General features: G+C 31.6%; 44 protein-coding genes, 1 rRNA gene and 1 other RNA gene. 38 read left to right on the forward strand and 8 right to left on the reverse strand.

Features of this window, described 5'->3' with window-relative positions:
• Window positions 1-169: 169 nt before the first annotated feature.
• A complete protein-coding gene (locus tag JOD41_RS07780; protein ID WP_156701371.1) occupies window positions 170-523 on the reverse strand; it encodes a class II SORL domain-containing protein in 354 nt (117 codons plus the stop codon).
• A 128-nt stretch (window positions 524-651) separates the two neighbouring features.
• Here JOD41_RS07780 and JOD41_RS07785 point away from each other — a divergent pair, with 128 nt between their 5' ends.
• Together JOD41_RS07785 and JOD41_RS07790 are read left to right on the forward strand one after the other, a co-directional pair.
• Window positions 652-1,782, forward strand: coding sequence for a THUMP domain-containing class I SAM-dependent RNA methyltransferase (locus tag JOD41_RS07785; RefSeq protein WP_205052338.1), 1,131 nt, complete (start codon window positions 652-654; stop codon window positions 1,780-1,782).
• A gap of 56 nt (window positions 1,783-1,838) precedes the next feature.
• Window positions 1,839-2,936 (forward strand): SpoIIE family protein phosphatase, encoded by a 1,098-nt coding sequence (locus JOD41_RS07790; RefSeq protein ID WP_205052339.1) that lies wholly within the window; start codon window positions 1,839-1,841, stop codon window positions 2,934-2,936.
• Between the two features lie 26 nt (window positions 2,937-2,962).
• Here JOD41_RS07790 and JOD41_RS07795 read toward each other — a convergent pair whose 3' ends face one another.
• Window positions 2,963-4,615 carry a hypothetical protein gene (locus JOD41_RS07795; RefSeq protein WP_205052340.1) on the reverse strand — a complete coding sequence of 551 codons (1,653 nt, stop codon included), beginning with the start codon at window positions 4,613-4,615 and terminating at the stop codon, window positions 2,963-2,965.
• A gap of 4 nt (window positions 4,616-4,619) precedes the next feature.
• Window positions 4,620-5,336, reverse strand: coding sequence for an ABC transporter ATP-binding protein (locus tag JOD41_RS07800; protein WP_205052341.1), 717 nt, complete (start codon window positions 5,334-5,336; stop codon window positions 4,620-4,622).
• A 288-nt stretch (window positions 5,337-5,624) separates the two neighbouring features.
• On the opposite strand from JOD41_RS07800, the gene JOD41_RS07805 reads away from it, so the two are divergent.
• Window positions 5,625-7,739, forward strand: a complete 2,115-nt coding sequence (locus JOD41_RS07805; protein WP_205052342.1) for an S-layer homology domain-containing protein — start codon at window positions 5,625-5,627, stop codon at window positions 7,737-7,739.
• Between the two features lie 190 nt (window positions 7,740-7,929).
• Here JOD41_RS07805 and JOD41_RS07810 read toward each other — a convergent pair whose 3' ends face one another.
• A complete protein-coding gene (locus JOD41_RS07810; protein WP_205052343.1) occupies window positions 7,930-8,964 on the reverse strand; it encodes a DUF2871 family protein in 1,035 nt (344 codons plus the stop codon).
• Window positions 8,951-9,508, reverse strand: a complete 558-nt coding sequence (locus JOD41_RS07815; RefSeq protein ID WP_205052344.1) for a TetR/AcrR family transcriptional regulator — start codon at window positions 9,506-9,508, stop codon at window positions 8,951-8,953. The genes JOD41_RS07810 and JOD41_RS07815 overlap by 14 nt, the downstream gene beginning before the upstream one ends.
• Before the next feature lie 201 nt (window positions 9,509-9,709).
• On the opposite strand from JOD41_RS07815, the gene JOD41_RS07820 reads away from it, so the two are divergent.
• From JOD41_RS07820 to JOD41_RS07885, 14 genes are all read left to right on the forward strand, one after another.
• Window positions 9,710-10,144 carry a universal stress protein gene (locus JOD41_RS07820; RefSeq protein ID WP_156701387.1) on the forward strand — a complete coding sequence of 145 codons (435 nt, stop codon included), beginning with the start codon at window positions 9,710-9,712 and terminating at the stop codon, window positions 10,142-10,144.
• A 372-nt stretch (window positions 10,145-10,516) separates the two neighbouring features.
• On the forward strand, window positions 10,517-11,659 hold the full coding sequence (locus JOD41_RS07825; RefSeq protein ID WP_156701389.1) for an acyl-CoA dehydrogenase: 1,143 nt from the start codon (window positions 10,517-10,519) through the stop codon (window positions 11,657-11,659).
• A gap of 18 nt (window positions 11,660-11,677) precedes the next feature.
• A complete protein-coding gene (locus tag JOD41_RS07830) occupies window positions 11,678-12,475 on the forward strand; it encodes an electron transfer flavoprotein subunit beta/FixA family protein (protein WP_205052345.1) in 798 nt (265 codons plus the stop codon).
• A gap of 14 nt (window positions 12,476-12,489) precedes the next feature.
• Window positions 12,490-13,497 (forward strand): electron transfer flavoprotein subunit alpha/FixB family protein, encoded by a 1,008-nt coding sequence (locus tag JOD41_RS07835; protein WP_205052346.1) that lies wholly within the window; start codon window positions 12,490-12,492, stop codon window positions 13,495-13,497.
• An 83-nt stretch (window positions 13,498-13,580) separates the two neighbouring features.
• Window positions 13,581-15,065 carry an AMP-binding protein gene (locus tag JOD41_RS07840; protein ID WP_205052347.1) on the forward strand — a complete coding sequence of 495 codons (1,485 nt, stop codon included), beginning with the start codon at window positions 13,581-13,583 and terminating at the stop codon, window positions 15,063-15,065.
• Window positions 15,052-15,762: a GNAT family N-acetyltransferase gene (locus JOD41_RS07845; protein WP_205052348.1), complete on the forward strand. Its 711-nt coding sequence runs from the start codon at window positions 15,052-15,054 to the stop codon at window positions 15,760-15,762. The genes JOD41_RS07840 and JOD41_RS07845 overlap by 14 nt, the downstream gene beginning before the upstream one ends.
• A gap of 57 nt (window positions 15,763-15,819) precedes the next feature.
• Window positions 15,820-16,038, forward strand: coding sequence for a phosphopantetheine-binding protein (locus JOD41_RS07850; RefSeq protein WP_156701400.1), 219 nt, complete (start codon window positions 15,820-15,822; stop codon window positions 16,036-16,038).
• Window positions 16,038-17,468 carry an MBOAT family O-acyltransferase gene (locus tag JOD41_RS07855; RefSeq protein ID WP_205052349.1) on the forward strand — a complete coding sequence of 477 codons (1,431 nt, stop codon included), beginning with the start codon at window positions 16,038-16,040 and terminating at the stop codon, window positions 17,466-17,468. Before JOD41_RS07850 ends, JOD41_RS07855 begins: the two co-directional genes overlap by 1 nt.
• A 7-nt stretch (window positions 17,469-17,475) precedes the next feature.
• The gene (locus tag JOD41_RS07860) at window positions 17,476-19,257 is read left to right on the forward strand and encodes a polysaccharide deacetylase family protein (protein WP_205052350.1); all 1,782 of its coding nucleotides are present in this window, start codon (window positions 17,476-17,478) and stop codon (window positions 19,255-19,257) included.
• Window positions 19,258-19,419: 162 nt separating this feature from the next.
• Complete coding sequence (locus JOD41_RS07865; protein WP_338046857.1) at window positions 19,420-19,707, forward strand: aminotransferase class IV; 288 nt, start codon at window positions 19,420-19,422, stop codon at window positions 19,705-19,707.
• Window positions 19,708-20,184: 477 nt separating this feature from the next.
• On the forward strand, window positions 20,185-24,975 hold the full coding sequence (locus tag JOD41_RS07870; RefSeq protein ID WP_205052351.1) for a G5 domain-containing protein: 4,791 nt from the start codon (window positions 20,185-20,187) through the stop codon (window positions 24,973-24,975).
• A gap of 135 nt (window positions 24,976-25,110) precedes the next feature.
• Window positions 25,111-26,232 carry an FAD:protein FMN transferase gene (locus JOD41_RS07875; RefSeq protein WP_205052352.1) on the forward strand — a complete coding sequence of 374 codons (1,122 nt, stop codon included), beginning with the start codon at window positions 25,111-25,113 and terminating at the stop codon, window positions 26,230-26,232.
• 8 nt (window positions 26,233-26,240) lie between these two features.
• Window positions 26,241-26,756 (forward strand): hypothetical protein, encoded by a 516-nt coding sequence (locus tag JOD41_RS07880; protein WP_205052353.1) that lies wholly within the window; start codon window positions 26,241-26,243, stop codon window positions 26,754-26,756.
• Window positions 26,753-27,256: a phosphatidylglycerophosphatase A gene (locus tag JOD41_RS07885; protein WP_205052354.1), complete on the forward strand. Its 504-nt coding sequence runs from the start codon at window positions 26,753-26,755 to the stop codon at window positions 27,254-27,256. Before JOD41_RS07880 ends, JOD41_RS07885 begins: the two co-directional genes overlap by 4 nt.
• A gap of 2 nt (window positions 27,257-27,258) precedes the next feature.
• Here the strand turns inward: JOD41_RS07885 and JOD41_RS07890 are convergent, their stop codons facing one another.
• Window positions 27,259-27,903 (reverse strand): Crp/Fnr family transcriptional regulator, encoded by a 645-nt coding sequence (locus JOD41_RS07890; RefSeq protein ID WP_205052355.1) that lies wholly within the window; start codon window positions 27,901-27,903, stop codon window positions 27,259-27,261.
• Window positions 27,904-28,022: 119 nt separating this feature from the next.
• Between JOD41_RS07890 and JOD41_RS07895 the strand changes: the two genes are divergently transcribed.
• The 8 genes from JOD41_RS07895 (at window position 28,023) to JOD41_RS07930 (ending at window position 38,047) form a co-directional block, all read left to right on the forward strand.
• On the forward strand, window positions 28,023-28,295 hold the full coding sequence (locus JOD41_RS07895; RefSeq protein ID WP_019108415.1) for an NAD(P)H-dependent oxidoreductase subunit E: 273 nt from the start codon (window positions 28,023-28,025) through the stop codon (window positions 28,293-28,295).
• Between the two features lie 12 nt (window positions 28,296-28,307).
• Window positions 28,308-29,813 carry a 4Fe-4S dicluster domain-containing protein gene (locus JOD41_RS07900; protein ID WP_205052356.1) on the forward strand — a complete coding sequence of 502 codons (1,506 nt, stop codon included), beginning with the start codon at window positions 28,308-28,310 and terminating at the stop codon, window positions 29,811-29,813.
• A gap of 143 nt (window positions 29,814-29,956) precedes the next feature.
• The gene (gene rplM / locus JOD41_RS07905; RefSeq protein WP_156701417.1) at window positions 29,957-30,385 is read left to right on the forward strand and encodes a 50S ribosomal protein L13; all 429 of its coding nucleotides are present in this window, start codon (window positions 29,957-29,959) and stop codon (window positions 30,383-30,385) included.
• A gap of 12 nt (window positions 30,386-30,397) precedes the next feature.
• On the forward strand, window positions 30,398-30,790 hold the full coding sequence (rpsI, locus tag JOD41_RS07910) for a 30S ribosomal protein S9 (protein ID WP_156701420.1): 393 nt from the start codon (window positions 30,398-30,400) through the stop codon (window positions 30,788-30,790).
• Window positions 30,791-31,328: 538 nt separating this feature from the next.
• Complete coding sequence (locus JOD41_RS07915; RefSeq protein WP_205052357.1) at window positions 31,329-34,754, forward strand: pyruvate carboxylase; 3,426 nt, start codon at window positions 31,329-31,331, stop codon at window positions 34,752-34,754.
• Window positions 34,755-34,818: 64 nt separating this feature from the next.
• Window positions 34,819-35,130 carry a PspC domain-containing protein gene (locus JOD41_RS07920; RefSeq protein ID WP_205052358.1) on the forward strand — a complete coding sequence of 104 codons (312 nt, stop codon included), beginning with the start codon at window positions 34,819-34,821 and terminating at the stop codon, window positions 35,128-35,130.
• 144 nt (window positions 35,131-35,274) lie between these two features.
• Window positions 35,275-37,458, forward strand: a complete 2,184-nt coding sequence (gene recD2, locus JOD41_RS07925; RefSeq protein ID WP_205052359.1) for an SF1B family DNA helicase RecD2 — start codon at window positions 35,275-35,277, stop codon at window positions 37,456-37,458.
• Window positions 37,445-38,047, forward strand: a complete 603-nt coding sequence (locus JOD41_RS07930) for a ComF family protein (RefSeq protein WP_205052360.1) — start codon at window positions 37,445-37,447, stop codon at window positions 38,045-38,047. The genes recD2 and JOD41_RS07930 overlap by 14 nt, the downstream gene beginning before the upstream one ends.
• Here JOD41_RS07930 and JOD41_RS07935 read toward each other — a convergent pair.
• Window positions 38,044-38,976 (reverse strand): YihY/virulence factor BrkB family protein, encoded by a 933-nt coding sequence (locus JOD41_RS07935; protein WP_205052361.1) that lies wholly within the window; start codon window positions 38,974-38,976, stop codon window positions 38,044-38,046. The two genes, JOD41_RS07930 and JOD41_RS07935, sit on opposite strands and share 4 nt — an antisense overlap.
• A gap of 82 nt (window positions 38,977-39,058) precedes the next feature.
• Between JOD41_RS07935 and JOD41_RS07940 the strand changes: the two genes are divergently transcribed.
• The 4 genes from JOD41_RS07940 to JOD41_RS07955 all read left to right on the forward strand — a co-directional run bounded on the left by JOD41_RS07940 (window position 39,059) and on the right by JOD41_RS07955 (window position 44,770).
• Window positions 39,059-39,751, forward strand: coding sequence for a response regulator transcription factor (locus JOD41_RS07940; RefSeq protein ID WP_205052362.1), 693 nt, complete (start codon window positions 39,059-39,061; stop codon window positions 39,749-39,751).
• Complete coding sequence (locus JOD41_RS07945) at window positions 39,751-40,968, forward strand: sensor histidine kinase (protein ID WP_205052363.1); 1,218 nt, start codon at window positions 39,751-39,753, stop codon at window positions 40,966-40,968. The genes JOD41_RS07940 and JOD41_RS07945 overlap by 1 nt, the downstream gene beginning before the upstream one ends.
• Before the next feature lie 122 nt (window positions 40,969-41,090).
• The gene (locus tag JOD41_RS07950; RefSeq protein WP_205052364.1) at window positions 41,091-43,163 is read left to right on the forward strand and encodes a glutamine synthetase III domain-containing protein; all 2,073 of its coding nucleotides are present in this window, start codon (window positions 41,091-41,093) and stop codon (window positions 43,161-43,163) included.
• Between the two features lie 8 nt (window positions 43,164-43,171).
• Window positions 43,172-44,770 carry a CTP synthase gene (locus tag JOD41_RS07955; protein ID WP_205052365.1) on the forward strand — a complete coding sequence of 533 codons (1,599 nt, stop codon included), beginning with the start codon at window positions 43,172-43,174 and terminating at the stop codon, window positions 44,768-44,770.
• Between the two features lie 66 nt (window positions 44,771-44,836).
• Here JOD41_RS07955 and JOD41_RS07960 read toward each other — a convergent pair whose 3' ends face one another.
• A complete protein-coding gene (locus JOD41_RS07960) occupies window positions 44,837-45,637 on the reverse strand; it encodes an NAD(+)/NADH kinase (protein ID WP_205052366.1) in 801 nt (266 codons plus the stop codon).
• A gap of 75 nt (window positions 45,638-45,712) precedes the next feature.
• Between JOD41_RS07960 and JOD41_RS07965 the strand changes: the two genes are divergently transcribed.
• From JOD41_RS07965 to JOD41_RS08005, 9 genes are all read left to right on the forward strand, one after another.
• Window positions 45,713-46,606: an RluA family pseudouridine synthase gene (locus JOD41_RS07965; protein ID WP_205052367.1), complete on the forward strand. Its 894-nt coding sequence runs from the start codon at window positions 45,713-45,715 to the stop codon at window positions 46,604-46,606.
• A gap of 26 nt (window positions 46,607-46,632) precedes the next feature.
• A non-coding RNA gene (ssrS, locus tag JOD41_RS07970) (6S RNA) lies at window positions 46,633-46,817 on the forward strand.
• A gap of 97 nt (window positions 46,818-46,914) precedes the next feature.
• Window positions 46,915-47,472, forward strand: a complete 558-nt coding sequence (locus tag JOD41_RS07975; protein ID WP_205052368.1) for a YtxH domain-containing protein — start codon at window positions 46,915-46,917, stop codon at window positions 47,470-47,472.
• Window positions 47,473-47,487: 15 nt separating this feature from the next.
• Complete coding sequence (locus JOD41_RS07980; RefSeq protein ID WP_156701445.1) at window positions 47,488-47,982, forward strand: hypothetical protein; 495 nt, start codon at window positions 47,488-47,490, stop codon at window positions 47,980-47,982.
• Between the two features lie 106 nt (window positions 47,983-48,088).
• Window positions 48,089-48,982, forward strand: a complete 894-nt coding sequence (locus JOD41_RS07985) for a diacylglycerol/lipid kinase family protein (protein ID WP_205052369.1) — start codon at window positions 48,089-48,091, stop codon at window positions 48,980-48,982.
• Between the two features lie 10 nt (window positions 48,983-48,992).
• The gene (locus tag JOD41_RS07990) at window positions 48,993-50,006 is read left to right on the forward strand and encodes a LacI family DNA-binding transcriptional regulator (protein ID WP_205052370.1); all 1,014 of its coding nucleotides are present in this window, start codon (window positions 48,993-48,995) and stop codon (window positions 50,004-50,006) included.
• Window positions 49,999-50,520 carry a LuxR C-terminal-related transcriptional regulator gene (locus tag JOD41_RS07995; RefSeq protein WP_205052371.1) on the forward strand — a complete coding sequence of 174 codons (522 nt, stop codon included), beginning with the start codon at window positions 49,999-50,001 and terminating at the stop codon, window positions 50,518-50,520. Before JOD41_RS07990 ends, JOD41_RS07995 begins: the two co-directional genes overlap by 8 nt.
• Window positions 50,521-50,578: 58 nt before the next feature.
• Window positions 50,579-51,391, forward strand: a complete 813-nt coding sequence (locus tag JOD41_RS08000; RefSeq protein ID WP_205052372.1) for a putative ABC transporter permease — start codon at window positions 50,579-50,581, stop codon at window positions 51,389-51,391.
• 418 nt (window positions 51,392-51,809) lie between these two features.
• Window positions 51,810-52,247: ribosomal RNA gene (locus JOD41_RS08005) — 16S ribosomal RNA — on the forward strand; the annotation flags it as partial.

Consider the following 52,247-nt stretch of genomic DNA (forward strand, 5'->3'; position numbering starts at 1 on the left):
ACAAAGTGAAAACCAGCGCCTTGAGACGCTGGTTGGTATCACTCGGGCTTATAGCCCGTGATCAAACCACCCGTTTTACGGGTGGTTATGATTTTGTGAAAAACTTTTTATTATAAAATTAAAATAATGCAAAAAAATAAGACGAGGATATCCTCGCCTTTTTTTATTATTATGCTTCTACTGAATTTTCCCAAAGTCCGTGAATATTGCAATAGCTTAGTGCATAAACTTCTCCGCCCTTGTCAGTTTTAACAGCTGTTTCAACGCAAGGTACTGTAAAGATTTCGCCTTCGCCATGAGCATTAAATTCATAAGAACCAACTTCAATTGGGAATTTTTCTCCTTCAGGTTTGAAGAATACTTTAATCCAAGCAATGTGGTGTTCTAATGTGTTTGGATGTTCGATTTCTTCTCCAACAATAGCCTTAATCTTTAAAAGACCGTCAGCTTTTTCTACGTGAATTACAGGAACGTGTTTTTCAGATTTAAAATCAGCAGTTTGTACTGTTTCAGTTAATTTCATTTTTATTACCCCCAAAATTATAAATTTTTACTACACAAAGTTGATACCCCATTTAAATTAATTAACTCATTAAATTTAAAATAAAGAAAAATTTTTTTATATTTAGTATAATGGATTAGAGGTGTAAAATGGATAAAATAAAATTAATCGCCACTACAAATATGGGCCTTGAGGCTGTTACAAAAAGAGAATTAATAGATTTAGGCTACGAGGATTTAAAAGTTTGTGATGGAAAAATTGAAATAAATTGTAAGTTAGAGGATATAGCTATACTAAATTTAAAATTAAGGACGGCAGAGAGAATTTTACTTTTAGTTGATTCCTTTAAGGCAGAGACCTTTGAAGAACTTTTTGACAAGGTTTTTGAAATACGCTGGTGGGACTATCTTGGCGAGGAAGATAATTTCATCATCCAAGGAAGAAGTAGGAAGTCAAAATTATTTTCTATTTCTGATTGTCAAAGAATTACTGAAAAGGCAATAATCGAAAAATTAAAGATGAAATATAAAATTTCTTGGTTTGAAAAATCTGGTTCCAGAGTAAAAATTGAAGTTTCACTTTTAAATGACCTAGCAGAAATTACCATCGACACATCAGGTAATGGACTCCACAAGAGAGGTTATAGAGAAGTAAACTACAAAGCTCCTCTTTCAGAAACTATTGCGGCAAGTCTTGTAAAGCTAACTTTTTGGAATAAGGATAGGATTTTAGCAGATCCCTTCTGTGGTTCAGGCACAATACCAATTGAAGCAGCAATGATAGAAAAAAATATTGCACCGGGACTTATGAGAAAATTTGATTTTGAAAGTTTCAAATTTTTTGATCCAGAAATTTTTAAGGAAGAAAAGAAAAAAGCTTATTCTGAAATAAAATACGATGAAAAATTAGAAATTTTAGCATCAGATGTTTCCTATAAGGCAATTGAAATTGCCAAGTCCAATGCAGAAATTCTTGGACTAGATGAAGATATTTCCTTCTTTCAAAAGGACATAAGAGAACTTGACCTTCCCGATAATTATGGAGTTATTATAACAAATCCACCCTATGGCGAAAGAATCGGAAAAGAAGATGTTGATGAGCTAAATAAAGAATTAGGAGATCTTGCAAAATCCTTAAAGACTTGGTCCTTTTATGTAATTACTGCCAATGAAAATTTTGAGAAAAATTTTGGCAAAAAAGCTGATAGAAATAGAAAATTATACAACGGCAGAATTAAAACTTACTACTATCAATATTATGGTCCAAAGCCAAAAAGATAATTGTTATGTGAATCTTAATTTGCTATACTGTAAACAATAAATAAAGGTGGTGAAACATGGAAAAAAATTTAGCTAAAGAGAAAATTGACGAAAAAATTGATTTTCAAGTTCTAAATGCAATTGCAGATTTAGTTCGAGTTCTCGATTATAATGAGAAAGTTGTCTTTGTAAATAAGGCAATGGAAGACCTACTTGGTTATGACAGCGACAAAAAAGTTTGCATTTTGGGAGAAGATCTTTTTGACCCAGAGATAACTAGGCGTGCCCTTGTAAGTGGCGAAGTTATCCAAAGAGAAGAGAATATTGGCAGCATGGTTTTTTCCGTAAAATGTTCACCAATTATAAATAAAAGTGGCGAAATTTTAGGTGTAGTTGAAGTTTTTAGAAATGTAACTATGGCACGAAAGCTTCAAAGAGAAATTATCGAGAAAAATAGATTTATGACAAGTGAAACTATGGCAGCTTCACTTATTCAACAGACAGTTTTGCCAGAAAAGGGCTTTATAAAAAACTTAAAGGTTAATTATATTTATAGACCCTCTACTATTTTAAGTGGCGATATGTTTGATGTATTTGAAATAGATGATGATCACATAGCAGTTTATATAGCAGATTCTGTGGGCCATGGCTTTGCTGCATCTATGGTAACTATGTTTATTAAATCTGTAATTAGGACACTTGATAAGATAACACTTTTATCTCCTAAAAAAACTCTTTCTGAACTTTGCAAGAGGTTTACCAGCCTAAGACTTGAAATAGAAAATTATTTTACTTGTTTTTATGGAGTTTTTAACACAAAAAAGAAGAATTTTATTTTTTCTAACGCAGGGCACTTGCCCCTTCCTATAATGGTGCATGATAGAGAATTTATGAGCTTGGAATCAAAGGGCTATCCAATTTCGAGATTTTTTGCAAAGCCAGATTATGAAGAAAAGGAAATAAAACTTTATTCAGGCGATTATATTTTATTCATGACAGATGGAGTTGTTGAGGCAAGAAATTCTAAAAAAGAATCCTTTGGTTATGAAAGAGTCCACCATATCATTTTAGAAAATAATAAAGATGTCCTAGAAATTTTAGATAATGAATTAGAAAATTTTAACGATGGAGAACAGACTGACGACATCTCCATGCTACTTATAAATATTTGGTAAAGAAAAAGCTCACAGTAAAGTGAGCTTTAAGAATTATATTCAGGCAATTTTTCTTTTAAAGAAATTTCTGCCTGTTTTTTTATTGTAAATGAAAGTGCCATAGCAATTATTAGATAGGCTAAAATAATAAATTTAATTACTCCAAGCGATGAAAAATTTGAAATTATTTGAAAAAGTATAAAGGCAGAAAGTGCCATTGCTGCCATACTTAGTATGCTAAATAAAAATACTGGAAAGTTTCTCTTAACAGCTTCCTGTGGATTTTCCCAATCTAGTTTTGGATATTTTATACCGTAAAAAATTCCAAAAGAAGATGAAGCATAGGAACCAAGAAAAGATCCTATAAACATGGCAAAAATATATATTACATTAAATTTAGTAAAGTAAGCTAGAAGTAAAATTACAGGAAGGCAAGATATTATTTGAAAAATACATGAGCCTAAAATTCTTCCCTTAACTTGATCTTCATAGGAAATGGGAAGAGACTGCATTAGATAAATATTTTTCCCTTCACGCGTGATACTTGTAAGTGATAGTGGTGTCATAAAGGCTGAGTAGAAAAATAGGACTATCATAAATACAAAGAATAAATCAATTTTTCCCAGACCATAAGATTCAAGGTTTACAAAAAAGTTTTTAATCGCATCAATATTATCTATTCCTTTAAAAAATCCAAGAATAAAAAATAAGGGGAGAAAAATGCCTGTTGATGCCAGGTTAAAAAAGTAAACGGGCGTCTTTATTACATTTGCCACATCTTTTTTTGCAAGAGAAATTGCAATAGATGTGTTTTTATTGCCTCTTATTTTTTTAACTTTAGAGCTTACATTATTTGACTTTAAAACTCCAGCAATCATAAGATTTGATAGGGGAAAGCTTAAGGCATATAAAATTATTGCCATAAGAAGAAGAATTCCAAGACTTATTAAAAAGCAAGAAATATTATTCATCCCATAAACTTTATCCACTATATAAACTTGTGGAAAAAGAAGTTTAATAAATTTAATAAGATTTTTTTCTACAAATTCCTTTGAAGCATCTGATTTAGATAAAAATTGTGGAGAAAAACTTAGTACAATTACAAATATAAAGCCAAGAGCTTGCAGTAAATTTTTAAGTCCTCCTATGCCTGCAAAGATCTTCATAAATAAGATTATTATTATTGATAAAATTAAGACTGTAAAAATAATATTTGATAAATTAAGAAATATTATTGAGAAAAATTTAAGAAAGCTTAAATTTCCAAATTTTATCAGTGGAAAGGCCATGGGTATAAAAATTATAAAGCTAACTAAAAAGGCTATGGCGACAGACCCTAAGATTTTTGAGATAAAAATATTATTTCTCCTAAGGGGAAGGGGCAGCAAAAGTTTAACATCCTTAGAATAATAAATTTTTGAAATAATTCCTGCACTTGTAAAAATTATAGTAGCAAGGGAAACAATGCCAAAAAAACCACTTAAAATGAGATTTGCCTTGCCAAGCTTTGCCATGGGAATAACAAAGGCAAGAAGAAGTATAAAATACAAAAAGGCAAGGTAGAAAAATAAAATTACAAGTCCTAATACTGTTAGAGCCTTAAAAGATCCGCCATTTTTTGATGGTTTTTTTAGGGGAGCAATAAGGCTTAGGTATAAATCTTTTTTTAAAAGAGTCTTTAATTCAAATAATTTATCCATATAATTACTCCGTAAGTTCTAAAAAGATTTTTTCAAGACTTCCGCTGTCCTTGGCAGCAGCCTTTATGTCGTCAAGACTTCCCTTTGCAATTAATTTTCCCTTATTAATAATTGCTATTTCATCGCACATTTTTTCTGCAACTTCCATGACATGAGTAGAAAAGAAAACTGTGCCGCCGTCATCTGCCACTTCTCTCATAATATTTTTAAGTCTAAAGGAACTTTTTGCATCAAGACCAACCATGGGCTCATCTAAAATTAAAAGCTTTGGCTCGTGAATTAAAGCTCCAATTAAAACTATTTTTTGCTTCATTCCATGAGAGAGAGTGGAAATTGTTGCATCTAAATTATCTGTCATCTCAAAAATTTCTGTGTATTTTTTTATATTTTCATTTCTCTTTTCTAAAGACATTGAAAAAACATCTGCCATAAAATTTAGATACTGTCTGGCAGTCATATTTTCGTAGATGTCGGGATTATCTGGCACATAGGCAAATTTTTTCTTTGACTCTATTGGTTGATCTATTGTGTTTATGCCGTCAATTTCGATTTTTCCACTGTCCTGTCTAAGCATGCCTACTATCATTTTTATAGTTGTAGTTTTTCCTGCACCATTGGGACCTAAAAAACCATAAACTACGCCATCGGGCACATCTAGTGTGAGGTCATTAACAGCAATTTTTGTAGCAAAAGTTTTTCTCAAGTTTTCTATTTTTATCATGATGCCTCCTATTTTTACATATTATATTTTTATAGTTTAGATTAATAAAATATCTCTGAAATTAAAATAATCTTATAATAATTCTTTTCTGCTGTCAATTCTATTTTGAAATAAATCTAAATAGAATAAGCTATTTATTTTTTGATTTATAAGTTTATCCAAGTAATATTACAAATTTATTAAATTTATTAAAATTTTGTAAATTGTTAAAAGTTTTCACCTTTCTTGGGTATAATTAAAACAAGGAAAATGTTTTTAACAATAATTTTATAATGAGGAGGAGAGTTTATGAGAAACAAGAAAGTGCTTGGTCTATTACTTGCGGGAGTAATGATTACAGCAATTCCATTTAATGTTTTTGCTGATGAAAAAGAAGAAGTAAAGACCGAAAATCCTGCAGCTGTGGAAACTGTAGAAAATAAGGACGAATTTAAAGTAGAAGAAACTGAAACAGAAGAAGTTAAGGAAGAAACTACTGAAGAAGTTGTTGAAGAAGAAAAACTTGAAGTAAGTGAAGAAAAAGTTCCTGAAGCTGTAACTGGAGAACCAGAAAAAACTGGAGAAGACGCAAAAGATCCAGAAGAAGTAAAATATAAGGTAACTTTTGATTACAATGATGGAAAAACAACAACTATTAAAGATGTTAAAAAGGATGAAAAAGTAACAAAAATAGAAGCAACAAGAGATGGATATACTTTCATAGATTGGTACACAGATAAAGAATGTACAACTATATTTGATTTTGATACTGCAATAACAGGTAATATTACACTTTATGCAAAATGGGAAAAAGTTGTACCAGTTACAAAAGTTCTTTCTATTTCCGAAAGATATTATGATAATGGAAGATTTTACGGCAAGGTAACATCTGATGGTCTAGCTGTTGAAGGTGCAAGAGTTAGGCTATATGATTATGACGGAGATTATCTAGGACAATCTGATGAAACAGATGAAAATGGATATTTCGATATTTATCTAGGCGATTATTATGGATATTATTATGATGATGATTATTATGATGGATATTATCATTATGATAGCCTAAGAGACAAATATTACTATTTCGATTCTTATGGAGATAGACAATATATAAATTACACTCCATATAATTATAGATATTGGAATGGAAGATATTACAAGGGAAAATATGATGGTGGTTATTTAGTAGCTACAAAAGATGAATTTGAAAATTCTTCTAAATATTCTCTATATGATGGAAGATATTGGAAGGGATATTACGGAAGATATTACTATGACGATTACCACTATGGAAAGTATGACAAGAAAGTTTATCCATCTGATATCTCTAGAACAAATTATTCTACAAGAGGATACCTAAAGGGATATTCTAATGAAACTGTTTATGTATACGATAATGGCACATATCTTGGCAGTGACGTAATTAATTCTAATGGTTACTTTAGTGTAGATTGGAACAGCCCTTATGTTTCTACTAGCAGAACTTTAGATTATTATGTAAATGGAACTTACAAATCTGATAATGGTTATTCTATGATTCCTACTGTTAACGAAGTTACTCCTGGAGCAAAATATGTAAGCGGTCACGCAGGTGATAATGCTGATGTTACTGTATATGATGCAAAGGGCATTAAACTTGGAAGTGCAGTTGCAACAAATAATGGCGTATATAATGTTTCTTTAAATAGGGCAATAAAAGCTGGCGAAAAAATTACAGTTGAAGCAAAGGAAAAGGGAAAAATTTCAAGAACTACTGACTATACTGTAGCTGGAAAAGTTGTTTCTTCAGACTGTATTAGTCAACCTAAATATATATCAGGATTTCCTGATGGTACATTTAAACCAGGAAAAGAAGTTTCAAGAGCAGAAGCTGTTAGAATGTTTGTTAAACTTGTAAATAATGGTGCAGAACTTCCTAAGAACCCTACTACAAAATTTAAAGATGCCAACAACTCTTGGTATTCTGATGAAATTAATTTTGCAGCAAATAAGGGATTTATAAAAGGATATTCTGATGGAACATTTAAACCAAATCAAGCAATTACAAGAGCAGAATTTGCACAAATGATTGCAGTATTTGTTAAAGATGGATATCCAGGAACTGGCGAACTTAAAGATGTAAAAGGTCACTGGGCATCTGATGCAATTAATGAACTTTACGGAAATAAGAACATCAAGGGTTATGATGATGGAACATTTAAGCCAGATCAAAAACTTACAAGAGCAGAAGCTGTTACAATTTTGAATTCTGTATTTGGTAGAAATACTAAAGCAGCTTCTTTTGAAAATTTAAATGTAAGCGGCTTAAATGAATTCTCTGATGTAGCTAAGAGTCACTGGGCATATTATGAAATACTAGACGCATCTAATGCACATATTGCAGTTAAAAGCGAATCTTCAGATGGATTAAGTATTTGGCAATAAGAAAAATTTTAATTTGACTTTAAAAATTTTAATTTAATATGAAAAAGGCGACAAGGAAACTTGCCGTCTTTTTTTATAAAATATAATTTTTAAAATAATAGAGTAGAAAAAACCTGCCACAAGGACAGGTTTGATTTTTGTTATAAGTTACTTTAGATTATTATAATTTTATTTAGCTTTTAAAATAAATTTAAGCCCTTAAAGTTTCCTTTGTTCTTAAACATTTAAGAGAAATTAAAATTACTGCAAGAGTTATTAGTATGTGACCTATGCCAGAAACTGAAATCATTCCAATTTTTACAATATTTAAAGGGGAGTATCCGTCTACTAAACCATGTAAAAACATTGTAGTGAAGCTAAAATAAATGCCAAAATTATAAATTCTAAATAATTTTTCCAACTTTTCATTGGAAATATCTAACTTTTTAACAAGTAGATAAAAAATAGCAGGAAGTACAAAGCCGAGGACAATTAAATGAGTGTGAACAAGGGCCATTTTAACTTCAAGGGGATAAATTTTTCCAAGCTCACGATAAACCGCACCGGCAAGAATACCTGAAAACAAATAGGAAACAGAAAATTCCATAATATCTTTCTTTACAAAATCTTTTTTTAGATTTCTATAAAGTTTAATAACAATCAAGACATACATAACAGTCTTTGGCATCATTAAAGTGCCAATACTTGGGTTAACTTTTTTAAATAGTACAACTGGAACATAAAACAAAAAGCTAAAAAAGACATAAATGTATAAGTTTTTAAATTCTTCTTTATTTTTATTATTATATAGAAGAAAAATATCAATTAGTCCCATTAAGACAAAGGGAGCATTAGAAATAAGATCCATCTTTTTGCTTTGGTTAAAACTTAAAATTACAAATAAAAGTCTTAGGGCAAATAAAATTACAATTGAAATATCAAGTCCCCTTTCCTTTGCATTTCTTTTCTTCTTGATGTAAAAATAAAATAGCAAATAAAAAATTGACATGGTAATTGCAGAGACTCTAGTTCCCAAAAAAAGTCCAAAACTATTTATAATAAAGCCATTACTTTCTACATTTGCAATTATTCTTGGAACAAGGTGGAAAGAATCGCCAAGTCCAAGAAGTAAAGTCATAGATCCTAAAATTTTATTGTCTTTATCTTCAATCAATAGCATTCTTATGCCGAGAAAAATTACCAAGCTGAGATAAAAGGCGTCGAAAAAAATTTCAAATTGATTCATTATTTATACCTCCTAATAACCAATTAATATATAAGTTACAAACTTCCAAAAATTTTTCCTTATCATAAGCACTTGTTATACTTTCCTTTATAAGTTCGTGAAAGACTGCCATGATATAGGTCATTTTGTGATAAAAATTATCCGATAAATGTTCGCGTAAAAAGTTTTTGCCATGGAGCATAAAAGAATTTTCAAAAATAAAAAATTTTGGTCTGTATAAATTTTTTAAGTTTTTATCATAAAGTTCTGTGGCTAGAAAATCTCTATAGGCCTTTAAAGTTTTTCCCATGTCTTCCTTATTTTCTTTATATAAATTAAAAAACTTATGGTGGATTTCTCCAGTTTCCTTTTTAAGGATAGTGAAATAAGAATCCTCTAAATCTTCAAAATATTGGTAGAAAGAACCTCTGGCTATATTTAATTTTTTTACAATTCCAGAGACGTTAATATTCTTTAAATCTTCTTCCTCAAAAAATTCCTTTAAACTATTATAGATTTTTTCTTTTTTTTCTTTTTCTAAGTTTTCAAAAGTTTTTTTTGCCATGTTACCTCCGAAGTGACATAGTGTCATTTTTTTATATGGTAAATCTTTTTTCTATACTTGTCAAATATTTTTATGTAAATTTTTTATTTAAAATTATTACTGCATTTTTGTAAAGAGTTACAACATTATTTTAAAAATATTTAATTTGGGGTATAATTTAAACAAGAAGTAAATAAATTTTAAATATTATAGGAGGTAAAGATGAAAATATTAGTGCCAATTGATGGATCAAAATCTTCAAAAAAATCAATTGATGTTGCAAGAGATATGGGAGAAAAATTGGGAGCCGATCTTTTAATTTTAACAGTTACTCCAGAAACTTCTATATTCGAACAATATCCAGCAAACTTTAATTTCACACTTGAAATAGACAAGGCAAATGTAGAAAGAGCAGAAATGATTCTTAAAGATGCAGAAACTGATTTAAGTGGATATCCTAACAAGGTAGAAACTTTTTATACTTCAGGAAATCCTGGAGAACAAATTTGCAAATTTGCTGATGAAAAAGATGTAGACTTTATTGTAATGGGTAATAGAGGACTTGGTGCTTTTTCTAGAACTCTTTTAGGATCTGTATCAAATAAGGTTATAAATCATTCAAAGAAATCTGTACTTGTTGTAAAGGCAGACATTTAAAAAGGGCGGGCAACCGCCTTTTTATTTTGCAAATTTTTAATATATTTTCTTAAAAGATTTTTTAATTAATAATAAATTTAGTTAAGATCTGGTAAAGTTTTATAAAAACCTTATCCTAAAAATTTACAAAATAAAAAATATTAAATTTAATCTAAACACTTTTAGTTAAAGAAAGAGGCAAAAAACTCAATAAATTTTATTTTTATGGAAAATTTTTTACTTTAATTTCAATTTTAAAAATGTCTTTAAGATATTTGTGTTTCCTCATTTTGAGCAAATAAAACCTTGAAAAACAAGCGCATAATGATATAATAGAAATAACGTATGTTAATTAAATAACATTCTTTATAATAATTGTTAGGGGGATTTTAAATGGATTTTAGAATGGACAAGGAACATCTATTGTTACAACAAATGTATCGCGCCTTTGCTGAAACTGAAGTAGAACCTGTTGCAGCTGACGTTGATGCTACAGAAGAAGTTCCTATGGAAAATGTAAAAAAAATGGCCAGATATGGTTTCTTCGGAATACCATTTCCTAAAGAATATGGTGGACAAGGTGCAGACTATCTAGCTTATGCTATGGCAGTAGAAGAACTTTCAAAGAAATGTGCTACAACTGGAGTTATTGTTTCTGCCCACACTTCACTTTGCTGTGCTCCAATTTATGAAAATGGAACAGAAGAACAAAAGAAAAAATACTTACCAGATTTATTAGCAGGTAAAAAGATTGGTGCTTTCGGTCTTACTGAACCAGGTGCTGGTACTGACGCAAGTGGTCAAAGAACAACTGCTGTACTTGATGGTGATGAATATGTACTTAATGGATCAAAGATCTTTATTACAAACGCAGGATTTGCTGATGTATTTGTAATCATCGCAATGACTGATAGATCTAAAGGAAATCACGGAATTTCTGCTTTCATAGTTGAAAGAGGAACTCCTGGATTTACTGTTGGTGAACCAGAAGACAAGATGGGTATCAGAGGTTCTTCAACTTGTGAACTTATTTTTGAAGATTGTAGAATTCCTAAAGAAAATCTTCTTGGAAGAGAAGGTAAAGGATTCAAACTTGCAATGAAAACTCTTGATGGTGGTAGAATTGGTATCGCATCTCAAGCTCTTGGTATTGCAGAAGGTGCAATTGACGAAACAGTTAAATACACTTCTGAAAGAAAACAATTTGGTAGAAGAATTTCTCAATTCCAAAACACTCAATTTGAACTTGCAGATATGAAAACTACTGCAGAAGCAGCTCAACTTTTAGTTTACAGAGCAGCTGATGCTAAGGGTAATGGCGAAGCTTATGGACACTACGCAGCTATGGCTAAATTATTTGCAGCAAATGCAGCAAGTGATATTTCTAGAAGATGTCTTCAATTATTCGGTGGATATGGTTACACTCGTGACTATCCAATTGAAAGAATGATGAGAGATGCTAAGATCACTGAAATTTACGAAGGTACATCTGAAGTAATGAAGATGGTTGTATCTGGCTGGTTGGGCGTTAAATAATCGGAAGGAGTATTATAGATGAATATAGTAGTATGTATTAAACAAGTACCTGATACTAATGAAGTTAGACTTGACCCTGTTACTAACACTCTTATTAGAGATGGCGTGCCAAGTATTATAAACCCTGATGATAAATCAGGACTAGAAGTAGCACTTAGACTTAAAGATGAAAATCCAGATATCCACGTAACAGTTTTATCAATGGGACCTCCACAAGCAGAAGCAGCTCTTAGAGAAGCTCTTGCAATGGGAGCAGATGAAGGAATCTTAGTATCTGATAGAGCTTTTGGTGGTGCCGACACTTGGGCAACATCTTGTACAATCACAGCAGCTCTTGAACATTTAGATTTTGATCTAATTGTATGTGGTAGACAAGCAATTGACGGTGATACAGCACAAGTTGGACCACAAATTGCTGAACACATTGGAGTTCCACAAGTTTCTTATGTTGAAGAACTTGAACTTGATAAAGATATGAAGGGTGTAACTGTTAAGAGACAATTCGAAGACAGATACCACACAATTAATGCTAAATTCCCATGCTTAATTACTGCAATTGCAGAATTAGCAGAACCTAGATATATGACAATTGGTAAAGTTTTTGAAGCTTACCAAAAAGAAATCAAAGTTTGGGGTCTTGAAGATATTAAAGACAAACTTGATATGGCAAACATAGGACTTAAAGGATCACCTACAAAGGTTAAAAAATCTTTCCCTAAACAAGGTAAGGGCAAGGGCGTTCTTTTAACTGATCTTACTGCTGACGAAGCAGCTCAAGCTATCGTTGCTAAACTTCAAGAAAAGTATATTATCTAATTGGGGGTTTAAAAATGAGTAAAGATGTATTTGTATTTGTAGAACAAAGAGACAATAAACTTGAAAAAGTTGGAATAGAACTTTTAGGAAAGGCAAGAGAACTTGCTGACGCTCTTGGACAAGATGTTGTAGCAATGTTACTTGGCGAAAAAGTTAAGGATCATGCACAAACTCTTATTAGACACGGCGCTGACAAAGTTCTTGTAGTTGAAGATGAAATGCTTAAAGAATATGTTACTGAACCATATGCTAAAGCAATCACTCAAATTATTAAAGAAAAAGATCCAGAAATCGTAATTTATGGTGCATCATCAATAGGTCGTGACCTTGCTCCAAGACTTGCAGCAAGGATTCACACAGGACTTACTGCTGACTGTACAAAACTAGAAATAGATGAAGAATCTAAAAATCTTATGATGACAAGACCTGCTTTTGGTGGTAACTTAATGGCTACTATCCTTTGTGAAGATTTCAGACCACAAATGGCAACAGTTAGACCTGGAGTTATGCAAGCACTTGATTCTGACGATTCAAGAAAGGGCGAAGTTGAAGAAATTAAAGTTGACTTCACTGACGCTGACATGAACGTTAAAATCGTAGATATTGCTAAACAAGAATCTCATAAGAAAGACATCACAGAAGCTAAGATTTTAGTATCTGGTGGACGTGGAATCGGTGGACCAGAAGGATTTAAACCTCTTCAAGAACTTGCTGACAAACTAGAAGCAGAAATTTCTGCATCAAGAGCATCAGTAGATTCAGGTTGGATAACTAAGGATCACCAAGTAGGACAAACTGGTAAAACAGTTAGACCAGAACTTTACTTTGCAATGGGTATTTCTGGAGCAATCCAACACGTTGCAGGCATGGAAGATTCAGACCTTATAATAGCTGTTAATAAAGACCCTGAAGCAGCAATTTTTGAAATAGCTGACCTTGGTGTAGTTGGAGATATTAACGCAGTTGTTCCAAAATTAACTGAAGCAATTGAAAGAGAACAAAGGATTAAAGCAGAAATTTAATTCTAGATAGAATTTTAGTTAAGAGGTTACAATTTTTGTAGCCTCTTTTCTTTTTTCATGATAGAATTTATTCGAGGTGCACTATGCTAATTATAGATAGATTTGAAAAAATAGTTGACTTAAAAAAAGATAAAATTGCCTTAGTAGATAGTGAAAAAGAGGTCACTTTCTATGAACTTAGAGACAAGGCAAAAATTTTGGCAAAAAAAATAAATTTTATTTTAAAAAAGACTAATCAACCAATAATGGTGGAAGTGGATAGAAAAGTCGAAACTATAATTTCTTTTTTGGCAGTTTTATATTCTGGTAATTTTTATGTGCCAGTAAATAATAAAGATCCACAAAATAGGATTTTAGAAATAAAAGAAAAATTAGGATCTGAAATTGGCATTTTTCACAAAAAAAATATTTTTGAGGGAATATGCGATTCTATTGATTTTTCCTTTGAAGAAAGAAAAAACTATGAAGATATAAATTTAGGAAATATTTTAAAGGAAATAATTGACACAGATCCAGCCTATATTTTATTTACAAGTGGATCAACGGGTTCGCCTAAGGGTGTTGTTATATCTAATAGAATGGTTCTTGATTTAATTGATTGGATTATTCCAGCACTTGGCATAAAAAGTGACTACAAAGTTGCAAATCAAACTCCCTTTTATTTTGACGCATCAGTAAAGGAACTTGCACTTTTAATAGGAGCGGGAAATACAATTTACATAATGGAAAAAAGCTTATTTATGTTTCCTATAAAAGTTGTTGAGTATTTAAATGACAATGAAATAAATGTAATTTTGTGGTCTGTTTCTGCAATTAATTTATTAGCAAATTCAAGGGTATTTGACCTAGCTAGACCAAATTATTTAAAAATTATAACTTTTGCAGGAGAAGCTCTATCAGCACAAAAATTAAATTATTGGCAAAAATTTATTGCTGCAGATTATTTTAATCTCTATGGACCAACAGAAACTACTGTTGATTGTTGCTATTATAAAGTCAATAGAACTTTTAAAAACGAAGAAACAATACCAATTGGAAGAGCTTGCGAAAATATGAATTTAATGATCTTAGATGGCAATAAGTTATCAGACTATGGTGAACTTGTTGTTAGGGGAACTGGTGTTAGCTATGGTTATTATAATGATTTAGAGAAAACAGATAAGGTTTTTGTGCAAAATCCTTTAAATAAAAGTTATCCAGAAAAAGTTTATAGGACTGGCGATATTGTAAGGCTCAATGATTTTGGCGAAATTGAATTTTTATCGAGAAAAGATTCGCAAATTAAATTACATGGTTTTAGAATTGAAATGGGAGAAATAGAAAGGGCAATTTTTTCTCTAGGAGTTAAAGATGTAATTTGCATTTTTGATAAGGACAATGAAAAAATTGTGGCAATATATTCTGGAGATGAAATCCCAAAAAATAAATTTAGAAAGGAATTAAAAAACTTGATTCCAGCCTATATGATACCAGAAATTTTTATTAACTTAGAAGATTTGCCTAAAACTAGCAATACAAAAGTGGATAGAAAAAAATTAGAGAAAGATTATTATAATGGAAAAATTTAAAAGTATTGAAGAATTAGAAAGTTTATTGTATAAATATAAGGATTCTTTTAATAATGATTACATGAATAAAAATATGTATTTAGAAAATTTTAATGACTTATATTACTCTGATAAGGGCGATTTATATATTTTAATTAAGAAAGAAAATTTATGGAAGACTTATTTTTATTTAAAGGATTATAATAATTTAGAATTTAAAGAAAATTTAGTTACAGAAGTTGTAGGAAGGAATCCAGAAATTGAGCCTCTTCTTAAAATTGGATTTTCAAAATATTTAACTAGAGTTAGATTTAAATTAAAGAGAAAAGAAGAATATTTTTCTAAGAGAGTGACTTTTATAGATGATTTTAACTTTGTTAAAGATGGAATAAATTCCTTTGATAAAATTTCTGGAAATAGACAAAGTGATGAAGAAATACTTAAATCAATAGTGGACAAAAAAGTTATTGGCATAAAGGACCTTGGCTTTTTACAATTTTCAATTGGTCAGTACGAAGAGACAATTGAACATCTTTATGTAAGAGATGATGCCAGAGGCAAGGGAATTGCAAGAGAAATTTTAAAACACTATATTTCAAATTTTACAGAAAAAAAGAGATCAACTGTGTGGGCCAATGAAGGCTACTTTGTCGAAAATTTGTATTTAGACTGTGGCTATGAAAAAGATAAAATAAAATCTATTGTCTTAACTTATTAAGAGTGATTGAAATAAATAATAAGTAATTATATAATTAAGAAATTATAGGAGGTTTTCATGAAAGAAAAAATTATTGAAATAATTGAAGATATTACAGGTGAAGTAGTAGAAGAAGATACAGATTTAATTGAAGAAGGTATTTTAGATTCCTTTGACATTGTAAGTTTGCTATTAGAATTGGAAGAAGCCTTCGATGTCAAAATTGATGTAGCTGAACTTTTGCCTGAAAACTTTAAAAGTGTAAATACAATAGAAAATTTAATTAGTGAGTTATAATGGCTTTTACAGAAATAAGTTTTTTATTTTTTGTAGCCCTAACCCTTATAATATATAGGATTCTAGGAAATAAGTGGCAAGTTTTATTAATTGCCTCTTTTTTATATTACGGACTCTATGACGAAAGGGCTTTTTTATATCTTTTAACAGCTATATTAACAACTTACTTAGGAGGAATATTTTTATACAAGCACAAAAATAGGCTAGTATTATTTTTAGTCCTTTTAATAAATTTTGGCATGCTTTTTCTTGTTAAATTTACCGATATTTCTGTATTTAAAATTACTATTCCTCTTGGAATATCTTTTTATACTTTTATGGCAACTTCATATACAATTGATTTATATAGAAGAAAATACCAGCCGCAAAATAATATTTTTAAATATGCACTTTACTTGTCCTTTTTCCCACAAATTGTTCAAGGTCCAATTTCAAGATACGATGAAATTTCTGATGGCTTATACAACAAAAGTACAAGTAGCGAATTTTTTAGCAAGGGACTTTTGTTAGTTTTATATGGATATTTTAAAAAATTATTAATTGCAGATAGGGCTGCAATTTTAGTAGGAAAAGTTTTTGCTTCTCCCGATGAATTTAGTGGAGTTTTTGTATTTGTAGCAATAATTTTTTATTCAATTCAAATTTACTGTGATTTCAGTGGAGGAATTGACATTGCAAGGGGAATAGCCTATCTTTTTGGCGTTGAACTTGAAGAAAACTTCAAGAGGCCCTTTTTTGCAGAATCAATCTCAGATTTTTGGAGAAGGTGGCATACAACTCTTGGCTCTTGGATGAGGGATTATGTATTTTTCCCCCTATCTCTTACAAAATTATTTGGAACAATAAATAAAAAATCAAGAAAAATCTTAGGTAGACATGGAGGCAAGGTCTTAACCCTTACAATTTCAACCTATGTAGTATATTTTTTAATTGGAATTTGGCATGGCGGAGGATTTAATTTTATTGCCTTTGGTTTTTACAATGGCACTTTGATTTCACTAGCTCTTTTATTTGAAAAGAGATTTGAAAAAATAAAAAAAGCTTTGAGAATCAATGATGAAAGCTTCCTTTATAGAGTCTTTAAAATAATTAGAACTACATTTTTGGTTTTTATTGGTAGATACTTCACGAGATCTGCTGGACTTAGACAAGCCCTTCACATGATGAAGAAAACAATTGTTGATACAAATTTTAGATATGGAGATTTTGGTCTTCAAAGGCTTGATTTTATAATAATTGCCCTTTGCTTTTTGGCTGTAGCAATTATTTCAATTTTACAAGAAAAAGAAATTGACTTAACAGAAAAATTTGTAAATTCAAATAAATTATTAACTTCTACATTTTTGATTTTAACAATGCTTCTTATAATTTATTTTGGAGTTTATTCAAAAAATTACGTGTCAGTGGAATTTATTTACAGAAATTATTAGGTGAATTATGAAAAATAAGAGATCGAGACAATTTAATAAATTATTTATTATTATTGGGGTTATCATAATGGCTCTTATAGTTGTCTTTAATATTTTGACGGATTCCTTTAATGTATTTAATGATAATTTATTTAAGTGGTATTCCTATGATTTCACGCAAAACCCAAGGACTGCAAAAATAACTTATTTAAAAAAAATCCAAAAGGAAAAAAACTACAAAAACTTTATAATTGGAGCTTCAGGCTCTAGCTCTATTCCCACAAAAAAATTAAAAGAATATACAGGAAAAGATTATTTCAACTGTTTTTATTATGGGGCAGACCTTTATGACACAGTTAAGACTGTAAAATTTTTAGTGAAAAATTATGATGTAGAATCAATTATAATGCCCTTTTCTATTCCATCAGCAAGTAAATATCATGAAAATAATAGAAATCTAAATTATTTATTGCACCCTTCTGTAAGTGGCGAAAATAAAATAAACTTCTACAAAAATTATGCCTTTGCAAATCCTAAATATGGAATGGATAAAATAAAAGCAGAAAAAAACAATACTTATCTGCCAGATAATTTTGATGTATTTAACTTAGACGGCAGCTATGACAAGAGAGTTCGAGATACAGAATATATTGGCTCAAAAGAAGATTATATAAAAAATTTAGATTTTAAAGTTTATAATGAAAAAATTAAATTAAAAAATATTGATGAAGCAGTTGCTGCAATAAAAAGTATAAAAGAAATGTGCCAAGAAAATAATGTTGATGTGAAATTTATTTTGACTCCAATGAGTAAAATGCAAAATGATAGATATGACGAGAATGAAGTAGAAGAATACTTAAAAAAAGTTTCAGATGTGACAGAATATTGGGATTTCACTGACAGCACTTTTGAAAATGATCCTAGATTTTTCTATGACCCATCACACTTTAGAAATGCCCTTGGAAATTTAATTTTAGATAAAATTTATAAGGGACAGGGTGAATTTGGAAGATTTGTAAAAAAAGGCGACTATAAAAAAATAAATAGTCCAACAAAAAATTTAGAAAGAGAGTTTTACATCTATGCCTTTCATCATTTAAAGGACCAGGCAGAGGGACTTTATACCATAGATGCAAAAAGATTTGAAGAATTTTTAAAATTTTTAAAGGACAACAATATTGAAACAGTAAAATTTTCTGATTTAATTAGTTATGTTAAGGGAGAAAAAGACCTGCCTGAAAAATTTGGAATTATTACTTTTGACGATGGTTATTCATCAAATATAGACATAGCATATCCCCTTCTAAAAAAATATGGGCAAGTGGCAACAATATTTCCCATTGGAAATTTAATGGGAAGAGAAAAATATCCTGGCAATAACAAAGATATGAATAAGCATTTTTCAACTGAGGAAGCAAAAAAGGTTGAAGATGTATTTGAATTTGGTTCTCACTCATATTTTTTCCATCAATCCTATAAAATCAAGGGAATAAAATATAGAGAAAACTTGGGCATGATTGAGGGAGAAAGAGAAAAAGACTTTATAAAAGATTTTAGAGAAGATTCAGAAAAATTTAAGGAAGTCTATAGAAAATTTAATAATCATGAACCCTATGTCTTTGCTTATCCTCAAGGAATTTATAACAATTTAACAGAAGTGCTTTTGACAGAAGAAGGATATAAAGTCACTGTAACATCAGAGGAAGGCAAAAATACTATTGTAAAATATCTTCCCGAATCCCTTAGAAGACTTAGAAGAGTAAATATTTCTGAGGACAGAGATCTTGAAGAACTGATTATAAAAAAATGACAAAATAGACAATAAGAGCTTCCATTTTTAAATTTGATATTTTTTATATTAAATTGAAAGATTTTTACAAAAAAAAGCCTAGAATGCACGCTCTTGCATCCTTAAAACACTTGGATTTTGCCTGAAATGGTATAAAATTTAGAACAATAAATTTCTGATGACATCCTAGAAGGGATCACAAGAGATGTAGTTATAGAGCTTGTCATAGAAGAGCTTGGCATTGAGTGCCTGGAAAAAGCAATAGCAAGGACTGAGCTTTATAACGCAGATGAAGTTTTTTTCTCAGAAACAGCCAAGGAAGTTGCCCAAGTAGTTGAAGTTGATGACATAAAAGTTGCCGATGGCAAACCAGGGGAGCTCACAATGAAGTTAAAGGAACTTTTCCGCGACTTGACTCATGGCAAGAAGGAAAAGTATAAGGACTCACTTAGACCAGTATATGTCAAATAAGTTCGCCATATAAAATATCCACAAAGTGAAAAATACCGATTCCTAAGGAGTCGGTTTTTAAATTTTTTAAAAAGTTTAATATAGCTTAGGCAAGTTAAAGTTAAAAAATCAATATTAATTAAAAAATCACTATATCACATGTAAAAGGTAATAAAACCAATGCAATTATTGATATTTAATTGATAAATTAATATTTATTATTTTCTTGACTTTAACATCAAAACTATAATGTTAAACTTATATTAAATATTTGCAAATCTATATAAAATCACTTGTAAATTTATTTTTTTTGTGATTAAATTAATCTATTAAAAGGTATGAATAGCAGTATATAAAAGATTATACTAATATAGCTTTATATCCAAAACTGTCCAATTAAAATTTTGGGCTTTTTTATTAATTATATTTAATGGATTTTTAATTCTTAAATCTATTAAAAAGATAGCTTTAATTTTTATTTAAAAGGAGTAGTGTATTATGAATCCAATCAAGAACGGTAAGCAGGTATTTGCCGTACTTTCTATGGCGACGGTTATGTCAATTTCCATGTCTGTAAAGGTAAATGCAGCATCAGAAGTTGACGCTGCTGCACATACGGCAGCAAATGCAGTTGTACAAAGTGAAAATAAAAATACCTCAAGTAGTAATACAAATGTAAAGACAAACTCAGATGCAAGTTCTGAAAAAAGAGAAGGAGTTTCTGCTGTTGATTCAAAAGAATCTAACATTGGAGATAAATCAGCTGCAGTGGAATCAGCTAATTCTCTAGAAATGTCAGATGAAAATGTAGGCGGTCAAGTCGGCTCTGGGGATCAAAGCACAGAAAATGTAAATACTGAAGTTAAACAAACTTCAGAAGCTACAGATCCAGAAGAAAAGCAAGCAGAGGCACCGGCTGAGTCCTCTACTACGCCGGAAACGAAACCGGAGATAAGTGAAGAACAACCGCCGGCAGCTCAAAAAGCTCCGGAAGCATCTACTGAGCCAAACTATACTGATGATGAAAAGAAAATCAATAATTATAGTGACAGCGAACGTTATAAGGAAACTGATCTAGAGCCAGGCTCTACAATAGTTGAAAACTTTAAGACTGATGAGGGAGTAGAAAAAGACGGTTTTAAGTTTGATACCTTAAACCCGTCAAAAACTTCTCCAAGCAAGACCGAATATGGTTATGTAATTTCTATCGATAAGAAAACAGGTCAAAGGACCTATACGAAAATTGTTGTATCAGATTCAGGTCGTATCCCTTCAACAGGAGGAGATAAAGCAATGATGGGCGAGGGAGAAAAACTTACTCCTGATTCTCCTGATGTCACTTACAAACCTAATGAAGATGGTAGTATTACAGTGAATCGTGGTAGCCTATATGAATATGAAGCTAGTGAAGAAACTCTAAAGCATATCAACAACAAGGACGTTAACACTACTGTCATTGGCATGAAGGACAATTATACCCAAGATAATCCAAATCTTAAGTTTTTTAATGGAAATAACTTCTATATAACTTACAAGGTCAACCCATGGCCTAATGAAAATGACAAGCTCGAGCTTATGAAGCTAAATGGCGAATACAATGAAAAAGTATTTGTCAAGGGCCAAGACATCAATACCGGTGTAAAGGTAGACAATATTGACGCAAACGCCAAGGATAGACTGGTAGGTCAAGTCTATAACCCGATTACAGGAGCTGTTGTACCGGGTGCAAGAGCCTATATCGGGGATGACGGCAGCATCCATATCAAAATGCCGGAAGGCGCCCTTAAGAAAAATGCAGATGGCAAGTATGTAGTAAATGAAGAGTCAATTTTTAACACAAAAGACTACAAGGGCATCCAAAACCTGGATGTTAAATTCTTTGCTAGGCCTAGAACTGCTGACGAATTTAAAACCATAGCAGAAACACCGGATGATTCTGGTGATACAGGTACCTATGTAGGGGCAGGGGCAGGAACCGGGACCATCAACCACAAGGGCGAAAATGTCACAATCGACAAGCAAGGCATCGACCGCTACGATCACTACAATTTAATCGGTAAGCTTAAGATTAACCTTGATGATACTCGCTACTATAACCAAAGATTTGAAGACGGCAATCACGAAGATACTTCTACGATAACATCTTCAGCTGTGAAACCGGGTGAAGATTTTAAGGTTGAAATTGTACAACCAAATAATCCAACGAAAACTGACAAATCTGCACTAGATATGAATGAAGCTGAAAAAAATGGAGAAGCTGCAGGCAAGATAAATTTAGATTTTATCAATAAGGCAAATGAAGGCAAAGCGGAAAAGGATAAGTGGAAGGTAGATGTAAATCCTCATGATATTTCTAGTTTCACCGTAACTCCACCAAAATCTGCCAAGGCAGGAGACTTTGTTGCAATTCCTGTAGAATACACCTACACCAACGGTTCAACAGATGTTCACTGGTTCCACTTTGTTGTCCAAGAGTCAGACAATAACCGTCCGGAATATCATGCGGAAGTTGGTTATAAGGGAGATACTTTAACTCAAACACCAGAGCTACCAAATGATGAGGCAGCAACCAAGAAAAACAAACCAAAATCTTATGAATTAGTAATGCCGGAAGATGGCAGCAAATACAAAGATAGTGCAGGAAACGAATGGACAGATATTAAAGTTGATCCTGAAACCGGTGCAGTATCAGCAGTTGTACCTGAAGATGCTGACATCAAGGGCGGAGAAAACCTCTATGTCAATGTCAAGGTAAATTACATTGATGAAAAAACCGGCGAAGCAAAGGAAGAAATTGTAAAAGCACAATTTATTGCTAGACCTAGGTATAAGCAAGAAGTGTCTAAGACATATACAAGTAAGATACCTTTTGAAACAAATGTAATTTACGATGATACTTTAGAAATAGGTAAGGTTGTAAAAACTGAAGGTAGGGTTGGAGAAACTGAAACCACTTTCAAACAAGTAGTAATTAACGGTGAAAAGGGAATCATCGACGAAAACGGTAATTTTGTAAAAGATAAGGAAGCTGTTGAAACTAAAACAATAACCGAAAAAGTTGATGCAGAAATTAGGATTGGTACAAAACCAGCAGTAACAACTGTAACAATACCAGCTGATACTGACTACGAAACTAGTGACTCTTTGAAAAAAGGCGATATGCAGTTAAAAGAAAAAGGTGAAGAGGGCGAAGTAACAATTATTACAAAGAGAGACCCTGAAACCGGAGAAATAACTACAACCAAAGTTACAAACAAAGAAGCTAAGAACAAAAAAATGCTTATCGGTACTAAGACAGAAAATACTATAGTCCATGAAGAAAGTATTCCTTTCGAATATGAAGTTACCTTTGACCCTAACTTACAACCAGGAGAAAAAGTAGTTGATCAAGAAGGCAAGCCTGGTAGCAAAACTACTACTTATAATATTGTAAATTCAAAAATTGTAGGAGATCCAATAGTCAAAGAAACCGCACCTACTAAGGCTATAATAAGAGTTGGAGACCAAAAATTCACCGGTGAAACAAGTCATGAAGTGACAGAGGAAACAAAATATATAACAATAGTTGAAGAAGACCCAAATTTACCAGTAGGAGAAACTAAAGAAGTTCAAGCTGGTGTAAGAGGATCTAAGACAACTAAGTATACTCAAAAATTTGAAAATGGTGTTCCAGGTGAAGTCAAAGAAGAGCTTGTAAGTGAAACACCAGCTGTAAATCGTATTGTTAAAGTTGGTACAAAGACTGTAACAGAACACATTTCTAAGGAAATTACAGAAGAAATACCTTATAAGGTAGAAATAAAATATGATGATTCTATGATAGCTGGAACAACTCGTGTAGAAACTCCTGGACAAGCAGGCAGTAAGACAACTGAGTATTATAGAAACCTTATAAATGGCAAGTTTGATGGGGACTTAAATACAAGAGAAGTAAAAGATAAGTACAAAGCTCCTGTCGATGAAGTTATAGTTGTAGGTACCAAGGTTGCTGAAAACAACAAAGACTATAACAATGATGTTGATGTTGAAATTGAATATGTTAAAGATGACAGTAAATATCTTGGATATGTCGAAAAAGGCGAATTGACAAAAGGTCATGTTGAAACAAAGATTGTCAATAAATTTGACCCAGCAACTGGCAAAATTATTACAACAGAAGAAGAAGTTGTAACTCCAGCAAAACAAAAAATAACTGTCGGTACAAAGAAATTTACTGGAGAATTTACTCACACAATAGAAAAGACTCTTCCATTTGATACAGAAATCCAATATGATGACAACATGGAAGCAGGAACAAAAGAAGTTACTCAAAAAGGTGAAACTGGAAAAACTGAGCAAACTGTAAGTCAAAAATATACAAATGGAGTATTAGCTGATAAAGAATATTCTAAAGTAGAAACAACAAAAGAACCAGTTAAGGAAATTGTAAAAATTGGTACAAAACCAGTAGAAAAATTAGTTGAAATTCCATTTAATACAGAATATGTCTATGACAATACAATTGATGCTGGAACTGTTCAAGATGATCTAGCTCATCCAGGAACAAAGGGTAGTGTGACTGTAAAAACTTACTTTGATAAAGAACTTGGAAAATTTGTAAGTGTGGAAGATGAGGCAAGCAAAGTAGCTCCAGTTAATAAGATTGTAAGAGTTGGCACAAAACCAACTGAAAATATGTGTCCAGCTCCAGTGAACCCAACGGATTCAACAAAGCCAGAAGATCCAAGAAACCCAGAAGATCCAAGAAACCCAGAAGATCCAAGAAACTCAGGTGGAGATAATTCAGGTATACCAGGAGAAACTACTGATAAACCAAACACGTCAGGCACACCAGATAATCATGACAAAAGTCCTAACAAACCAGTAAATCTTGAAAAACCAGTTGAGCCAAATAAGCCAGCTGAACCTGGAAAGGTTACTGAAGAAAAGATTACTGATGGTAAAACTCCAGAAGGCAAGACTCCAGAAGGAAAGAATCTTGAGGACAAAAGGTTTGAAGGGGAAAAGAAAATTTCTGATTCTGAAAAATCTGAAGAAGTAAATAAAACTGAAAAGGCAGAAAAATCTCAAGATGAAAAAGAACTTGTTAAAGAAGAAAAAGCCCAAGAAGAAAAATTTGTGGCAAATAAAGTTCTAAATAGACAAGCTAAAAATGATGATAGAGCTCCTAAGACAGCTGACGCAGGTCTAGTTACTGAAACTGCATCAGCAGGTCTTGCATCAGGTCTACTTCTCCTACTTGGAAGACGCAAGAGAAGAAAAGAAGAAGAAAATAAAAAAAATAAATAAGTTTAATTATTTGAATAAAAGCTGCCATTTGGCGGCTTTTATTTTTTGTATAAAAATTTTTGAGAGAGAAAGCCTTAAACTTATTATTTATTGAAAAAGTCTATCTTAAAATGGTATCATATAGAAGGTGATAAAATGAAAAAAACATTACTAGCCTTAGCTTTGGGAGGACTTTTAATACTTTCAGCTTGTGGCGATAAAAACATAAAAAGTAATAAAATTGAAGAAAATAATAAAAAAGTTAGCACAGAAAATATAAATAAGGATGCTATAAAGTATGACCTAGGATTTTATGGTACCTTTGATACTTATGTTGAAATAGCAATTTATTCTGATGATGAGGATTTTGCCAAAGAAAATTTGGAATATGCAAAGATGAGGTTTGAGGACCTTCACAAACTTTTTGACAATTATAAAAATTATACTGGCCTAGCAAATGTAAAGTCTATTAATGATAATGCAGGAATAAAGCCTACTGTAGTTAATGACACCTTATTTAAGCTTATTAAAGATTCAGTTGATGATTATAAAAATATTTCTCATAAGACTAATATTGCCCTTGGTCCTGTTACAAAAATTTGGAATGATTATAGAGATCTATATGATTCTGGAAAGACTAAGGAAGAAGTTATTAAATTAAAGGGTGAAGCTATTCCCAGTGATGCAGAGCTTGAAAAATTACGTCCTCTTACAAATATGAATAATATTATATTAAATGAAGAGAACAATTCTGTTGAAATAGGAAAGGGAATGGCGCTAGACCTTGGATCAACTGCCAAGGGTTTTGCGACAGAACTTGTGGCAAGAGAACTTGAAGAAAGAGGAGTTAAGTCTGCAGTAATTTCTGCTGGAGGAAATGTTAGAATTATTGGAAAGCCCCTAGATGGTCGAGATAATTTTAGAATTGGAATTCAAAATCCAGAAGTGGAAAATGGAGAAGACACAATTTGTGTTGTAAATGTTGTTGGTACTTCCGTAGTTACAAGTGGCGATTACCAAAGATATTTTACAGTTGATGGAGTGAGATATTGTCATATAATAGATCCAGATACCTTAAAGCCTTCTAATAATTTAAAGTCTGTTACTATAATTAAAGGAGATTCAGGTCTTTGCGACTTTTTATCAACAGCTGCCTTTAATTCTTCTGATGATGAAATAAAGTATTTGGCAGAGAAAACAGATTCTGCAATTATTTGGGTGGATAAGGATATGAATATAAAATTCACTGAAAGTGCAAGTAGATTTATTGATAACTAGGAGTTATTATGAGAAATAATACTAGAGCTTTAATTTTTCACATATTAATAATTTTTATAACCTTTGCAATTGCGGCACTTATTAATTTAAGTTCTAGCATGAGAAATTTAGTCTATGGAAATATTTTCTTTAAAGCTATTATTGTGGCAGTTATTGTGGTCCTTTATTATAATTTTGGGAAACTTCTTTCAAAGAGAAATGCAAAAAGTCTTGATTTTTTTGCAGGCAATTTAATTGTCCTTATAGGCTTAGTTTTCTTTGCCTTTGGATTTTTAGGACTTGGAAAGGAAATTTTTAGCCGATCTGTTGGTGGCTCTTATTGGAAATTCCCCTTAGAATTCTTTTTGATGCCAGAGGTTTACGCAATAAAGGTCTTGGGAATAAATTACAATGCCCTTAGTCTTTTAGTTGCAAGTCTTTTGCCAGGTTTTATTTATGGAATTAGCATAAAAATTTCTAGGGCAAAGCTAATAAGAAGAAACAGGGCTAGAAATAGAGCTAAGAAAAAAAGGGAGGAAATGTGAGAAAATCATATTATAAATACGATACAGAAGAACTTTATAATCAGACTGTAGAAAGGTTAAGAGATTTTGGAGTAGAGTTAATTGAAATTGCAAAACTTGTAAAGGAGCTTCAAGGCGACTACATCGAAGATCTTGATTTGGATAGATGTCTTGAAAGTGTAAAAAGCGTAATAAAAAAAAGAGAGGCAATTCATGCAATATTAACGGGACTTGCCCTTGATGACTTGGCAAACGAAGGTAAACTACCTGAGCCAATTCAATCTATTATTCACGATGATGAAGGACTTTATGGAATTGATGAGATTTTAACTCTTGGCATAGTAAATATGTATGGCACAATTGGTCTTACAAATTTTGGTTATCTTGATAAGAAAAAAATTGGTATAATAAAGGATCTTGATGAAAAGAAAAAAGTAGAAAGAGTTACTACTTTTGCAGATGACCTGGTAGCAGCAATTGCTGCAGCTGCATCTGCAAGAATAGCTCATCAAAATAAATAAAATTATAAAATACGGAAGGTTTTATTGTGATAATCAATAAGGCCTTCTTTTTTTAGTTTAGAAAGTTCGCGGGAAAGTGAAGATCTATTTAAATTTAAAAACTGTGCCAGTTCAGTTATATTAAAGTCAATGGTAAAATATTTTGAGCGATTTTTTCTAGATTCATTAGATAAGAAATATAAAATTTTTGAACGGCTTGTAGGTAAACTAAGTAAATTTAACTTGTCGCGCATAAATAAATTTTTGCTTGCAAGTATTTTTATTAAGTTATCTTTTATTTTTTCCTTTGACTTTAAATTTTTTTCACTAAAAGATTTATAATCAAAAAAAATAATTTCTGTGTCCATAGTGGTTACAACGGATAGTGGAATTTCATCTAGGCCTTTAATTAATACAGATTCTGCAAAAAGCGCTGGAGCAGATAATTTTGATAAAATAGCTTTATTGCCAAATTCATCATTAATTTCAAGCTCCACCTGTCCACTTAACAAGATGCCAAAATAATTTATACTGTCTCCGAGATTAAATACAGTCATTTTTCTCTCATAAAATTTTATATCTGATAAAAATTTTTTTATTTCTTCAAACTCTAAATCATTTAGATTATTAAATAAATCTATTTTTTTTATTATCTTTGAAAGTTCCATATAACACCTCATTTATATTTTAGCACTATTAAAAATAATATTATAAAATAATTACAATGATGATTGAAGAAGTAATTGTTAAATGTTAAACTATCTTTATAGAGTGATGAGGAGGATATATGAAAGTTACTATTTGTATGGGTGCAAGATGCACTCTTATGGGAGCTAATGCTATTTATGATGCAGTAGAGTACTTACAAGACCATTTGTGTGGACCTGAATCTGAGCTTTGTTCTGCAGAAAATTTGGAAATTGAATTTGCTCATTGTTTAAACTATTGCAAAATTCACAACAACGAAGCATCACCAGTTGTAATTGTAGATGATGAAATTATGCTAAAGGCTACTGCCCAAGAAGTTAGTGCGAAAATAATTGATAAATTAAGAATATAGTAAGGGGAAAAGATGAAAGAGATTTATGGAACACTTGTAGACATCAGAAGAAAAGTTTTTGCTGAAGTTGCAAGAATAGCCTATAATGATTTAGACATTTCTGCCCTTGAAGAGTCCAGTTACAAAATTGTTCCTGGCGAAGTGGCGAAATATAGAAGTGATATTTTTAGAGAAAGGGCAGTTGTAGACGAAAGACTTAGACTTGCCATGGGCTTAGATGTTAGAGAAATTGGTGTATTTAAAAATGTAACTGACGGTTTTGATAAAGTTGACATAGATACAAATGCTTATGAAAAACCACTAATAAATGTAATAAAATTTGGTTGCGAAGCTTGTCCAACTAAATCTTACTACACAACAGACAATTGTAGAAAATGTCTTGCTCACCCATGTATAAATGTATGCCCAGTAAATGCAATTTCCATGGGAAAAGATAGAACTATAATTGACAAGGACAAATGTGTAAGATGCGGTAGATGTCATGATGCCTGCCCATATTCAGCTATAGTAAAATATGATAGACCTTGTGCAGCAGCCTGTGGAGTAAATGCTATAGGCTCTGATGAATATGGAAGAGCAGACATTGACCACGACAAATGCGTTGCTTGTGGAAGATGTATTGCAGAATGTCCTTTTGGAGCAATATCAGATAAGACACAAATTTTCCAACTAATAAAGGCGATAAAATCTGGCAAAAAAGTTTATGGAGCCATTGCACCTTCCTACATAGGACAATTTGGTGCCAATACAAATGCAAAACAAATTATAGAAGCGATAAAACAACTTGGCTTTGTAGATGTAATTGAAGTAGCCCTTGGAGCAGACTTAACAACTCTTCACGAAGCAAAAGAATATTTAGAAAGAGTACCTAATGAAATACCATTTATGGGAACAAGTTGCTGTTTCTCCTGGACTCTTATGATAAGAAATGAGTTCCCAGAATTTTTCGAGCAAGTTTCTGACTCAGGCTCACCAATGAGATATACCGCAAATCACATAAAGGCAAAGGACCCTGATGCAGTAGTTGTATTTATTGGACCTTGCACTTCAAAAAAATTAGAAGCAATTGATACAAAGGTAAAATCAGACGTTGACTTTGTTATAACTTTTGAAGAATTAATGGGAATGTTTGTTGCAAAGAATATTGAACCTTCTGAAATAAAAGTAGAAGAAGATGTAGAAGATGGTTCAGCTCTTGGAAGAGGCTATCCAATAGCAGGTGGAGTTGCAGAATCAGTAAAAGTTGTGGCAGAAAAAATGAATCCAGATAAGGATATTCACATTCAAGGAGCACATACCTTATCTGAATGTATGAAGATGCTAAAAATTGCAAAAGCAGGAAAGCTTGACGGATATTTATTAGAAGGAATGGCTTGTCCTGGTGGATGTATAGCAGGTGTAGGAACTATGGCATCTGTAAATAGAGTTAAAAAACAAATTGAAAAATTCAAGAAAGAATCTATATATCCTACTCCACTTGAAAACCAAAATATTGAAAAAGAAAGAGAAAGCATATAAGAAATTTATTTATCACAAAAAATGTGAAAATAAAATAAAAAAATTTCCCATAAATATTGACAAATTAGGCTATCTAGTCTAAAATAAAGGTCATGTTTAAAAAGCCCCGGAATAATTTTTAAACTATTTAGGAGGAAAATTCATTGAAAAGCTACATGGCTAAAGCAAATGAAGTAGAAAGAAAATGGTATGTAATAGATGCTGAAGGCAAAGTTCTTGGTAGATTAGCATCTGAAATTGCAAGCGTATTAAGAGGAAAGAGAAAACCTATCTTTACACCACATGTGGACTGTGGAGATTTTGTCATTGTTATTAACGCAGACAAAGTTGTATTGACAGGCGATAAATTAAATCAAAAAATTCACGCATATCACACTGGATATCCAGGCGGAAGAAAAGAAGTTGTCTATGCTGAAATGATGGCGAAGAGACCAGAAAAAGTTATTGAACTAGCTGTTAAAGGTATGCTTCCAAAATCAAGATTAGGAAGACAAATGATTAAGAAACTAAAGGTTTATGCAGGAGCTGAACATCCACACGCTGCACAATCACCTGAAGTTTATGAATTTTAATTGGAGGTAAGAATGGATACTATACAATACAGAGGTACTGGAAGAAGAAAAAAATCCATCGCTCAAGTTAGACTTCTACCTGGCAATGGAAAATTTACAGTTAATGGAAAAGACATTGAAGAATATTTTGATTATGAAACTCTAAGAACTGTTGCAAAAGAACCACTTGAACTAACTGATACAGAAGCGTCTTTTGATGTAATTGTAAAAGTTATTGGTGGCGGTTACTCAGGACAAGCTGGAGCTGTTAGACACGGCGTAGCAAGAGCACTTCTTGAAGTTGATCCTGAATACAGATCAGTTCTTAAAAAAGCAGGTTTCTTAACAAGAGATCCGAGAATGAAGGAAAGAAAGAAATACGGTCTTAAAAAAGCAAGACGTTCTCCACAATTCTCAAAAAGATAATTATATATTATTTTTACAAGAGCCATGGCAACATGGCTCTTTTGCTTGACCTAAAAAGTTTGCGAAGAAATTCGTGGTAGGTCAGCTGCAACCATTTGCCGAAGAGAAGGAGCTTAGCGAACTTCGATTCGTAGCAAATGTCTGCTCTTGCCAAAAAAAGTTTGTCAAGAAATTGTTGCTAGGTTAGCGGCAATTTTTAATAGGAGAAAGACCGAAGAGAACTTGAATTTGCAGAGAGTCTGCCCTTGAAATTAAAATAAATTGCTATGAAATTTTAGAGATCCTTTAGGTCTCTTTTTGCTTGACCTAACCCAATTTGCGAAGCAAATTGCTGGTAGGTCAGCGGCAACCATCTGCCAAAGAGAAGGAGCATAGCGAACTTCGATTTGCAGCAGATGTCTGCCATTTAATGAAAATAAATTGCTATGAAAATTTAGGGACCACGCCGAGGTCCCTTTATTTTTTAATTATTCACTCCTACTTCTACACATTACTTTATATTTGATGTATAATATGTAAAACTAAAAGGGAGGAAAACATGAAAAAGTTTAAAAGAATTTTAGTAGCAAATCGTGGCGAAATAGCCATTAGAATATTTAGAGCAGCAAGAGAAATGGGGATTCGCTCTGTTGCAATATATTCTGAAGAAGATCGACTCGCCCTTTTTAGGACTAAGGCAGACGAGTCCTACTTAATTGGCAAGGGAAAATCGCCTCTCGATGCCTATCTTGACATTGATGAGATAATTAGCCTGGCTAAGAAAAAGGGAGTAGATGCAATTCATCCTGGCTATGGATTTTTGTCTGAAAATCCTGAATTTGCAAGAAAATGTGAAGAAGAAGGGATTACTTTTATTGGACCAAGATCTGAAGTTATGGAAAAACTTGGAGATAAAATAACTTCAAAAATCGTTGCAAAAGAAGCGGGAGTTGCCACTATTCCAGGAATTGAAAAGCCGATTAAAAATGAAGAAGAGGCTCTTTTATTTGCAAGATCTTGTGGTTATCCTGTAATGATAAAAGCTGCTGCTGGTGGTGGCGGTAGAGGGATGAGAATAGCTGAAAGTGAAGACGAACTTTTAGAAAAATTCGAATCTGCAAAAAATGAAGCAAAAAAAGCCTTTGGCGATGATTCTATGTTCATTGAAAAATATTTACACAAGCCAAAACATATTGAGGTGCAAATTTTAGGTGATGAGTATGGAAATATTGTTCATCTTTACGAAAGAGACTGCTCAATTCAAAGACGACATCAAAAGGTAATTGAATACACTCCTGCTTTTTCTCTTCCAAAAGAATTAAGGGAAGAAATCTGCCAAGATGCCTTAAAAATTGCAAGGTCTATTGGCTATTCTAATGCAGGGACTGTAGAATTTTTAGTTGACTCAAAGGGCGACCACTTCTTTATAGAAGTAAATCCGAGAGTTCAAGTTGAACACACTGTTACTGAAATGTGTACAGATATAGATATTGTGCAATCACAAATTTTAATTGCTATGGGATATAAACTTGACAGCGACGAAATTGGCATAAAGAGTCAAGATTCAATTGAACACAGAGGTTTTTCTATTCAATGTCGTGTTACAACAGAAGATCCTCTAAATAATTTTATGCCTGACACTGGTCAAATTAATTTATATAGGTCATCTTCAGGCTTTGGGGTAAGACTTGATGGTGGCAACGGCTTTACTGGAGCTGTCATTTCTCCTTATTACGATTCTCTTCTTGTAAAAGTTATAACTGAAGCAAGAACTTGGAAAGACACTATAAGAAAGGCAAAGAGATCTTTATCTGAACTTAAAGTTGGTGGAGTAAAGACTAATATTGGATTTTTATTAAATGTTTTAAATACAAAAGAATTTCAAGAGGGAACTTGCGATACAGGTTTTATAGAAGAACATCCAGAGTTATTTGAAATAAAATCTTCTAAGGATAAAGAGTTAAGGCTAATGAAAATCATTGCCGAAAAAGTTGTAAATGACTCTAAGACTTTGGAAAAGAATTTTGATGTTCCACGAGTGCCTGAATTTGAAAAGAAAAATTTTGAAGGTTACAAGCAAATTTTTGACAAGCTTGGTGGAGAAGGTTTAAAGAAACATATTTTGGAAGAGAAAAAACTTCTTTTGACAGATACAACTATGCGTGACGCTCACCAATCTCTTATGGCAACTAGAATGAGATCTCTTGATCTTGTAAAAATTGCTGAAGCTTTAAATTACAACATGGATAAATTATTTTCTGTGGAAATGTGGGGCGGTGCAACTTTTGATGTTGCCTATAGATTTTTACACGAAGATCCATGGGAAAGACTTAAAATTTTGCGTGAAAAAATGCCAAATATGCTTTTGCAAATGCTAATTCGTGGCAACAATACTGTTGGTTACAAAAATTATCCAGATAATGTTGTAGTTAAATTTATAAAAGAGTCATCAAAAAATGGAATTGATTTATTTAGAATTTTTGACTCCTTAAATTGGCTACCAGGTATGCAACTTTCCATTGATGAAGTTCTTAAAAATGGAAAAATCGCAGAGGCAACTATGTGCTACACTGGAGATATTTTAGACGAATATAGAGACAAATATTCTATAAAATATTATATAGATTTTGCCAAGGAACTTGAAAAAACGGGAGCCCAAATAATTGGCATAAAGGATATGTCTGGACTACTAAAGCCTTATGCGGCTAAAAAATTAATTAAAAACTTAAAGGAAGAAATTGGCATCCCAATTCACCTTCACACTCACGACACTACAGGTAATGGTGTTGCAACAATTTTACAAGCTGCAGAAGCTGGAGTTGACATTGTCGATACAGCAGTAAATTCCATGAGTGGATTAACTTCACAGCCTGCCCTAAACTCTGTTGTAGCTGCCCTTAAAAATACTGATAGGGACACAGAAATTGATTTAGATAAGGCTGAAGATATTTCAAAATATTGGGCAGCAGTAAGACCTGTCTATGCAAATTTTGAATCAGATTTAAAATCTGGAACTACAGAAATTTATAAATATGAAATTCCAGGTGGACAATATTCAAACTTAAAACCACAAGTTGAATCCTTTGGACTTGGTCACAAGTTTAAAGATGTAAAAGAAATGTATAAAAAAGTTAATGAAATGGTTGGCGACATTGTAAAAGTTACGCCTTCATCAAAAATGGTTGGCGACTTTGCAATTTTCATGGTACAAAATGAACTCACTCCAGAAAATATTTTAGACAAGGGAAAAAATCTCGATTATCCAGATTCTGTCATGACTTATTTTAGGGGCATGATGGGTCAACCTTATGGAGGTTTCCCAAAAGATTTGCAAGAGATGATTTTAAAGGGAGAAAAACCTATTACAAAAAGACCTGGTGAACTTCTTGTTGATGAAGATTTTGGCGCCATTAAAAAACATTTGGAAGAAAAGGGAATTAAGCCAAGTGAAGAAGATATAATTTCATCTGCCCTTTATCCAAAAGTTTTTGACAATTATATTGACTATATAAAAGAAAATGGAGAAGTTACAAATATTGGCTCCGATGTATTTTTCCACGGTCTAATGGAGGGGGAATCTACAGAAATTTCCCTTGAAGAAGGAAAGACTTTAATAGTTACATTAATTGAAGTTGGAAAACTTTTGGAAAATGGCGCTAGAAATTTAACCTTTGAAATAAATGGTTCAAGAAGAACTATTAACATCAAGGACGAAACTGTTAAAAGTGGAGATACTTTTAAAGAAGAAAAAATTTATGCAGATCCTAAAAATGAAAAAGAAGTGGGGTCTTCTATACCAGGAAAGATTGTAAAAGTCCTTGTAAGTGAAGGCGATGAAGTCAAAAAGGGCGATAAATTATTTATTGCAGAAGCCATGAAAATGGAGACAAATATTATTGCCAATGTTGATGGGAAAGTTAAAGATATATTTGTAAGAGAAGGGGACATGGTTGAAAGTGGAGAATTACTTTTAGCCTTTGAATAAAAAATCCCTTTTTGGGTAAATTTTTATTAAATAAATTTTATTTTCAAGTCAAAGGAAGTGTGAAATGAAGAAACTTTATAGATCGAGAAAAGATAGAGTTTTCGCAGGCGTATGTGGTGGCATAGCTGAATACTTGGGAATTGATTCTACAGTAATAAGGCTTATTACCTTTTTATTAATTGTGCCTGGCGGACTTAGCATTTGGGTTTATATTGCTCTTGCAATTATAATTCCTTCAGAACCCTATGGAAATGTAATTGATGAAAGCTATGGCGAAAAATTTAATGAGCCTGATAAGAAAGAAAAAACTTACGAAGACAATTATAGAAATATTTATGAAAATCAAAATAAAAAATCAAATGATGATTTTTATTGAGAAGAGGTCCAAGGGGACCTCTTTTTAGTGGAAAAAATTTTTAAGAAGTTTATAAAATTTTTGAGAATCTTAGAAAATCTTAGCCTAAATTATTTTCTGTATTTAATTCTTATTTATTGATACAATAAAGGCGAGGTGTTGTAATTGATTACTCTTGAAGGCATTGTGGAGAGAATTATTTTTAGAAATGAAGAAAATGGATACACTGTTGCAAGGATAAATTCAGAAGATGGGGACCTTGTTATAGTGGGCTCTGCTACAATTTTTAAGGCAAATTTAAAATATAGATTCACAGGAGATTTTACATATCACAATAAATACGGCGAGCAGTTTGCCTTTGTGGACATGGAAGAAGTCATGCCAGAGGGAGAAGCTGCTATAATTTCCTATCTTTCAAGTGCAATGATACCTCATGTTGGTGAAAAAATGGCAGAGCGAATTGTAAATAAATTTAAGGACGAAACTTTAGATGTTATTGAAAAAAATCCAGAAAAACTTTTGTCTGTGGAAGGAATTGGCAAGAAAAAATATAGAGATATAAAGGAAGCGCTAGATAAGCAATATGCCATGAGAAAAATTTTTCTATATTTTTCTAAATATAATATTTCTGCCTCTGTTATTTTAAAAATTTACAAGGAATATGGAGATGAGTCCATAGAAACTGTAATGAAAAATCCCTACGATTTAGTCGGCAAGATAAAGGGGCTTGGTTTTAAAAAGGCTGATGAAATTGCCGAGAGCCTTGGTGTAAAAAAAGATTCTGATTTTAGAAAAATAGCAGGTCTAAAGTATGCTCTTATGCTTGCCAATAGAGATGGGCACACCTATCTTCCTTTAGATAAGTTAATTAAAGCAGCAGAAAAAATTCTTGGTTTAAAATTTGAAAATATAGAGGAGCTTGCTAGGGATTTAAGTCTTGAAAAAAACTTCTTTGTAGAAAGAGATGGCGATGATTACAATTGCTATATTGCAAGATATTTAGCTGCAGAAAATTATGTTGCTGGAAAATTAAGTGACTTAAATATTTCCTTTGATGAAGATGAAAATTTTGACATAGATAAAAAAATTTCTGAGACAGAAAAATTTAGAAACATTAAACTTTCAAAGACACAGAAAAAAGCTGTAAAAGAGGCAATAAATAGAGGGGTCTTTGTCATAACTGGTGGACCTGGAACTGGAAAGACTACAACCCTAAAAGTTTTGATAGACATTTTTGAGTCCATGGATAAGGTAATTAAGCTTGCTGCTCCTACAGGTAGAGCTGCCAAGAGGATGAAAGAGCAAACTGGCAGAGATGCCTTTACTATTCACAAACTTCTTGAAATTGGTTTTAAGGAAGATATAGGTTTTTCAAATATTGAAGAGCTTGACTGTGATGTTTTGATTTTAGATGAAGTTTCTATGGTGGATATTATTCTTATGGAAACACTTTTAAAGTCTATTGAAAGTCCAACTAGGCTTATTTTAGTTGGAGATAAGGATCAACTTCCATCAGTTGGTGCAGGAAATGTCCTTTCTGATATTTTAAAGTCAAAAGTAATAGAGTCTGTGAACTTGGAAGAAATTTTTAGGCAATCAGAGGAGTCTATGATTGTAAAAAATGCTCACTTAATAAATAAGGGCGAGATGCCAATTTTAAATGTGGGCGACTTTTTTATGATTTCTGAAAGAGGAGAAGTTAAGGGCCTTGAAATTATTAAGGATTTAGTTAAGACTAGGCTTCCAAATTATTTTAATGTAAGTGAGAGGGATGTTCAGCTTTTAACTCCAACTAAAAAGGGAAATCACGGCACTCTTAATTTAAATAAAGTTCTCCAAGAGCATTTAAATAAAAGTGATGATTTTATTGAAGTTCTAGGAAAAAAATTTAAACTTGGCGATAGAGTTATTCAGACAAAAAATAATTATGAGCTTGAATCAAAGGTGGAAGGCGATTTTTACGAAGACAGACAAAAGGGCGTCTTCAATGGGGATTTAGGCTACATTTCAAAAATTGACAAGGAAAATAAAAAAGTAACTGTTGTCTTTGATGATGTGAGAAGTGTTGAATATTCATCTGATAATTTAGACGAGCTTGAACTTTCTTATGCCATGACTATTCACAAGTCTCAGGGAAGTGAATTTCCAGTAGTTGTAATTCCTCTTTATCACGCAGCTCCAATGCTCCTAACTAGGAATTTAATTTACACAGCTATAACAAGGGCATCAAAGGCAGTTGTCTTAGTTGGTCAAAGTGAGTATCTTGTTAAAATGATTGAAAACAATAAAACTCTTAAGAGGTATTCCAATTTGGCAAAAAAATTGAGGAAGCAAAATGAAAATAATTGAAAAGACTTGTCCTATTTGCGGAAAATTTGTAAAAAATTATGGACTTTGTGAAGATTGCCTTGATTTAATAAATAAAAATCCTAACTATTATTATGATATAGATGGCTTAGATAATTTGCTTGTATCTTCTACTTATTCTGGCATAATGAGAAAGCTTATAATTGATTTTAAATTCAAGGGAAAACTTAGCTATGGAGAAATTATTTCTGAAATAATGATTGAAAAACTTTTAAAAAATAATTTAGAGGAAGAAGTCATAACTTTTGTTCCCATGTATAAATCTCGTGAGAGAGAAAGGGGCTATAATCAGTCAAAAATTCTTGCGGAAAATATTGCAAAAAAATTAGATTTAAGATGCATAGATGTTTTCTCTAAGATTAAAGATACAAAATTTCAAGTAGGACTTAAAAAGGACCAGCGCCAGATAAATTTAAAAGATGCCTTTAAAGTTACAAAAGTTCCTGAAAAGATAATAATTGTTGACGATGTAATAACTACTGGTACAACTATTTCTGAACTTGTAAAAGCTGCAAAAAAATCGGGCATAAAAAAAGTGACTGCACTAATTGCAGCCACAGAAATTGCTTAGTTATCTGAATTTTCTAAATTTTTAAAAAGTGAATCATGTCTTGGCCAAATATTTAGAGATTTAAAATTTTTCATGGAGTAGAGAGTTGCGTTTATTTCTGCCCCAATTAAAATAATTATTGAAAGTAAATAAGTCCAAATTAGAAAAACTATAATTCCTCCAAGAGATCCATAAGTAATGGAGTATTTTCCAAAGTTTGCCACATAAAATCCAAAAACTAGGGAAGTTATTATAAGGCCAAAAGTGGAAAAAATTGCTCCAGGAAGGACTCCTCTAAAAGTAACCATATTTTCGCTACTTTTTGATGGAGAAAATTTATAAAGAAGGACAAAGGTAACTAACATATAAATTATAGGTATTAAATTTTTTGCCAATTTCCATACCTTATCAAAAAACTCATTTTCTATGCCTAAATAATGCATTACATTTACATATATAATTTGACCAAAGATTTGTGTTAAGATTAGCAAAAATAGCATAGTTATAAGAGAGATTGTGAAAAAAAGAGCAATAAGTCTTAGCTTTATAAAACCTCTTTTTTCTGGAAAACCATAGGATGAATTTATTATACTTATAAGTTTAAAAACTGCCGTTGATGCAGTAAAAAGACCTGCTACAAAGGAAATTGTGAAAAAAGATCCAGAAGATGAACTTTGAAGTTCTCTTAAAAAATTTGACACAATGTCTTGTATTTCAGCTGGGAGTACACTTAATAGAGAAAAAATATACTCTGGATCCAGTAAACCTGTAAAGTTTACTGCGTTTATTAATGAAATCAAAAATGGAAAAATAGATAGAACCAAAAAATAGGTTAGACTTCCTCCATAGGAGAGAGTATCGTGATTTAATATTCTATATATTAATTTATCAAAAAAAGTAAAGGCTTTTTTACCCTTTACTTTATCTATATAATTATTTAAAAATTTCATTGAACACCTCCTCTGTATTATATATTAATTTTTCTGTGATAACAATTCATTACATGATAAAATAGAAGAAAGGATGATGATTATGGACTATAATATTTTAGTATGCGACGACGAAAAAGATATCTTAGACGCAATTGAAATTTACTTAAAGGCGGAAGGCTACAAGGTTTTTACTGCTAAAGATGGCGTATCTGCTCTTAAAATCCTAGAAAAAAATGAAATACATCTTGCCATTATAGATATAATGATGCCAGTAATGGATGGAATAACTTTAATTATGAAAATGCGTGAAACGACAAATATTCCTATTATTGTTCTTTCTGCAAAAAGTGAAGTTACAGATAAAATTGTTGGCTTAAATGTTGGTGCAGATGATTACATAACAAAACCCTTTAATGCAGTTGAATTAACTGCTAGGGTAAATTCTCTAATTAGGAGATATTTTTCTCTAGGTGCATCAGAAATAAAAAAGGGAGATTTAAAAATTGGCAGACTTTGCATTTCTGATGAATCAAAAGAAGTTAGAGTTGAAGATGAAATAGTAAACCTAACTCCTTACGAATATAAAATTTTATATCTCCTAGTAAAAAATCCTGGAAGAGTTTTTTCTTCCACAGAAATTTATGAGAGAGTTTGGGAAGAAGAGGCAATTGATGTTAGAAAAATTATTTCAGTACATATTTCTCATCTTCGAGACAAAGTGGAAATCAACCCAAGAAAACCAGATTTAATAAAATCAGTTTATGGAATGGGATATAAAATTGAGGCCAAGTAATGCTTTCTGATATAAGGGAATATTTTAAAGAAATTTTTATAAATCTTTCAGATAAAATTTTTTTGGAAAATATTTTTGTCTCTTGTGTAATTATTTTTGAATTATTTAATATAAATAAGCATTTTGTTGTATCTTGGCTAGTAACTTTTATAATAGTCATTTTAAAAATTAAGAGAAAAAAGTTGTTAGATACAGTTTTTACATACAATCTTTATAAGTACAGACATTTCAAGAACTTTAGGCTTTTTGGCACTTTAAATGTGACACTTTTTATTTTATATATTTTATTTTATAGCCTTTTGACAAAGGGCATAGTTCTCTTAAATGTACTTTTATTTATGATTTTACGTGCGGTTTTTACAGTGGAAATTCAATTTGCACAAAATACTTTATCTATAGAACTTGTTGAGTCCATACTTTATGGATATGACTTTACAATTCCTGGACCCTTTGAAAATGAATATTTGGAAAAAATTACAGTTTTAATGGAAGATTTTAAAAAGCGTGACAGAATTAGACTTGAAGAAAGCTTTAGGTCTGAAAAATTAAAGGTGGAACTAATAACAAATATTTCTCACGATTTAAAAACTCCTTTAACTTCAATTATTAATTACGCCGATCTTTTGTCGAAAAAAGAGGAACTTGACAATGAGGCAAAAAAATTTATAGGTATTTTAAAGAGAAATTCAACAAGACTAAAGGATTTAATTGTGGATTTAGTTTTTGCATCAAAAACTAGCACCAGAAATATTTCTGTGGAAAAATCCTTAGTTGAATTAAATGAAATGATTTTACAAATATACGGAGATTACGATTCTTTATTTAAAAATAAGGATTTAGATTTTTTATATACTTCTACAAGTGATGAAATTTTAATTTATACAGATGTAAATCTCTTTGTTAGGATTGTAGAAAATCTTCTTTCCAATGCAGTAAAACATTCAAAAAAAGGTACAAAAGTTCTTGCTGGTGTAATTGAAAGTAAAGAAACTGTTGAATTTTATATAAAAAACATTGTAGATGAAAAAGTAAATATGAACAGCGATGAACTCTTTGAGGAACTTTTAAAGGCTGATAGGTCGAGACATTCTGAGGGATCAGGTCTTGGTCTTAACATAGTAAAAAATCTTTCAGAGATACTTGGAGGAGATGTGAAAATTTCAATTCATGGGCAGTGGTTTGACGTACATGTACTGCTTTTAAAGGATTCAGAGTGATTATATTTTATTGACAAAGAAATGAATTTGAAATAAAATAAAAAGAAACCACAGGTTTTTCATAATGGCAATTTTAATTAATTGCCATTTTTTTATTTTTCAGGAACTTTTAGGGGGGAATTATGATAGAAAAATTTGGAATTAAAAGTTTTAATAAAAAAAAGATGAAGGAATCACTTCCATATCCCATTTATTTAAAGTGGAAGGATGCTCTTAGAAATGAAAAGGATTTGGACAGAGAGACAGCTGATGCCATTGCTCACGCAATGAAAGATTGGGCTCTAAATAATGGTGCCACTCACTTTGCCCATTGGTTTTTGCCCCTAAGTGGTCACACTGCAAAAAAACATGAGGCCTTTATATCAAGGACTTCAGATGGAGAGCCAATAAATAGATTTTCAGGTAAGGAACTTGTAAAGGGCGAACCAGACGCATCTTCTTTTCCAAGTGGTGGCATGAGGTCTACTTTTGAAGCAAGAGGCTACACTTATTGGGATTTAACTGCAAATTCTTTTATCATTGGAAATGTACTTTACATCCCCACTATTTTTATGTCCTATAAGGGTGAAAAACTTGACAAGAGAGGACCCCTAATTGATTCTACAAAAATTTTAAGTAATGAAGGGGTAAAAGTTGTAAATTTATTTGAAAAAGATGAGTTCGCCTATAGAATGAGGGTAAAAGTTGGGCTTGAACAAGAATTTTTCCTAGTTGATAAAGAAATTTATAAAAAGAGAAGCGACCTTAAAAATATTGGAAGAACTATTGTGGGTGCTCCTTCTCCAAAGGGACAAGAGTTGTCTGACCATTATTTTGGTCAAATTCCTGCAAGAGTTGAAAAATTTTATAAAGATGTAGACGAAAAACTTTACGATCTTGGAATTTATTCTGAAGCTGAACACAATGAAGTTGCACCAAATCAATTTGAAATGGCAATTTTATTTGAAAATGTAAATGTAGCAATTGATGATAACCAACTTTTAATGAATATTTTAAAGGAAACTGCTCTAGAAAATAATTTAGTTTGTCTTTTCCATGAAAAGCCCTTTGCCACTGTAAATGGATCTGGAAAGCACAACAATTATTCTATTGTAACAAATTACGGCTTAAATGTATTTGACCCAGGTGATGACCCTTATAATAACAATGTATTTTTATTATTTGTAGCTGCCTTAATTGAGGCAACGGATAAATATCAAAGTCTATTAAGAGTAAGTGCATCATCAACTTCAAATGACTTTAGACTAGGAGCAGATGAAGCACCACCAGCTATTGTTTCATTATTTTTGGGAAGCGATTTAGAAGAGTTATTCAGAGATATTAAAGAAAATATTGAATATAAAAAAGAAGATAAAAATATCTTCAGAGGTTATAACTTATTAAGTGTTCCTAAGGATTCTAGCGACAGAAATAGAACTGCTGCTGTTGCTTTTACAGGAAATAAGTTTGAATTTAGAATGCTTGGATCATCAAAAACTGGTTCCGATTTAAATATAGCTCTAAATTGTGCTATGGCAGATTCTCTTTCAAAAATTTATGAAAAACTTGATCCTCACAAAGATGATTATGATGAACTTAGAAAATCCGTACTTGAAATTGTAAAAGAAATAATGGATAAACATGACAGGATAATTTGTGATGGAGATAATTATTCCCTAGAGTGGAGAGATGAAGCTAAGAGAAGAGGACTTGCTAATCATAAAACTTATTTTGATGCCTTAGTTGCCTTAAAGGATTTTGATTTTACAGATATTTTCTTAAAGAGAGGAATTTATACTGAAAAGGAAATAAGGGCAAGTTACGAAGTAAACTTAGAAGAAGTTGTAATTTATCATACTTTAGAGGCAAAAATTATGATGTCTATGATTGAAAAAGACCTTATACCAATGGGACTTTCTGAGTTAAATGACATGACAGAAGTTTTAAAATTTAAAAATAATGAAATGCTAAGCTTTAAGTATGATAAAATAAATAAGATGATTACGAAATTATTAGAATGTGAAAGGGATATTGAAAGTTTAATTTCACATTCAAATAAAATAGATGATATTTACAAAAAGGCAGAATATGTTGAAAGAAATATTGCAACAAAACTTCTTGCCACAAGAGAGATTGCAGACGAAATGGAAAAATTAATTTCAAGAAAAAACATTACACTGCCATCTTATGAAGATATTTTTAATTCATTAAGCTAGGAGGAATTATGACTAAATTTATATTTGTTACAGGTGGAGTTGTTTCAGGAATTGGTAAGGGAATTTCTGCAGCAAGTATTGGAAGACTTTTAAAGGACAGAGGACTTTCAGTATTTATGCAAAAATTTGACCCATACTTAAATGTGGACCCAGGAACTATGAGCCCCTACCAACATGGAGAAGTTTTTGTAACAAAGGATGGAGCAGAAACTGACCTTGACCTTGGTCATTATGAAAGATTTATTGACGAAGAATTAACTAAGGGGGCATCGATTACAACTGGTAAAGTTTATTCAACTGTAATAGCGAAGGAAAGACGTGGAGATTATGACGGTGCAACTGTGCAAGTTATTCCACATATTACAAATGAAATAAAAAATGCAGTTTATAAGGCTGCAAAAGAATCAAAGGCTGATGTTGTAATTACAGAAATAGGAGGAACAGTAGGAGATATTGAATCCCTTCCATTTTTAGAAGCCATAAGACAAATTCACTCTGAAAATAAAAAATCAGATGTACTTTTTGTTCACACTGTTCTTGTGCCAAATATTCCAGGTTCAGATGAATTAAAAACTAAGCCAACTCAACACTCCTTTAAAGAACTTATGAGTAACGGAATTAAAACTGATGTAATAATTGTAAGATCTAATGGTCTTGTTACAGAGGATCTTAGAGAAAAAATTTCTCTATTTTGTGATGTGCCAGTAGAGGCAGTTATTCAATCAACTAATGTAGATTTAATTTATGAAGTGCCTCTAGTTTTTCATGAACAACATTTAGATGATTACATTTTAAAGGAACTTGAACTTGAAGATAGACCAGCTTCAAAGGGCAAGTGGAAAGAAATGGTTGAAAGATTTAAAGATGTTAAGGGACAAGTAACTATTGGCCTTGTTGGAAAATATGTAAGCCTTCACGATGCCTACCTATCTGTAACGCAAGCTCTTACTGATGCAGCTTGTGAAAATGGATATAAGGTAAATATTAAATGGATAAATTCTGAAGAAGTAGAAAAAGACGAAAGCATTTTAGAAGGACTTGACGGAATAATTGTACCAGGTGGTTTTGGATCTCGTGGAACTGAAGGTATGATTTTATCAAGTAAATATGCTCGTGAAAATAATGTACCTTATTTTGGAATTTGCTACGGAATGCAAATTGCACTTATTGACATAGCTAGAAATAAACTTGGCTTTAAGGATGCAAATTCAACAGAAATTGATCCAAAGACAAATTATCCAATAATTGATCTTTTAGAAAACCAAAAGGACATAAAAAATGTTGGTGGAACTTTAAGACTTGGAAATTATGATTGCACAATTGAAAAAGACACTTTAGTTTATGAACTTTATGGCGAGGAAAAAATTAAAGAAAGACACAGACATAGATATGAATTTAATAATGACTTTAGGGGAAAAATTAGATCAGCTGGCGTAACTTTTTCTGGCATAAATGAAGACAAGGACTTAGTTGAAATAATTGAAATGAGAGACAATGACTTCTTTGTAGCTTGTCAATTCCACCCAGAATTTAAGTCAAGACCAACAAAAGTTCATCCACTATTTAATGGTTTTATAAAAGCAGCTATAAAAAATAAAAATAAATAAAAAAATAAATCTCATCCAAAATTAAATTGGATGAGATTTTTTACTAAAAACCCTAAAATTTAAAATTTATAGGAACTTGTCTTTTAAATTATCCCAGTAGGAATTATTTGAGAAGACAAGTTTTTTTATTGTCTTATTTGATAGTCTAATGTTTACTCTGTGAAGGTTATTGAAAAAATACTCTGATCCGTCAACTAATAAAAGATTTGAATCCTTATATCTCTTTTCCACAACAAGAGAAATTGTGTGAGCTCCAGGAACTATTACTGATGAGCCAAGGGAACGGTAGGCTTGAGAGTTCACAGGAGAAATTGGCGTCATTTGAAGGACATGAAGACTTGGATAGACTATGGCTCCTCCAGAAGAAAAGTTATAGGCAGTAGAGCCCGATGGAGTTGAAACTAAGATGCCGTCGCCAGAAAATTTTTCTACATGATTTCTGTCTATAAAGACATTCATGTGAATGGTTTTTGAGTGAGCTGCCTTTAAAACAACTTCGTTGATTGAACAAAATTTATAGACTTTATTTTTTGTGTAGATGTCTGATTTTATTAATTTAATGTCATCTACCTTGTAATTTTCGCTTTTATAATCCTTTACAAATTTTTCAATTTCGTCAGGTTTTATCTCTTGATAAAAGCCAAGATGACCTGTGTTTATTCCCACAAAGGGCATTTCAGGAAAGTCATTTTTGTGAATTGCCTTTATAAAAGAACCGTCGCCACCAATGCAAATGGATAGTTCCGCATTTTTTTTGAAACCATTAAAGGGCTCATATCCATATCTTGTTAAAACCTTATGTAGTTCTGTGGCAGTTTTTTTCGATTCAAAATTTGCATTTGTTAGTATATTTATTATTTTTGACAAGGTTAAACCCCCTTGATTTTTTTCTCTTTTATTTATATTATAAACGAATAAGGTCCCCTTGACCAGAGGTGTAAAATGTATAGATTAAATTCAAAAGGCTTTTTAAATTTTAAAGCCACAAAAGAAATCAAGATAAATGACTATTTAAAGGAGCGTGGAGTATCTTCTCGCTTAATAAGAAAATCTGTAAAAAGTGGAAGTATTTACTTAAATGGAAAATTAATTAAAAAAAATAAAAAGTTAAAGTTAAATGACATAATTTCTCTTAGATTTCAAGATGAAGATCCTAATGGAAAAATTGAAAATAAAGATCTTGACATTTTATACGAAGATGATGATTTAATTATAATAAATAAAGAGCCCTTTATGGTTACTCACACTGCAAAAGATGATAGCGAGGGAACTCTTTTAAATTATCTCTTGGGATATTTTCATGACAATAATATTAAGAGAAAGGTAAGATTTATTAATAGACTTGATAGAGATACATCAGGTATAGTTGTCGCCTCAAAAAATTCCTTTGCTCAAGATAAAATTTCGGCTGAATTTAGAGATATGGTTGAGAAAAAATATTTGGCAATTTGTCAGGGAATTTTTGATGAAAAAGAAGGGACAATTGATGCGCCTATAGCTACAAGTGAAGATAATATTAGGCGAGAAGTTAATTATGTAATAGGAAAAAAATCTATTACCTCTTATAAAGTTATTGAAGAATATGACAATATGAGCCTTGTCCTTTTAACTCTTCACACTGGAAGGACTCATCAAATTAGAGTTCATTTAAGCCACATAGGTCATCCAATTATTGGCGACAGTCTTTATGGGAAAAAATCAGATCTTATTAATAGGCAAGCTCTTCATTCTTATTCTATAAAATTAAAACTTCCAAGAAATAATAAGGAAATAGAAATTTTTGCAAAGCCTCCAGAAGATTTTCATTTTTTTCCCTACACTTTATTGAAAAAGTAATTTCATTGAGTTATAATTTAATTAGGTAAATTCTGCGATGTACGAAATAAGCCTATTTAATTCAACCGACAAATCTAACACGGGAAACTGTGTATAAGTGAGATATGACAAGCCGTCTTTGAGCGGAAGTCAGAAGACACTATCAAGTTTTTGACCCACCATGATAATGGGCGGGTGTGAATTATTTAGGTAACGGCATTGCGGTTTTTACTATTATAGTCTTGTTTATAATTTTAATTTATTAAAATGATTAAATTTATATAAATCGGGTAAAAAATTAATAAATCAAGAAACAAGGAGAGTTTAAAATGGGATTATTTGATTATTTAGAAGAAAAGCGTAACGAAGCAGTAAGAAGAAGAAGACTTAAAGAAATTTCTAAAATTTCTACAGGTATTGCACTTGGAGCTATTGGCGGAATTTTATTTGCACCACAAGAAGGTAAAAAAACTCGTGAAGATATTGCAAATAAATCAAAAGAAGCTGCTAATCAAGCACTAAACGCAGCTAATGATGCTAAAGATACAATTGAATTTAAGGCATACCAAGCTGGCGAACAAGCTAAAAAAACTTACAATGATTTAAGAGAAAGAGCAGCTATTAAAAAATCTGAATTTGACGAAGATGTTGAAGTTGCAAAGGCAAAAGCTAAAGCAATTGGAGAAGTTGTTAAAGCTGGTGCTGAAGACATCAAAAAAGATGTAAAAAATACTACTGAAGAAGTTAAAGATACAGCAGAAGATGTTAAAGAAGACTTAAAAGAAGGCGCAAAAGATATTAAGAGAGAAGCTAAAAAATCTTCTGAAAATGTAAAGGAAACTGTTGAAGAAACAAAAAACAAGGCAGAAAAAGAAGCTAGAAAATAAGATAGGGGGCATAAAATGTTAGATCAAGCATTTACGATAGGTGGCCTACTTAGTTTCTTATTATATGTAGCAGGTATAGCTGCACTTGTTGCACTATTTTTAGTGTTAATAAATGTTTTTAAACTTTTGAAAAATGTCAATGAAATTGTTGAAAGAAACCAAGGTGAAATTGATCACACTTTAAAGACTGTTCCTTCAATAATGGACAATGCTAAGGACATTTCTACAAATGTAAATTCAATTTCAACTGATGCTACAAATTTAGTTAATGGTGTAAAACCAGAAATTGAAAAAGTTGTTGCCACAGTTGGTTCAGTTTCAGACACTGTAAATGGAATTACAAGAAAGGTCGATGATACTTCTTTAAGAGTATCAAGCACAGTTATGAATGTTTCAGATATTATTTCTGATACTGCAAAAACTATTTCACTTAGTTCAAATAACGCCATCGACTATTTTTATATTTTAAGAGAAGTTGCAAAGACTGTTAAAGAAGTCTTTTTAAAATGATCTAGGGGACGGAGTTATTGCTTCGTCTTCTTTTATTTTAAATATGAGGATTATAAAATAAGAAAATTAAACTATAGTCCTTATTCTACATAGCAAGAGGAGAAGAATGAAAAGAGTTAAGATTATTGCAAATCCAAATTCGGGCAGAGGTGCAGCTCTAGGCAAAATTTTAGAATTAATTGAGCTTATGAGTCATGACGAGTATGAAATAGAATTACTTTTTACTCACCTTGAAGGCGATGGAAAAAATTTCGCTGCAAATTATACTGGAGAAGATTTTATAATATGCTCTGGTGGAGATGGAACAGTAAATGAAGTTGTAAATGGAATATATCTTTCAAAGAGAGATACTCTCCTTGCAATTCTTCAAAGTGGAACTGTAAATGATTTTGCCAATGCACAAGGTCTGCCAACTTCACCCTTTAAATTTTATAATATGATAAAAAACTTTAACATTAAGACAATTGATCTCGGACTTGCAGGCGAAAGAGCCTTTATAAATGTTGCTGCAGGTGGTATGCTAACAGAGATTGCTTATTCTGTAACAGCTGAAAGAAAGGCAAGTCTTGGAAATATGGCATATTACCTTGAAGGGGTAAGAGAGTTATTAGAAAAAAAATTTTTTAAATATCAAAAATCAATAAATCTAAAAATTAAAAGTAAAGAATTTACTGGAGATGTTGATGCGCTTTTGTTTTTAATAACAAATTCAACTTCAGTAGGTGGTTTCAAAAAAATGGCACCCTTTGCCGATGTTTCAGATGGATACCTAGATGTTTTAATATTTAAGAGAATAAAAATTTCTGATGCGCCTGAACTTTTTGCATCTCTAGTTGGAGGAAAACACCTAGATCACGATAAAGTAATTTATCTAAAAACGAAAAATATAAACATTGAATCTGATGAAGATGTAACAATAGATGTTGATGGAGAAAAGACTTCCACACTGCCAATGAATTTCAAAGTGTTGGAGAATAGATTAAAAATAATAGTACCATAAGGAGGAAAGTATGGCATCTACAATTAAAGACGTAGCAAAAATGGCAGATGTTTCCATTTCTACAGTATCAAGGGTAATTAATGACTCAAAACCCGTAAGCCCAGAGGCTCGAAGAAGAGTTTTGCACGCTATAGATGTTTTGGATTACAAACCAAATGAAGTGGCTAGAAGTTTAGTCACAAAAAAATCTAACTTAATAGGTGTAATTGTAGAGGATATTGGATCCAATTTTATTTCACAAATTTTAAGAGGAGTGGAAGAAGTTGGAAGAATGTATAAATATGACATACTTTTATCAAGCTCCTATGGCGACCAAGAATCTGAAATGAAATTTGCAAACTTGTTGGCACAAAAACAAGTTGAAGGAATTATTGTAATTTCAAACTTACACAATCCTAAACTCGAATACAAATTAGAAGAAAGTAAAATTCCCTATGTAATTATAAGTAATTTCTATGACATAGAAAAATTCTCTTCAACAATTGATTATGAAAAGGCATCCTATGACATGGTAAATCTTTTGATTTCAAAGGGACATAAAAATATTGCCTCTCTTGGAATTAGAAAGGACTATGACAGAACCTTTGAAAAGAAAAAAATCGAAGGCTACAATAAAGCTATGGAAGAACATGGCTTAAAGAAAATCAATTTATTTGTTGAAGGTCTTAACGCAGAAGATGTAGAAAATGAAGAAGAAACAATTTTAGAAACTATTAAAAAAGAAAATATTACTGCTTTCTTCACATCCTATGATACAATAGCAATTCACCTAATGAATTTGCTTTTAGACAACAACTATAAAACTCCTGAAGATATTTCAGTAACAGGATTTGGTGGATCCTATATTTCAAATATATATAGACCAAAACTTACAACTGTAAAAATTCCATACTATGATATTGGAGCAGTATCAATAAGAAAAATTTTAAAGAAAATAGCTAAAGAAGATAGCGACTTCTCCGAAAATGTAGTACTTCCATCAGAAATTCTTGAAAGAGAAAGCGTAAAAAGTTTAAATGACTAAAATCGCTATTGAAACAAATTGTGAAATAATAAAAAGAGGACTTCAAAATATTTTAAAGGATTATGAAGTCCTTGATTTTTATGAGGAAGAAAATAGAGACTTTGACTTATTAATATTTCAAGACAAAAAGCTAGAAGATAGAATAGAAGATAAAATAAGAATAGTAGATTCCGAAGATCTACCCTTAAATATTGACTATTCACTTATAAGTCTAAAGGCAACAGAAAGTGAAATATTAGAAGCGATAGATAAAAGCCTTAGAGGTTACATTTATATAGAAGAAAGTTTAAAAGAAATAAAAAAGAAAAGAAATAAAAAATTTGAAAATATAAAAAAACTTACAAGGAGAGAAAAATATTTATTAGAAGCCCTAATAGAGGGAAAAACAAATAAAGATATCTCAAGAGAAATTTATATAAGTGAAAAAACTATAAAAAACAATCTAACAGTTCTCTACAAAAAACTGGAAGTAAATGGCAGAAGAGAAATCATAAAAAACTATAGGGAAATTTAAAGTTTTTATTAAAATATGTTAGTAAAGCTAACATATTTTTTATTGGAGTGACAAATAAATGGATGAAAATTTATTATTGTATTTAATATATTTTTTTATATACGCCTTTATAGGCTGGGTAGTAGAAGTTAGTTATCACGCAGTAACGATTGGAAAATTTATAAATAGAGGATTTTTATCAGGACCCTATTGTCCTATATATGGCTTTGGAGCCATTTCAGTCATTTGTTTTTTAACAGACATAGGAGAAAAAAATAAATTAGTCTTATTTTTTGGATCAATTGCCATAGCAACAGCCATAGAATTTGTAGGAGGATTTCTCTTGGAAAAAATATTTCATGAGAGATGGTGGGATTATTCAAATAAAAAATTTAACCTTGGCGGCTATGTTTGCCTAGAATTTTCAGTAATATGGGGACTATTTTGTTTTTTATTATACGAAGCAGTACATCCTCTAGTAAAAAATATAGTAGGACTTATACCCTTAGATATGCTTAAATATTTGGACCTAGGGCTTGTAATAATTATGACAATTGACTTAATTGCTACAATAAATACACTTGTAGGCATAAACAAAAAAATAAGGGTCTTAGACAAAGTAAGAAAAGATATAAGAAAAGTATCTGACAGAATAGGAACAAGAGTATACGATAGGACTGTGGCATTAGAAAATAAACAAGAAGAAATCAAGAAAAATCCTAAAATAATAGAAATAGAAAATAGAATTAGAGAATTAAAAGAAAGGAAGGCAATATTAGGAGAGAGAAGAATACTAAGAGCCTTTCCAAATTTAACAGATAGACTAGAAGAAACACAAATAGCTTATGAAGAATTAAAAGAAAGAATTAAAGATCAGTACAGCAAAGACTAAAAAAATTTAAAAATATAAGCAAAAAATTTAAAAATTTACAAAAAAATCATTGACATATAAAAAAGAAAATAGTAAACTATAACAGTTGTCGAAAAAGACAGCTGTTATTTTTTAAAATTTTATAAAAAAAATAAAAAAAATAAAAAAACAGTTGACAAAATAACTTCAAGATGATAACATATAGAAGTTGCCGATTAAGACAGCAAGACTTTTGTAAAAGTCGAGTAAAAAAACTTTAAAAAAGTTGTAAAAAATACTTGACAAAAATAATTTACAAGAGTACAATAAATAAGCTACTTAAAAAAGTAGCAAGAAACATGATAATTAAATAGTGTGAAGATAAAAAGATTCGTAATGAATCACAAAGCAAACCAGATATTCGTTTAGTTTTGAGAAAACTAATGAGTCATACAAATTTTTAATTGAGAGTTTGATCCTGGCTCAGGACGAACGCTGGCGGCGCGCTTAACACATGCAAGTCGAGCGATGAAATTTTAACAGATCCCTTCGGGGTGAAGATAAAATGGATTAGCGGCGGACGGGTGAGTAACACGTGAGTAACCTGCCTTAGACATTGGGATAGCCTCGGGAAACCGGGATTAATACCGAATAAAATCACAGATACACATGTATCCATGATCAAAACTCCGGTGGTCTAAGATGGACTCGCGTCCCATTAGCTAGTTGGTGAGGTAACGGCCCACCAAGGCGACGATGGGTAGCCGGCCTGAGAGGGTGAACGGCCACATTGGAACTGAGAGACGGTCCAAACTCCTACGGGAGGCAGCAGTGGGGAATATTGCACAATGGAGGGAACTCTGATGCAGCGACGCCGCGTGAACGAAGAAGGCTTTCG

This window comes from Peptoniphilus gorbachii, from assembly GCF_016908115.1.
Classification (GTDB): domain Bacteria; phylum Bacillota; class Clostridia; order Tissierellales; family Peptoniphilaceae; genus Peptoniphilus_A; species Peptoniphilus_A gorbachii.

Coding starts and splice junctions, on each gene's coding strand:
- JOD41_RS07955 (WP_205052365.1), top strand. CDS start 43,172: ATGACTAAATTTATATTTGTTACAGGTGGAGTTGTTTCAGGAATTGGT.
- JOD41_RS07880 (WP_205052353.1), top strand. CDS start 26,241: ATGAGAAATAATACTAGAGCTTTAATTTTTCACATATTAATAATTTTT.
- rpsI (WP_156701420.1), top strand. CDS start 30,398: ATGGATACTATACAATACAGAGGTACTGGAAGAAGAAAAAAATCCATC.
- JOD41_RS07780 (WP_156701371.1), bottom strand. CDS start 523: ATGAAATTAACTGAAACAGTACAAACTGCTGATTTTAAATCTGAAAAA.
- JOD41_RS08000 (WP_205052372.1), top strand. CDS start 50,579: ATGGATGAAAATTTATTATTGTATTTAATATATTTTTTTATATACGCC.
- JOD41_RS07790 (WP_205052339.1), top strand. CDS start 1,839: ATGGAAAAAAATTTAGCTAAAGAGAAAATTGACGAAAAAATTGATTTT.
- JOD41_RS07855 (WP_205052349.1), top strand. CDS start 16,038: ATGGCTTTTACAGAAATAAGTTTTTTATTTTTTGTAGCCCTAACCCTT.
- JOD41_RS07795 (WP_205052340.1), bottom strand. CDS start 4,615: ATGGATAAATTATTTGAATTAAAGACTCTTTTAAAAAAAGATTTATAC.
- JOD41_RS07785 (WP_205052338.1), top strand. CDS start 652: ATGGATAAAATAAAATTAATCGCCACTACAAATATGGGCCTTGAGGCT.
- JOD41_RS07850 (WP_156701400.1), top strand. CDS start 15,820: ATGAAAGAAAAAATTATTGAAATAATTGAAGATATTACAGGTGAAGTA.
- JOD41_RS07800 (WP_205052341.1), bottom strand. CDS start 5,336: ATGATAAAAATAGAAAACTTGAGAAAAACTTTTGCTACAAAAATTGCT.
- JOD41_RS07940 (WP_205052362.1), top strand. CDS start 39,059: ATGGACTATAATATTTTAGTATGCGACGACGAAAAAGATATCTTAGAC.
- JOD41_RS07945 (WP_205052363.1), top strand. CDS start 39,751: ATGCTTTCTGATATAAGGGAATATTTTAAAGAAATTTTTATAAATCTT.
- JOD41_RS07985 (WP_205052369.1), top strand. CDS start 48,089: ATGAAAAGAGTTAAGATTATTGCAAATCCAAATTCGGGCAGAGGTGCA.
- JOD41_RS07830 (WP_205052345.1), top strand. CDS start 11,678: ATGAATATAGTAGTATGTATTAAACAAGTACCTGATACTAATGAAGTT.
- JOD41_RS07825 (WP_156701389.1), top strand. CDS start 10,517: ATGGATTTTAGAATGGACAAGGAACATCTATTGTTACAACAAATGTAT.
- JOD41_RS07875 (WP_205052352.1), top strand. CDS start 25,111: ATGAAAAAAACATTACTAGCCTTAGCTTTGGGAGGACTTTTAATACTT.
- JOD41_RS07920 (WP_205052358.1), top strand. CDS start 34,819: ATGAAGAAACTTTATAGATCGAGAAAAGATAGAGTTTTCGCAGGCGTA.
- JOD41_RS07975 (WP_205052368.1), top strand. CDS start 46,915: ATGGGATTATTTGATTATTTAGAAGAAAAGCGTAACGAAGCAGTAAGA.
- JOD41_RS07835 (WP_205052346.1), top strand. CDS start 12,490: ATGAGTAAAGATGTATTTGTATTTGTAGAACAAAGAGACAATAAACTT.
- JOD41_RS07895 (WP_019108415.1), top strand. CDS start 28,023: ATGAAAGTTACTATTTGTATGGGTGCAAGATGCACTCTTATGGGAGCT.
- JOD41_RS07805 (WP_205052342.1), top strand. CDS start 5,625: ATGAGAAACAAGAAAGTGCTTGGTCTATTACTTGCGGGAGTAATGATT.
- JOD41_RS07870 (WP_205052351.1), top strand. CDS start 20,185: ATGAATCCAATCAAGAACGGTAAGCAGGTATTTGCCGTACTTTCTATG.
- JOD41_RS07810 (WP_205052343.1), bottom strand. CDS start 8,964: ATGAATCAATTTGAAATTTTTTTCGACGCCTTTTATCTCAGCTTGGTA.
- JOD41_RS07995 (WP_205052371.1), top strand. CDS start 49,999: ATGACTAAAATCGCTATTGAAACAAATTGTGAAATAATAAAAAGAGGA.
- JOD41_RS07815 (WP_205052344.1), bottom strand. CDS start 9,508: ATGGCAAAAAAAACTTTTGAAAACTTAGAAAAAGAAAAAAAAGAAAAA.
- JOD41_RS07900 (WP_205052356.1), top strand. CDS start 28,308: ATGAAAGAGATTTATGGAACACTTGTAGACATCAGAAGAAAAGTTTTT.
- JOD41_RS07980 (WP_156701445.1), top strand. CDS start 47,488: ATGTTAGATCAAGCATTTACGATAGGTGGCCTACTTAGTTTCTTATTA.
- JOD41_RS07840 (WP_205052347.1), top strand. CDS start 13,581: ATGCTAATTATAGATAGATTTGAAAAAATAGTTGACTTAAAAAAAGAT.
- JOD41_RS07860 (WP_205052350.1), top strand. CDS start 17,476: ATGAAAAATAAGAGATCGAGACAATTTAATAAATTATTTATTATTATT.
- JOD41_RS07915 (WP_205052357.1), top strand. CDS start 31,329: ATGAAAAAGTTTAAAAGAATTTTAGTAGCAAATCGTGGCGAAATAGCC.
- JOD41_RS07935 (WP_205052361.1), bottom strand. CDS start 38,976: ATGAAATTTTTAAATAATTATATAGATAAAGTAAAGGGTAAAAAAGCC.
- JOD41_RS07965 (WP_205052367.1), top strand. CDS start 45,713: ATGTATAGATTAAATTCAAAAGGCTTTTTAAATTTTAAAGCCACAAAA.
- JOD41_RS07890 (WP_205052355.1), bottom strand. CDS start 27,903: ATGGAACTTTCAAAGATAATAAAAAAAATAGATTTATTTAATAATCTA.
- JOD41_RS07820 (WP_156701387.1), top strand. CDS start 9,710: ATGAAAATATTAGTGCCAATTGATGGATCAAAATCTTCAAAAAAATCA.
- JOD41_RS07845 (WP_205052348.1), top strand. CDS start 15,052: ATGGAAAAATTTAAAAGTATTGAAGAATTAGAAAGTTTATTGTATAAA.
- JOD41_RS07990 (WP_205052370.1), top strand. CDS start 48,993: ATGGCATCTACAATTAAAGACGTAGCAAAAATGGCAGATGTTTCCATT.
- JOD41_RS07930 (WP_205052360.1), top strand. CDS start 37,445: ATGAAAATAATTGAAAAGACTTGTCCTATTTGCGGAAAATTTGTAAAA.
- JOD41_RS07950 (WP_205052364.1), top strand. CDS start 41,091: ATGATAGAAAAATTTGGAATTAAAAGTTTTAATAAAAAAAAGATGAAG.